Origin of the sequence: Sandarakinorhabdus sp. (assembly GCF_040398665.1) — a bacterium.
GTDB lineage: Bacteria > Pseudomonadota > Alphaproteobacteria > Sphingomonadales > Sphingomonadaceae > Sandarakinorhabdus.
Genome location: NZ_JBBATQ010000001.1, coordinates 57,672 through 114,630, shown reverse-complemented (window position 1 = coordinate 114,630; position 56,959 = coordinate 57,672). Strand labels below are relative to the sequence as shown.

At 65.3% G+C, this 56,959-nt stretch carries 53 protein-coding genes (2 of these 53 only partly in view); 40 read left to right on the top strand and 13 right to left on the bottom strand.

What is annotated here, in order from left to right:
* Positions 1-418 carry the final stretch of a phage shock protein operon transcriptional activator gene (gene pspF, locus ABWP22_RS00475; RefSeq protein WP_353197961.1) on the top strand. 623 nt of this gene lie to the left of the window's left edge, so 418 of the gene's 1,041 nt are visible here — the last part of the coding sequence; the start codon falls outside the window, past its left edge; the stop codon is at positions 416-418.
* A gap of 3 nt (positions 419-421) precedes the next feature.
* Here pspF and ABWP22_RS00470 read toward each other — a convergent pair whose 3' ends face one another.
* Positions 422-1,042: an inner membrane-spanning protein YciB gene (locus ABWP22_RS00470; RefSeq protein ID WP_353197960.1), complete on the bottom strand. Its 621-nt coding sequence runs from the start codon at positions 1,040-1,042 to the stop codon at positions 422-424.
* Positions 1,043-1,132: 90 nt separating this feature from the next.
* Here ABWP22_RS00470 and ccmA point away from each other — a divergent pair, with 90 nt between their 5' ends.
* From ccmA to ABWP22_RS00455, 3 genes are all read left to right on the top strand, one after another.
* Positions 1,133-1,705 carry a heme ABC exporter ATP-binding protein CcmA gene (ccmA, locus tag ABWP22_RS00465; RefSeq protein WP_353197959.1) on the top strand — a complete coding sequence of 191 codons (573 nt, stop codon included), beginning with the start codon at positions 1,133-1,135 and terminating at the stop codon, positions 1,703-1,705.
* The gene (gene ccmB, locus ABWP22_RS00460; RefSeq protein WP_353197958.1) at positions 1,705-2,331 is read left to right on the top strand and encodes a heme exporter protein CcmB; all 627 of its coding nucleotides are present in this window, start codon (positions 1,705-1,707) and stop codon (positions 2,329-2,331) included. The genes ccmA and ccmB overlap by 1 nt, the downstream gene beginning before the upstream one ends.
* Positions 2,332-2,424: 93 nt before the next feature.
* Positions 2,425-2,952 (top strand): c-type cytochrome, encoded by a 528-nt coding sequence (locus tag ABWP22_RS00455; protein WP_353197957.1) that lies wholly within the window; start codon positions 2,425-2,427, stop codon positions 2,950-2,952.
* Positions 2,953-3,076: 124 nt separating this feature from the next.
* Here ABWP22_RS00455 and ABWP22_RS00450 read toward each other — a convergent pair whose 3' ends face one another.
* The 5 genes from ABWP22_RS00450 to ppsR form a co-directional block, all read right to left on the bottom strand.
* Positions 3,077-3,577, bottom strand: coding sequence for a TspO/MBR family protein (locus tag ABWP22_RS00450; RefSeq protein ID WP_353197956.1), 501 nt, complete (start codon positions 3,575-3,577; stop codon positions 3,077-3,079).
* A gap of 48 nt (positions 3,578-3,625) precedes the next feature.
* Positions 3,626-4,873, bottom strand: coding sequence for a geranylgeranyl diphosphate reductase (locus tag ABWP22_RS00445; RefSeq protein WP_353197955.1), 1,248 nt, complete (start codon positions 4,871-4,873; stop codon positions 3,626-3,628).
* Positions 4,874-4,886: 13 nt separating this feature from the next.
* On the bottom strand, positions 4,887-6,215 hold the full coding sequence (locus ABWP22_RS00440) for a BCD family MFS transporter (protein WP_353197954.1): 1,329 nt from the start codon (positions 6,213-6,215) through the stop codon (positions 4,887-4,889).
* The gene (gene chlG, locus ABWP22_RS00435; RefSeq protein WP_353197953.1) at positions 6,212-7,132 is read right to left on the bottom strand and encodes a chlorophyll synthase ChlG; all 921 of its coding nucleotides are present in this window, start codon (positions 7,130-7,132) and stop codon (positions 6,212-6,214) included. Before chlG ends, ABWP22_RS00440 begins: the two co-directional genes overlap by 4 nt.
* 83 nt (positions 7,133-7,215) lie before the next feature.
* On the bottom strand, positions 7,216-8,661 hold the full coding sequence (gene ppsR / locus ABWP22_RS00430; protein WP_353197952.1) for a transcriptional regulator PpsR: 1,446 nt from the start codon (positions 8,659-8,661) through the stop codon (positions 7,216-7,218).
* Between the two features lie 387 nt (positions 8,662-9,048).
* On the opposite strand from ppsR, the gene bchF reads away from it, so the two are divergent.
* From bchF to bchO, 19 genes are all read left to right on the top strand, one after another.
* A complete protein-coding gene (bchF, locus tag ABWP22_RS00425) occupies positions 9,049-9,615 on the top strand; it encodes a 2-vinyl bacteriochlorophyllide hydratase (protein ID WP_353197951.1) in 567 nt (188 codons plus the stop codon).
* Positions 9,612-10,892 (top strand): ferredoxin:protochlorophyllide reductase (ATP-dependent) subunit N, encoded by a 1,281-nt coding sequence (locus tag ABWP22_RS00420; protein ID WP_353197950.1) that lies wholly within the window; start codon positions 9,612-9,614, stop codon positions 10,890-10,892. Before bchF ends, ABWP22_RS00420 begins: the two co-directional genes overlap by 4 nt.
* A gap of 3 nt (positions 10,893-10,895) precedes the next feature.
* The gene (bchB, locus tag ABWP22_RS00415) at positions 10,896-12,503 is read left to right on the top strand and encodes a ferredoxin:protochlorophyllide reductase (ATP-dependent) subunit B (RefSeq protein WP_353197949.1); all 1,608 of its coding nucleotides are present in this window, start codon (positions 10,896-10,898) and stop codon (positions 12,501-12,503) included.
* Positions 12,493-16,188, top strand: a complete 3,696-nt coding sequence (locus ABWP22_RS00410) for a magnesium chelatase subunit H (protein WP_353197948.1) — start codon at positions 12,493-12,495, stop codon at positions 16,186-16,188. The genes bchB and ABWP22_RS00410 overlap by 11 nt, the downstream gene beginning before the upstream one ends.
* Positions 16,189-16,201: 13 nt before the next feature.
* Positions 16,202-17,101: a ferredoxin:protochlorophyllide reductase (ATP-dependent) iron-sulfur ATP-binding protein gene (bchL, locus tag ABWP22_RS00405; RefSeq protein ID WP_353197947.1), complete on the top strand. Its 900-nt coding sequence runs from the start codon at positions 16,202-16,204 to the stop codon at positions 17,099-17,101.
* 13 nt (positions 17,102-17,114) lie between these two features.
* Positions 17,115-17,837, top strand: coding sequence for a magnesium protoporphyrin IX methyltransferase (gene bchM / locus ABWP22_RS00400; RefSeq protein ID WP_353197946.1), 723 nt, complete (start codon positions 17,115-17,117; stop codon positions 17,835-17,837).
* 298 nt (positions 17,838-18,135) lie between these two features.
* Entirely contained in the window at positions 18,136-18,909 is a 774-nt protein-coding gene (puhA, locus tag ABWP22_RS00395; protein WP_353197945.1) for a photosynthetic reaction center subunit H, read from the top strand.
* A gap of 79 nt (positions 18,910-18,988) precedes the next feature.
* On the top strand, positions 18,989-19,603 hold the full coding sequence (gene puhB / locus ABWP22_RS00390) for a photosynthetic complex putative assembly protein PuhB (protein WP_353198404.1): 615 nt from the start codon (positions 18,989-18,991) through the stop codon (positions 19,601-19,603).
* Positions 19,600-20,154 (top strand): photosynthetic complex assembly protein PuhC, encoded by a 555-nt coding sequence (gene puhC, locus ABWP22_RS00385; protein ID WP_353197944.1) that lies wholly within the window; start codon positions 19,600-19,602, stop codon positions 20,152-20,154. Before puhB ends, puhC begins: the two co-directional genes overlap by 4 nt.
* Entirely contained in the window at positions 20,154-20,447 is a 294-nt protein-coding gene (locus ABWP22_RS00380; RefSeq protein ID WP_353197943.1) for an O2-dependent cyclase accessory protein, read from the top strand. Before puhC ends, ABWP22_RS00380 begins: the two co-directional genes overlap by 1 nt.
* Positions 20,447-21,532, top strand: a complete 1,086-nt coding sequence (acsF, locus tag ABWP22_RS00375) for a magnesium-protoporphyrin IX monomethyl ester (oxidative) cyclase (protein WP_353197942.1) — start codon at positions 20,447-20,449, stop codon at positions 21,530-21,532. Before ABWP22_RS00380 ends, acsF begins: the two co-directional genes overlap by 1 nt.
* Positions 21,533-21,549: 17 nt before the next feature.
* On the top strand, positions 21,550-22,398 hold the full coding sequence (gene puhE, locus ABWP22_RS00370; RefSeq protein ID WP_353197941.1) for a putative photosynthetic complex assembly protein PuhE: 849 nt from the start codon (positions 21,550-21,552) through the stop codon (positions 22,396-22,398).
* Positions 22,399-22,418: 20 nt separating this feature from the next.
* Positions 22,419-23,642 carry a 5-aminolevulinate synthase gene (gene hemA / locus ABWP22_RS00365; protein ID WP_353197940.1) on the top strand — a complete coding sequence of 408 codons (1,224 nt, stop codon included), beginning with the start codon at positions 22,419-22,421 and terminating at the stop codon, positions 23,640-23,642.
* A gap of 134 nt (positions 23,643-23,776) precedes the next feature.
* The gene (locus tag ABWP22_RS00360) at positions 23,777-24,739 is read left to right on the top strand and encodes a sodium-dependent bicarbonate transport family permease (RefSeq protein WP_353197939.1); all 963 of its coding nucleotides are present in this window, start codon (positions 23,777-23,779) and stop codon (positions 24,737-24,739) included.
* Complete coding sequence (locus ABWP22_RS00355) at positions 24,736-25,050, top strand: DUF190 domain-containing protein (RefSeq protein WP_353197938.1); 315 nt, start codon at positions 24,736-24,738, stop codon at positions 25,048-25,050. The genes ABWP22_RS00360 and ABWP22_RS00355 overlap by 4 nt, the downstream gene beginning before the upstream one ends.
* A 127-nt stretch (positions 25,051-25,177) precedes the next feature.
* Positions 25,178-27,517 (top strand): TonB-dependent receptor, encoded by a 2,340-nt coding sequence (locus tag ABWP22_RS00350; RefSeq protein WP_353197937.1) that lies wholly within the window; start codon positions 25,178-25,180, stop codon positions 27,515-27,517.
* A gap of 117 nt (positions 27,518-27,634) precedes the next feature.
* The gene (gene bchI / locus ABWP22_RS00345) at positions 27,635-28,651 is read left to right on the top strand and encodes a magnesium chelatase ATPase subunit I (protein ID WP_353197936.1); all 1,017 of its coding nucleotides are present in this window, start codon (positions 27,635-27,637) and stop codon (positions 28,649-28,651) included.
* On the top strand, positions 28,648-30,453 hold the full coding sequence (locus ABWP22_RS00340) for a VWA domain-containing protein (RefSeq protein ID WP_353197935.1): 1,806 nt from the start codon (positions 28,648-28,650) through the stop codon (positions 30,451-30,453). Before bchI ends, ABWP22_RS00340 begins: the two co-directional genes overlap by 4 nt.
* Positions 30,454-30,456: 3 nt before the next feature.
* Positions 30,457-31,341, top strand: a complete 885-nt coding sequence (bchO, locus tag ABWP22_RS00335) for an alpha/beta fold hydrolase BchO (RefSeq protein ID WP_353197934.1) — start codon at positions 30,457-30,459, stop codon at positions 31,339-31,341.
* Between the two features lie 7 nt (positions 31,342-31,348).
* On the opposite strand, the gene ABWP22_RS00330 is transcribed toward bchO, so the two are convergent.
* The 3 genes from ABWP22_RS00330 to ABWP22_RS00320 are packed head-to-tail and all read right to left on the bottom strand — an operon-like array spanning position 31,349 to position 33,384.
* The gene (locus tag ABWP22_RS00330) at positions 31,349-31,822 is read right to left on the bottom strand and encodes a cupin domain-containing protein (protein ID WP_353197933.1); all 474 of its coding nucleotides are present in this window, start codon (positions 31,820-31,822) and stop codon (positions 31,349-31,351) included.
* 24 nt (positions 31,823-31,846) lie between these two features.
* Entirely contained in the window at positions 31,847-32,668 is an 822-nt protein-coding gene (locus ABWP22_RS00325; RefSeq protein ID WP_353197932.1) for an enoyl-CoA hydratase-related protein, read from the bottom strand.
* Positions 32,665-33,384: a VOC family protein gene (locus ABWP22_RS00320; protein WP_353197931.1), complete on the bottom strand. Its 720-nt coding sequence runs from the start codon at positions 33,382-33,384 to the stop codon at positions 32,665-32,667. The genes ABWP22_RS00325 and ABWP22_RS00320 overlap by 4 nt, the downstream gene beginning before the upstream one ends.
* Positions 33,385-33,569: 185 nt before the next feature.
* On the opposite strand from ABWP22_RS00320, the gene ABWP22_RS00315 reads away from it, so the two are divergent.
* The 5 genes from ABWP22_RS00315 (at position 33,570) to ABWP22_RS00295 (ending at position 39,036) form a co-directional block, all read left to right on the top strand.
* Positions 33,570-36,908: a S41 family peptidase gene (locus ABWP22_RS00315; RefSeq protein ID WP_353197930.1), complete on the top strand. Its 3,339-nt coding sequence runs from the start codon at positions 33,570-33,572 to the stop codon at positions 36,906-36,908.
* Positions 36,909-36,926: 18 nt separating this feature from the next.
* Complete coding sequence (locus ABWP22_RS00310) at positions 36,927-37,064, top strand: hypothetical protein (RefSeq protein WP_353197929.1); 138 nt, start codon at positions 36,927-36,929, stop codon at positions 37,062-37,064.
* A 71-nt stretch (positions 37,065-37,135) separates the two neighbouring features.
* Positions 37,136-37,300, top strand: a complete 165-nt coding sequence (locus tag ABWP22_RS00305) for a hypothetical protein (protein WP_353197928.1) — start codon at positions 37,136-37,138, stop codon at positions 37,298-37,300.
* A 350-nt stretch (positions 37,301-37,650) separates the two neighbouring features.
* Positions 37,651-37,968, top strand: a complete 318-nt coding sequence (locus tag ABWP22_RS00300) for a helix-turn-helix domain-containing protein (RefSeq protein WP_353197927.1) — start codon at positions 37,651-37,653, stop codon at positions 37,966-37,968.
* A gap of 345 nt (positions 37,969-38,313) precedes the next feature.
* Entirely contained in the window at positions 38,314-39,036 is a 723-nt protein-coding gene (locus ABWP22_RS00295; RefSeq protein WP_353197926.1) for a hypothetical protein, read from the top strand.
* A gap of 149 nt (positions 39,037-39,185) precedes the next feature.
* Here ABWP22_RS00295 and ABWP22_RS00290 read toward each other — a convergent pair whose 3' ends face one another.
* Entirely contained in the window at positions 39,186-40,004 is an 819-nt protein-coding gene (locus tag ABWP22_RS00290) for a carotenoid 1,2-hydratase family protein (protein WP_502951072.1), read from the bottom strand.
* Between the two features lie 14 nt (positions 40,005-40,018).
* Positions 40,019-41,587 (bottom strand): 1-hydroxycarotenoid 3,4-desaturase CrtD, encoded by a 1,569-nt coding sequence (gene crtD / locus ABWP22_RS00285; protein ID WP_353197924.1) that lies wholly within the window; start codon positions 41,585-41,587, stop codon positions 40,019-40,021.
* Positions 41,588-41,702: 115 nt separating this feature from the next.
* Between crtD and ABWP22_RS00280 the strand changes: the two genes are divergently transcribed.
* The 11 genes from ABWP22_RS00280 (at position 41,703) to ABWP22_RS00230 (ending at position 53,616) form a co-directional block, all read left to right on the top strand.
* The gene (locus ABWP22_RS00280; RefSeq protein WP_353197923.1) at positions 41,703-42,863 is read left to right on the top strand and encodes a methyltransferase; all 1,161 of its coding nucleotides are present in this window, start codon (positions 41,703-41,705) and stop codon (positions 42,861-42,863) included.
* A gap of 213 nt (positions 42,864-43,076) precedes the next feature.
* On the top strand, positions 43,077-44,009 hold the full coding sequence (bchC, locus tag ABWP22_RS00275; protein ID WP_353197922.1) for a chlorophyll synthesis pathway protein BchC: 933 nt from the start codon (positions 43,077-43,079) through the stop codon (positions 44,007-44,009).
* Positions 44,006-45,001 (top strand): chlorophyllide a reductase iron protein subunit X, encoded by a 996-nt coding sequence (locus ABWP22_RS00270; protein WP_353197921.1) that lies wholly within the window; start codon positions 44,006-44,008, stop codon positions 44,999-45,001. Before bchC ends, ABWP22_RS00270 begins: the two co-directional genes overlap by 4 nt.
* Positions 44,994-46,508 (top strand): chlorophyllide a reductase subunit Y, encoded by a 1,515-nt coding sequence (gene bchY, locus ABWP22_RS00265; protein WP_353197920.1) that lies wholly within the window; start codon positions 44,994-44,996, stop codon positions 46,506-46,508. The genes ABWP22_RS00270 and bchY overlap by 8 nt, the downstream gene beginning before the upstream one ends.
* Before the next feature lie 69 nt (positions 46,509-46,577).
* The gene (gene bchZ / locus ABWP22_RS00260; RefSeq protein WP_353198403.1) at positions 46,578-48,029 is read left to right on the top strand and encodes a chlorophyllide a reductase subunit Z; all 1,452 of its coding nucleotides are present in this window, start codon (positions 46,578-46,580) and stop codon (positions 48,027-48,029) included.
* A gap of 186 nt (positions 48,030-48,215) precedes the next feature.
* Positions 48,216-48,446 carry a light-harvesting antenna LH1, beta subunit gene (gene pufB / locus ABWP22_RS00255; protein WP_353197919.1) on the top strand — a complete coding sequence of 77 codons (231 nt, stop codon included), beginning with the start codon at positions 48,216-48,218 and terminating at the stop codon, positions 48,444-48,446.
* A gap of 12 nt (positions 48,447-48,458) precedes the next feature.
* Entirely contained in the window at positions 48,459-48,641 is a 183-nt protein-coding gene (gene pufA / locus ABWP22_RS00250) for a light-harvesting antenna LH1, alpha subunit (RefSeq protein ID WP_353197918.1), read from the top strand.
* Positions 48,642-48,780: 139 nt separating this feature from the next.
* Positions 48,781-49,605, top strand: a complete 825-nt coding sequence (pufL, locus tag ABWP22_RS00245; RefSeq protein WP_353197917.1) for a photosynthetic reaction center subunit L — start codon at positions 48,781-48,783, stop codon at positions 49,603-49,605.
* A gap of 15 nt (positions 49,606-49,620) precedes the next feature.
* On the top strand, positions 49,621-50,592 hold the full coding sequence (gene pufM / locus ABWP22_RS00240; protein ID WP_353197916.1) for a photosynthetic reaction center subunit M: 972 nt from the start codon (positions 49,621-49,623) through the stop codon (positions 50,590-50,592).
* Complete coding sequence (gene pufC / locus ABWP22_RS00235) at positions 50,589-51,728, top strand: photosynthetic reaction center cytochrome PufC (protein ID WP_353197915.1); 1,140 nt, start codon at positions 50,589-50,591, stop codon at positions 51,726-51,728. Before pufM ends, pufC begins: the two co-directional genes overlap by 4 nt.
* A 157-nt stretch (positions 51,729-51,885) precedes the next feature.
* On the top strand, positions 51,886-53,616 hold the full coding sequence (locus tag ABWP22_RS00230; protein WP_353197914.1) for a flavin-containing monooxygenase: 1,731 nt from the start codon (positions 51,886-51,888) through the stop codon (positions 53,614-53,616).
* A 151-nt stretch (positions 53,617-53,767) separates the two neighbouring features.
* On the opposite strand, the gene ABWP22_RS00225 is transcribed toward ABWP22_RS00230, so the two are convergent.
* Positions 53,768-54,859, bottom strand: a complete 1,092-nt coding sequence (locus ABWP22_RS00225) for a fatty acid desaturase family protein (RefSeq protein WP_353197913.1) — start codon at positions 54,857-54,859, stop codon at positions 53,768-53,770.
* 114 nt (positions 54,860-54,973) lie between these two features.
* Entirely contained in the window at positions 54,974-56,122 is a 1,149-nt protein-coding gene (locus ABWP22_RS00220; RefSeq protein WP_353197912.1) for an acyl-CoA dehydrogenase family protein, read from the bottom strand.
* 96 nt (positions 56,123-56,218) lie between these two features.
* On the opposite strand from ABWP22_RS00220, the gene ABWP22_RS00215 reads away from it, so the two are divergent.
* Positions 56,219-56,959, top strand: the 5' portion of a protein-coding gene (locus ABWP22_RS00215) for a dipeptidase (protein WP_353197911.1). It continues 501 nt past the right edge of the window; only the first 741 of its 1,242 coding nucleotides appear in the window; it begins with the start codon at positions 56,219-56,221; the stop codon falls past the right edge of the window.

The window sequence follows — 56,959 nt, the reverse complement described above, 5'->3', positions numbered from 1 at the left end:
TTCCCCGCGTGTGCAGGAACAATTGATCAGTTGGCACTGGCCGGGCAATGTCCGCGAGCTGAAGAATGTCGTGGAGCGCGCGCTGTATCGCTGGGGCGATGCCGATCGGCCGATCGGGCAACTGGTGATCGATCCGTTCGAATCGCCGTGGCGGCCCAAGCCCTCGAAGACGTCTCAGCGGGCCGCGGCTGCGGCTGTGCCCGTTGCCGATCCTGTCGCCGAAGCCTGCGACGCGCCGCCCTCGCGGCTGGAGACGATCACCGATCTGCGCGGCGCCGTGGCGGCTTATGAAAAACAGATATTGGAATGCGCGCTGGACAAGCATCGCCACAACCAGCGCCGCACCGCCGCCGGCCTGGGCCTGAGCTATGACCAGTTGCGCCATGCCCTGAAACGGCATGACCTGCTGGGGGAGTAGCGATCAGTCCAGCTTCATCCCATGTTTCACCAGCAGCGGCGTCTGTGCCATGGTGAAGGCGAAAATCACGAGGGTGACGCCCCACACCTTGAAGCTGAGCCAGTCGTCATAGCTGAGCAGTCGCCGCGCCGTTTCGTTGGCGGCGAGCAGCGCGAGGAACAGCAGCGCCCAGTTGCGGGTGAGCAGCCGCCAGCCGCGATCCGACAGGCCGGGCAGGGCCTCACCCATCACCAGTTGCAGCGTCGGCCGGCCGGTGGCGAGCCCGCCGAGCAGCAGCGCCGCGAACACGCCATAGATGATGCTGGGTTTGAGCTGGATGAACGCCTTGTCCTGCAGCCAGATGGTCAGGCCGCCGAACAGCACGACCACCACCGTGGTGAAGATCATCGCGGCCGGAAGATGGCGGGTCTTGGCATAATGCCACACGGCGGCAATCAAGGTGGCGACGATGAACACGCCGGTGCCGATCACGGCGCTGGCCACATCGGCACCGGCCAGGCCGGGCAGGTCGCCGCGCTCGAACAGCGCCTTGCCGGCCTTGCTACCGGCGAAGAACAGCAGCAACGGGCCGAAATTGACGGCAATCTTGCTGGCGGTGGACAGTTTCGGGCGCTCGGCGGTCATGGCGCTGCCCTTAACCGGATTTGCCGCCTGCGTCACGCCTGCGCAGGCTACGGGGGTGACGAAGCCGGGGCGAGCCATTAAGCGAAGATCGTGGTCGAACCCCTGATCCTCGACAATCTGGCCTGCCGGCGTGGCGGGCGCCTGCTGTTTGAAGGCTTGTCAGCGCGGCTTGAAGCCGGCGGTGCGCTGCTGCTCACCGGGCGCAACGGCGCTGGCAAATCGTCGCTGCTGCGGCTGCTCGCCGGCCTGTTGCAGGCAGAGGTGGGCGATGTGCGTGGTGGCGGCCGCCGCGCCTATCTGGGGCATGACGTGGCACTGAAACCCCGGCAGAGCCTGGGCAGTGAACTGGCCTATTGGGCGCGGCTGGATGATGGCCTGGCGCGGTTGCCGGCGGCGATGGATGCCATGAACGTTGCGGCACTGGTCGATGTGCCGTGCCGGCATCTGTCCAGTGGCCAGCGGCGGCGGGCCGGGCTGGCGCGCGTGCTGGCCGCCGGCGCCGATTGCTGGCTGCTCGATGAGCCGACGGCCGGCCTCGACACCGCATCGGCGCAATTGCTGGCCGATGCGATGGCGGCACACCGGGCGACTGGCGGCCTGGTGGTGGCGGCCGTGCACGGCGATATCGGCCTGGCCGATGCCGCCGAAGTGCGGATCGGCTGATGTTCCTGTTGCTCGTCCGCCGCGATCTGCTGCTGATCGCCCGCTCCCCGGCGTTGTGGCTGCCGGTGATGTTCTTCGTGCTGGCCGCCGCGCTGTTTCCGTTCGCGGTGGGGCCGGATGCGCGGTTGCTGGCGCGAATCGCGCCGGGGATCATCTGGGTGTCGGCGCTGCTGGCGGCGCTGCTGCCGGTGGAAACCTTGCTGGCGCCCGACGTGGAGGATGGCAGCATCGACCAACTGATCGCACGCGGCATATCGCTGGAACTGGTGTGCGCGGCGCGCATCCTGGCGCATTGGGTGGGCTTTGCGCTGCCGTTGCTGGCGGCCCTGCCGGTGGCTGGCGTGCTGTTGGGCATGAACAGCGACGATGGGATGCGCATCGGGCTGGCGTTGCTGCTCGGCACGCCGGCGTTGGCCAGCCTGGCGGTCGTGGCCGCCGCGTTGACCGCGGGCCTGCGCGGCGGCGGTGCGCTGGCCGGGCTGATCGTGCTGCCGCTGGCGTTGCCGGTGCTGATTTTCGGGGTGGGGTCGGATGTGGCCGGCGCATTCCGCCTGCTCGGCGCGGCCAGCCTGGTGGCGCTGGCGGTGGGGCCGTTTGCAGCGGCGGCAGCGCTCAAGCCCGAATAGCGCTCGCCTCGTCCGGCCGGCGCGCCATCTGCACTGGCCAGAAACATGACAAGATGGTAAGCTTCTTTGGTTGTTACCCAAGGAGTTTTCCCCATGCGTATCTTGCCTGTTGCCACCATTGCCGGCCTTGCCCTGATGACAGCGGCGTGTGGCGGCAGTGACAAGCCGGCTGCCGCCCCGGCTGCCAGCGAAACCGCCGATGCGGCGGCACCGCCGGCCCCGGCACCGGTCCCGGCCCCGGCCCCTGAACCGGTCCCGGCAACCCCGCCCGCCGAGGCAGCGCCGGCCGCCACCACCGTCAGTTATGGCGCGCTGACCGGCGATGCCGCCAAGGGTGAGAAGCTGTTTGGCCAGTGCAAGGCCTGCCATGTCGCCGAAGCCGGCAAGAACCGCGTCGGCCCGTCACTCTATGCCGTGGTTGGTCGCAAATCCGGCACGGTGGTCGGCTTCAATTACAGCAAGGCCAACAAAGAAAGCGGTGTGACCTGGAACGAGGATGTGCTGTTCACCTATCTGGAGGCACCGCAGGCGTTCATGCCCGGCACCCGCATGGCGTTCGGCGGTTTGAAGGCGCCGCAGGACCGGGCGGACGTGATCGCCTACCTCAAGACCAAGGCGTGAGTTGAACGCATGGCCGGCGGCAAAGCCGCGCCGTCGAAGCTGTTCAGCCGGGATCAAGCCCGGCTGCCAGCCCGGCCGGGCGCTGCGCCGGGTCTGGCGGCGGCACGCCGCCAGCCAGCTTGGCCTAGAACGGCCCGTTCAGCTCCACGATCGCCCGGTTCAGCATCGCGGCAAAGCTGACCCAGGCCAGATAGGGCAGCAGCAGCGCGGCGGCCGGGCGCGAGATGCGCCAGAGGACAACGATCAGCGCGGCGATGCTGCTCCACAGGATGCCGACTTCCAGCGCCGCATAATCCGGCCGGTGCATGCGGAAGAACAGGAAGCTCCACAACAGATTGAGAAAGCCGTTCAAGGCGAACAGCCCGATGATGGCTTCAAACGCCGCGGTGCTGCGCGCGGCCAGCCAGGCCGTGGTGCCGGAAAAGGTGCACAGCATGAAGATGATCGTCCACGCCGGGCCGAACAGCCAGGTGGGCGGCGCCCATTCGGGCTGGATCAGCGCCTGATACCAGGGGCCGATATCGGTGATGGTGGCGCCCACCGCGGCGGTGAAGCTGGCCGCCACTGCGGCGATGGCGGCGGGCAGCACCCAGCGCGCCGCGGCATGCTCGGACAATCGGGCCATCGCGGTTCAGCCCTCCCTCACGCCCAACATGGGTTCATGCCTGCCGGTTCACACCTGCGCGCGTTTGCCGGCGTTATTGCCTTCACGCACGCCCCCGCCCGAAACGATGCCGGTGATCAACTGCACACTGTCCTTCAGGAAGATCTTCACATGGGCCAGCGGCTTCTTGCGCGCCAGTTCCTTGTTCATATAGGCTTCCCAGGTCAGTTGCTGGATATCCTTGTCCATGCACAGCTTGACGAATTTCTCGCGCATCGTGTCGCTGCGATACCACCACCATTGCATGATGCCGAGCACGCGGAACACGGTGCCGTGCGCCTTCAGGAAGCGCTTGCGCGCCAGCGCCAGCTTGGCCGGATCGCCGGACTTGACGGCTTCGGCGGCGGCGTTGGCGGCTTCGCGCCCGGCGGTCATCGCGTAAAAAATGCCTTCGCCGCTGGCCGGGGCGACGCAGCCGGCGGCGTCGCCGGCGACCACCACATCCTTGCCATTGTCCCACTTCTTGCGCGGGCGCAGCGGGATGGGCGCGCCTTCGACGCGCACCGTCTTGCACGTGTCTTCGCCCATGCCGAGCTCTTCGCGCAGTTGGGTGACGGCCTTGCGCAGTTCAAAGCCCTGCACGGCGCTGCCGGTGCCGATGCTGGTCTTGTCGCCATGCGGGAACACCCAGGCATAGAAATCCGGGCTGTGCTTGCCCTGATAGAACACGTCGCAGCGATCGCCGGCGAAATCGCCAAAGCCTTGCGGCGGGCTTTCCACGACTTCGTGATAGGCCGCGACAAAGGGCAATTTCTCTTCCGGCAGCGCCGCGCGGGCGACCGCCGAATTGCAGCCATCGCAGCCGATCAGCATCTTGGTGCGCACCTTCACGGGCTCGGAACCGCGCGGGGCGCCCTTGGGCCGGTAGGCGACGATGGCGGTGCCGTCGCTGTCGCGCTCCAGCGCTTCGAAGCTGCCGTCGCGGCGATCGGCGCCGTTCTTCGCGGCGCGTGCCCGAAGCCATTCATCGAACACATCGCGATCGACCATGCCGACCCAGCCGCCTTCACCCACCGGCATGTCCACCTTGCGATCCTGCGGGCTGATCATGCGGGCACTGTTGGCGGTGGTGCACAGCAGATCCAGCGGCACGTCAAAATCTTTCAACAGGCGCGGCGGCACCGCGCCGCCGCACGGCTTGATGCGGCCCATGCGATCGAGCAGCATGACCTTGAAGCCCTTCAAGGCCAGATCATTGGCCGCGGTGGCGCCCGACGGCCCGCCGCCCACCACCACCATGTCGAATGTCTCGGTCATGCTCCAAAGCCTTTCACGCCAAAGCCTCCCGCTGTGCCGGGCGCGTCGCGGCGCCCATGCTGTCGTTCAATCGCAATGCGATCATCGCTGCCCCCAGAAACAGCACGGCTTCGGCGGCAAATACAAGCTCAAATGCGAGGGCGGTTTCGCTGACGATGGCGCGCAGGCCATCGACCGCGATGGCGCCGGCGAATCCGCCGATGCCGAACGCCGAAGCCTGCGCCGCGCCCCACAGGCCCATGCGGATGCCTTCATGCCCCGGCCCACCGCGCCCAGCCAGTTCCAGCATCGAACCGATGGCGGCGACCGCAAACATGCCGTTGGCAAAGCCCAGCGCCGCGACATTGATCGCCAGCGGCCAGCCCGGCCCGGCCCGCGCCGCCAGCGCCAGCAACGCCAGCGCCGCTGCCGATGCAATGCAGCCCAGCACGATCCAGCGCTTCAGCTTCAGCCCGGCCTTCCCGCCAAAGGCATGGCCGCCCACGCCGACCAGGATCATGCCGGCCAGCACGCCCTGATGCTGCACGCCCGACAGGCTGGTCGATTGGCCCGGCGTGAGGCCGAACACCAGCCCGGAGAAAGGTTCGAGGATCAGATCCTGCATCGAATAGGCGAGCATCGAGAAAAACACGAAGATGCTGAACAGGCGCGTGAGCGGATCGTTCCAGATGCCGCGCAGCGCTTCGCCGAACGGCACGGCGTCGCGCTTTGCCTCGGCCTGTGGCGCGCCTTCCACGCCCCACACCGCGATGCAGGTGAGGGTGAACGCCACGGCGACAACCCCGGCCGCGACATTGATCAGCCGGGCCGGCGAATAGGGATCGAGCAGCGCGCCCGCGACGCCGGCGGAAATGACGATGCCGACGATCATCATGATCCAGGTCAGGCTGGCCGCCGCCGGGCGCCGTGCCTCGGCCGTGCGGCTGGCGAGCAGCGCCAGCAATGACGTGCCGGACGCGCCGACGCCGATGCCGATCATCGCATAGGCCAGCACCAGCAGGCCCAGCACCGGCCAGAACGGCCCGGAAAGCTGGGTGGTGGCAAAGGTTGCGAGCAGGCCGCCGCCACCCAGCATGGCCATGCCGCCGATGATCCACGGCGTGCGCCGCCAGCCCGCGTCCGATCCGTGGCCCCATTTCGGGCGGGAAAGTTGCACGCCGTAATGAAAGGCCACCAGACCGGCCGGCAGGGCGGCGGCGGTGGCATATTCCACCACCATGATGCGGTTGAGCAGCGACGAGGCCAGCATGACGATAGCGCCCAAGGCGCTTTGCACCAGCCCCAGCCGCGCGATGCCGGCCCAGCCGAGATGTGCGGGTGCGATCACAGGATTACCGCTCATACGATCACCGACAGGCCAAAGGCGCTGGTGAGCATGCCGAGCACATAGAGCGTGGTGCCGGTGGCGTTGTAGAACGGCGCGTTGGCGGCAGGCGCGGCCAGCACGCGCTGCATCAGCACCACCTGCATCGTCAGGCTGAACGCCACCATCGCCGATGGCCAGTGCAGCCCCCAGTTCGCCAGCAGGATGATCACCACCACCTGCGGCAGCGCCATGGTCCAGCAGGCGATTTCGGCGGCGTTGCGCTCGCCGATCTGCACCGGCAGCGAATTGACCCCCGATTGGGCATCGCCCTTCACCGCCTTGAAATCATTGAGAACCATGATGCCATGTGCGCCCGTCGCATACATGCACAGGATCCAGATGATGCGGCTGTCGGGCACGCCGCCGGCCATCACGGCAGCGCCGGTGAACCAGGTGACGCCTTCATAGGCGGCAGCGCAGACCAGCGGCCCCAGCCAGCCATCGGCCTTGAAGCGCAGCGGCGGCGCCGAATAGCTCCACGACATGATCAGGCCCACCACCGTGGCCCAGCCCACCACCGGCCCCAGCAGGAAGCCGACGATCAGCGAAATCAACGTGCCGGCAATGGCGATGCCCAGGCCCCAGCGGCCGGGGATGCGACCCGACGGGATCGGCCGCTGCGGTTCGTTGATGGCATCGACATGCCGATCGAACCAGTCGTTGATCGCCTGGCTGTTGCCGCACACCAGCGGCCCGGCCAGCATCATGCCGGCGACCAGCAGCAGCCAGCGTTCGCTGAGCGGCACGCCCGACGACACCACGCCGCACATGAAGGCCCACATCGGCGGGAACCAGGTGACGGGCTTCAGCAGTTCCAGCACGTCGCCCAAGCGAGGACGGCGGCGCGGGGCGCTGCTGGGCAGGGCAGCCAGAGGCGGGGGCACATGTTCCATGGCCGCAAACTAGTCGGCAGACCGGAAAGGCGTCAACGCTGCTTGACACTTTTGGCGGCCGCCAATCGTCCCTGCGACCGGCTCTAATCGATATCCGGGCTGCCTTCGCCCAGATTGCCCAGCCCGTGGCGGTGCAGTTTCGAATAGAGGCTCTGCCGCGACAGGCCCAGGATTTCGGCCGCCGACGCGCGATTGTCTTCCGAATAGGTCAAGGCGGCTTCGATGCACAGCCGCTCGATGAGATCGGTTGATTCGCGCACGATCTCCTTCAGCGGCACGCGGCCGACCAGTTCGGTCAATTGCGACATCGACAGCGCGGTCTGGCCCGCGACCACCGCTGGCCGCGGCGCCAGCCTGATGGCAAAGCCGTGGTGACGGGCACCGGCGTGACCCGAGGACACGGCGGACACCTCCACCGCTTCGCCGTCGCTGGCGGCCGGATCGGCATGGCCGGGGCGCACCAGCGTGGTGAAGCCGCGCACCAGGCCATGTTCACGCAAGGCGGCGAGCAGCACGCCGAGATCGAGCCCAGGCCGCCCGACAAAGCGCCCGATCGGCTGCCCGACCAGATCCTTGTGACGCGCCATCCCGACCAGATCGAGAAAGGCGCCATTGCCGGCGACGATATCGAAGCGGTCGTTGGTGAGCACGAAGGCGTCCGGCAGACGTTCCAGGCCGTCGGCCAGATATTCGTCGGTGCTGTGCAAGGCCGCCGCCAGCGGGCTCAGCCGCAGCAGCAGCCGTGCATCACGATCCTGGCGGAACAGGGTGGCATTCAACGACCAGGCGGCGCCATCGGCCAACCGCAGCCGCATCGGGTGCGGCCCGTCGCTGGCGGTCAGGGCCCCCAAGGCGGCCAACGTGCTGTCGTGATCATTCGGATGCACCAGCGCGGCAAAGCCATGGCCGACCAGCGCGCTGGCCGACAGGCCGGTGGCGCGGCGCGCGGCGGCATTGGCTTCCAGCACACGGCGGGTGACGGCATCGATGACGAAGATCGGTTCGGCGGCGGTGTCGAACAACAGGCGCTGGCGCGTCTCCAGTTGGCGCAGCCGCATCGCATCGCGTTCGTTCAGTTGCTGGGCGCGCGCCAACTGCTGTTCCAGCGTGGCGGCGGCGCGGCGGTCGCGGGCGACGGCCAGCCGGCGGCCATCGTGCAGCGGCAGCGTCATCCACCTGAGCGGCAGTTCGCCCCCATCGTTGCCCTGGTTGCCGTTGCCATGGATGACATCGTGCCAGGCCGGAACGTCCGCATCGGCGAGCAGCGCGGTGATTTGATCCTGGCTGATCGCCAGGGCGGTTTCGGCCCAATATTGGCCACTCCAGCCGGCGACATCGTTCTGGCCGATATCGCCGCTGCCAACATGCACCTCCTCGATGCGGCCGCCCGGTTCGATCAGCAGCAGCAAATCGGCAGCGGCCAGCAGTGCCGCCAGCGCATTGTCGGGCCGGCTGGCGACCATCGTTGCCAGGCAGGCCACATCGCCATCAAGCAGCTTGCTGATCTTGTTGAGATTTATGGCATCCATTGCCGCCCGACCCCGGCCCTTTTCGCTCCGACCTCCGCTTGCGTTCCGAATTGGCCTGCGCTGTGGCCGATCAGGACGCGCCTGTCCGTGCGTCTGCGCGTTCGCCACGGCCGGGGCCGGGCAGGACGATACAATCGCGACAAGCTGCCGCAGGCTATGTCAGACCGTGGCGGGAGGCAACCGCCTGTTTCGCGTTGATTTCTGCAATTTTGGGGGCTAACAAGAAGGCATTACCGTGGTGTAATGTTTTTTCGGACACGGCGCGTGTGTCAGACTGGTTTGACAGGATCGGTTGACATGTCGGCATGACAGTGGCGCCGCAATCGCGGTTGACAGGCAAAGGCCCGGTGATAGGGTTTTGCACTTGGGGCTTGAGGGGTTGAGGGCTTGTCATCGGCATCGTCATCGTTGGGGTCGGCATCGGATTCAGCGTCGGTTGGGCGCCCGCTGTACACGCCCGAAGAACGGGTGCGCCGTGACAGCAGCAAATGGACCCTGGTGCAGGGCCTGCTGGCGCCCGTGCAGTTCCTGATTTTCGGGGTCAGCCTGTATCTGGTGCTGGATTATCTGAACACCGGCCGCAATTATGAATGGGCAGTCTGGTCTGTCGTCATCAAGACCATGGCGCTGTACACGATCATGGTCACCGGCGCGATCTGGGAGAAGGTCGTTTTCGGCCAATATCTGTTCCACGAAAGTTTCTTCTGGGAAGATGTGTTCTCGATGCTCGTCATCGTGCTGCACTCGCTGTATTTGTTCGGTCTGTTCACCGGCATCGCCGATGATGGTGTGTTGTTTGCAACCGCGCTGGCCGGCTATCTCGCCTATGTGATCAACGCAGCGCAGTTCATCTGGAAATTGCGGCAGGCGCGACTTTCGGCCCCCGCGGCCAGCCAGGCCGATGGCGCGGGCCAGTCCGTGGACCAGCCGTTTGCGATTGCGCAGGCCGCATGAGCGCGGCGGGGCCTGTTCCGGGCTGTGATGCCCCGCCCGTGGGCGTTGACGGCATCCTGCGCGAACGCGGCCAGCGTGAGGTGTTCTGCGGGCTTACCGGCATCATCTGGTTGCACCGCAAGATCCAGGACGCGTTTTTTCTGGTGGTCGGCAGCCGCACTTGTGCGCATCTGCTGCAATCGGCGGCCGGCGTGATGGTCTTTGCCGAACCGCGCTTCGGCACCGCCATCATCGAAGAGAAGGATCTGGCCGGCCTTGCCGATGCCAATGAAGAACTGGACCGGGTGGTCACGCGATTGCTGGCGCGGCGGCCGGACATTCGCATGCTGTTCCTGGTCGGCTCCTGTCCGTCGGAAGTCATCAAGCTCGATCTGAGCCGGGCGGCGCAGCGTTTGAACACGCGGTTCATGCCGCAGGTGCATGTGTTGAATTACAGCGGCAGCGGCATTGAAACCACGTTCACGCAAGGCGAGGATGCCTGCCTGGCGGCGCTGGTGCCCGATCTGCCATTCACCGATGACCAGCAGTTGATGATCGTCGGCAGCCTGCCCGATATCGTCGAGGATCAACTGACGCGGCTGCTCGTCGATCTGGGCATTCCCAAGATCGTTTCGCTGCCGGCGCGGCGGGCGGGGCAGATGCCGGCGGTGGGGCCAAACACACGCTATCTGCTGGCGCAGCCGTTCCTGGCTGATACCGGTGTGGCGCTCGACAAGCGCGGCGGCGTGCATCTGCCGGCGCTGTTCCCGTTCGGCGCCGAAGGCACAACGGCCTGGCTGCATGCTGCGGCGCAGGCCTTTGCCGTCCCGGAGGCGCGCTTTCAGCAGGTGATCGCGTCCCCGCGTGAACGCGCCCGCAAGGGGCTGGCGCTGTATCGGGAGCGACTGGCCGGCCGCCGCATCTTCTTCATGCCCGACAGCCAGTTGGAGGTGCCGCTGGCGCGCTTCCTGGCCGGGGAGCTGGGCATGGAGCTGGTCGAAGTCGGCACGCCCTATCTGCACAAGGGCCATCTGATCGACGAGCTGGCGGCACTGCCGCCGGGCACGCGCATTTCCGAAGGCCAGAATGTCGAAAAGCAGCTGGATCGCGTGCGCAGCAGCCGGCCCGATCTCACCGTCTGCGGCCTGGGCCTGGCCAACCCGCTGGAACGCGAAGGCCTGACGACGAAATGGGCGATCGAGCTCGTGTTCTCGCCGATCCATGGCTATGATCAGGCCGGCGATCTGGCCGAATTGTTCGCCCGCCCGCTCCACCGCCGCGATCTGTTGAGGGTTTGACCGGTGCAGTTGACCGTCTGGACATATGAAGGCCCGCCGCATGTCGGGGCGATGCGGGTGGCGACGGGCATGAAGCAGTTGCATTATGTGCTGCACGCGCCGCAGGGCGACACCTATGCCGATCTGCTGTTCACCATGATCGAACGGCGCGACCATCGTCCGCCGGTGACCTATACGACCTTTCAGGCGCGCGATCTGGGCAGTGACACCGCCGAATTGTTCAAGTCGGCAGCGCGCGAAGCCTATGACCGGTTTCGGCCGCAGGCGATGATCGTGGGCGCCAGTTGCACGGCCGAACTGATACAGGATGATCCGGCCGGCCTGGCGGCCACGATGGGCCTGGATTGCCCGATCATTCCGCTGGAACTGCCCAGTTACAGCCGCAAGGAAAATTGGGGCGCCTCCGAAACCTTCTACCAGATCGTGCGCGGCCTGGCCGACAAGGCGTTGAAGCCGCCGGCCGCCATGGGGCCGGATGGCGCGCGCCGCCCGCTGGCCAATATCCTGGGCCCGACAGCGTTGGGGTTCCGGCATCGCGATGATGTGGCCGAAATCACCAGGCTGCTTGGCGACCTCGGCATCGATGTGCGGCTGGTGGCGCCGCTGGGCGCGACGCCGGCCGATATCGTCCGCATCGGTGAGGCCGATTTCAACATCTGCCTTTATCCCGAAATCGCGGCGCAGGCGTGCAGTTGGCTGGAACGGACGTTTCGCCAGAAAACCGTGCGCACCGTGCCGATCGGGCTGAACGCCACGCGCGAATTCGTGGCCGAAGTCTGTGCGGCCGCCGGCATCGCGATGCCGGCCGATCTGGATCAGGGCCGGCTCGGCTGGTGGTCACGCTCGATCGATTCGACCTACCTCACCGGCAAGCGCGTCTTCATCTTCGGCGATGGCACCCATGCCGTGGCCGCGGCGCGGGTCGCGTCGGAGGAATTGGGCTTCAAGGTGGTCGGTCTGGGTTGTTACAACCGGGAATTCGCGCGTGAAGTGCGGGCGGCGGCCGACAAATATGGTGTCGAACCGCTGATCACCGACGATTATCTGGTGGTGGAAGATGCCATTGCCGCAGCCTCGCCGGAACTGGTGCTCGGCACGCAGATGGAGCGGCATATCGCCAAGCGGCTGCGCCTGCCCTGTGCGGTGATTTCGGCGCCGGTGCATGTGCAGGATTTCCCGGCCCGCCACAGCCCACAGATGGGGTTCGAAGGCGCCAATGTGCTGTTCGACACCTGGGTGCACCCGCTGGTGATGGGCCTGGAGGAGCATCTGCTCACCATGTTCCGTGACGATTTCGAATTTTCGGATGCCGCTGGCGCCAGCCATCTGGGGCACGCCCCTCATCCCCCCTCCCCTTCAGGGGAGGGGCCGGGGGTGGGGAACGCCCCGCAAGCGGCAACTATGGTAGCAGAAGCGCCCACTGCAGAAGCGCCCACCGCCGCCGCAGAAGCTGGTGGCTGGACCAACGAAGCCCTTGCCGAGCTCGGCAAGATCCCGTTTTTCGTGCGCGGCAAGGCCCGCCGCAACACCGAACGCTATGCCGCCGAGCATGGCGTGACCACCATCACCCGCGATACGCTCTACGAGGCAAAATCCCATTATGCGCGCTGATACCCCGCCATCGAAGCAGGACCGGCCCGATCATTGCCATGTGGTGATCGTCACGCTGGACAATCACCTGTCGGGCGCGATCGATCGGGCGCGGCTGCGCTTCCAGAAAATGGGCCTGCCGGTGTCGATCGGTTTCCACGCAGCGGCGGATTGGGACAAGCCGGGCATGCTGGATGCCACGCGGGCTGACATTGCCCGCGCCGACATTGTCATGGTCACCATGTTGTTCCTCGATGAACAGATCCGCATGATCAAGGACGCGCTGACCGCGCGCCGCGAGGATTGCGACGCGATGGTGTGCCTGATGAGCCAATCCGACGTCGTGAAGATGACGCGGATGGGCGATTACCGCATGGATGCGCCGCCCAAGGGCCCGCTGGGCTGGCTGAAGAAGCTGCGCGGCACGTCCAAGGATGGTGCACCGAACAGCGGTGCGGCGCAGCTCGCGGTGCTCCGCCGCCTGCCCAAGTTGCTGAAATTCGTGCCCGGTACCGCGCAGGATGTGCGCGCCTATTTCCTCACCCTGCAATATTGGCTGGCCGGCAGCGACGACAACGCCTTCCAGATGATTTCGGCGCTGGTCGATCGCTATGCCGCCGGCCCGCGCAAAGGCTTGCGTGGCAAGGCGAAAGTGGAAGCGCCACAGGAATATCCGGAAGTCGGCGTGTATCACCCCGATCTTGCCAAGCGCATGTCGGAGAATCTGGCGGACCTGCCGCATCGCAAGGACGCGGTCGGCACCGTCGGTGTGCTGATGCTGCGCTCGTATGTGCTCGGCAAGGATGCCAATCATTATGACGGCGTGATCCGCGCGCTGGAAGCCCGCGGCCTGAACGTGATCCCGGCCTTTGCTGGCGGTCTGGATCAGCGACCGGCGATCGAAACGCTGATGATGAAGGACGGGAAGGCGACCGTTGATGCGGTGATCAACCTGACCGGCTTCAGCCTTGTCGGTGGCCCGGCCTACAGCGATGCCAAATCGGCCGAAGCGATCCTCACCAAGCTGGATCGGCCCTATATTTCGGCCCACCCGGTCGAGTTCCAGACGCTGCAGCAATGGGGCGCCAACCGCCAGGGCCTGCTGCCGCTGGAAGCCACCATCATGATCGCCATTCCGGAACTGGATGGCGGCACGCAGCCGATGGTGTTCGGTGGCCGCAGCGATGCCGGCGGCGAGGCCTGCACGGGCTGTTCGCGCGGCTGCGCCTGGCCGGCGTCCGATGGCGTGCGCGCCATGCAGTCCTGCCCGGAACGCGCCGAGGCGCTGGCCGACAAGATGGTCAAGCTCGTGCAATTGCGCCGCGCCGCCAACAAGGACCGCAAGCTGGCCGTGGTGCTGTTCAACTTCCCGCCCAATGGTGGCGCGGCAGGCACCGCGCAGTTTCTTGCGGTGTTCGATTCGCTGCACCGCACGCTGATCCGGCTGAAAGCCGAAGGCTATGATGTCGAAGTGCCGGCCGATTCCGATGAAGTGCGCCGTCGGGTGATCGAAGGCAATGCGATGCAATATGGCCAGGAAGCCAATGTGCACGCCTTCGTGCCGGCGGAAACCATTGTCGAGACCGAGCCTTATCTGGCCGAAATCGAAAAGGAATGGGGCCCGGCACCGGGCAAGTTCCAATCCGATGGCCGCAACGTGCTGATCACCGGCGCGCAGTTCGGCAACATGTTCGTCGGCATCCAGCCGGCCAACGGTTACGAATCCGATCCGATGCGCCTGTTGTTTGATGGCCGCTTTGCGCCGACGCATGCGTTCATGGCGTTCTACCGCTGGATCCGCAATGATTTCGGCGCACATGCGGTGATCCACTGGGGCACGCACGGCAGCCTGGAATTCATGCCCGGCAAGCAGACCGGCATGACGATGAGCTGCTGGCCGGAACGCATCATCCAGGATCTGCCCAACATCTATCTCTACGCCGCCAACAACCCGTCCGAAGGCGTGCTCGCCAAGCGGCGGTCGGGCGCCACTCTGGTGTCCTATCTCACCCCGGCCTTGACCAATTCGGGCCTGTACAAGGGGCTTTCGGACATCAAGGCCAGTGTCGATCGCTGGCGGTCGACCGAGCCGGGCAGCCCCGAACTGGCGGGCCTTGAAGAAATCATCGCCGAACAGGCCGCCGCGATGGACCTTGATTGCAGCGATGTGTCCAAGCTGGCCGCCAAGCTTTACGAGATCGAGCAGGAACTGATCCCGCAGGGCCTGCACGTGTTCGGCGACGCCGAAAGCGAAGAGGCGCGCATCGACATGCTGCTGGCCAGCGCCCAGGCGCGCGGTGAGATCATCGATCGCGATACGGTTGAAAAGCTGATCCACGGCCGCATCGTGCCCAACACGCCGGTGCTGCGCGAACTGGTCAATCTGAACAGCGCGCTGTCGGTGAATCATGAAATGAACGGGCTGATCCGCGCCCTGGATGGCCGCTATGTGCCGCCGGTGGCCGGCGGAGACATTCTGCGCGATCCCGAAATCCTGCCGACCGGGCGCAACATTCACGGCTTCGATCCGTTCCGGCTGCCGTCGGCCTATGCCTGCAAGGATGGTTCGGCGCAGGCACAGCGCATATTGGATCGCGCGCTGGAAGACGCCGGCAAGCTGCCGGAAACCGTCGCCGTCGTGCTGTGGGGCACGGACAATCTGAAGAGCGAAGGCGCGCAGGTGGCGCAGGTGATGGCGCTGATGGGGGCCAAGCCGCGCTTTGACAGCTACAACCGGCTGGCCGGCGCCGAGCTGATCCCGCTCGAACAGCTTGGCCGTCCGCGCATCGATGTGCTGGTGACCATGTCCGGCGTGTTCCGCGATCTGTTGCCGTTGCAGACCAAGATGCTGGCCGAGGCGGCGCTGCTTGCGTCCGAAGCCGATGAGCCGGGGCATCTGAACTTCATCCGCAAGCACAGTCTCGCCTATCTGGAAGAGCATGGCTGCGACATGGCGACGGCCAGCTTGCGGGTCTATTCCAACGCCGAAGGCGCCTATGGGGCCAACGTCAACCTGCTGATCGACTCGGCCGGCTGGACCGATCCCAACGAACTCGCCGACGTCTATGAGAAGCAGAAGGGCTATGCCTATGGTGTCGATGGCAAGCCCAAGCGCCAGCCCGGCCTGCTGGCCAGCGCGCTGAAGACGGTGGACTGCGCCTATCAGAATCTGGAAAGCGTCGAACTCGGCATCACCACCATCGATCAATATGTCGATACGCTGGGCGGCATCAGCCGCGCCGTCACGCGTGCCAAGGGCGGCGAATCGGCGCCGGTTTACATTGGCGATCAGACGCAGGGCAGCGGCAAGGTGCGCAGCTTGCAGGAGCAGGTGGCGCTGGAAACCCGCACCCGCACGCTCAATCCGGTGTGGATCGAAGCCCAGTTGAAATATGGCTACGAAGGCGTGCGCCAGGTCGAGGCCGCGGTCACCACGACGATGGGCTGGTCGGCCACCACGGGCCAGGTCGATCCCTGGGTATACAGCCGCATCAGCGAGACCTATGTTCTCGACGATGAGATGCGCGCCCGCATTGCCGAAATGAATCCGCGCGCTGCCGCCAAGATTGCCAACCGGTTGATCGAAGCGGCAGATCGCAAATACTGGCAGCCCGATGCCGAAACGCTGGCCGCGCTTTATGCGGCCACCGACGCCATCGAAGACCAGCTTGAAGGTGTGGCACCTGCCGGTTCGCTGGCCGCGTGAGGAGAAGGCAGACATGACGCTGATCATCGACAAGACACGCAAACTGGGCCCCGGTGATGGGGAGGGCAGCGTGCAGGTCGCGCTCGATCCGAGCCAGAAGATCGAAGGCGCCAAGGTGTTTGCGGTTTACGGCAAGGGCGGCATCGGCAAATCGACGACCTCGTCCAACCTGTCGGCGGCCTTCTCGCTGCTGGGCCAGCGCGTGCTGCAGATCGGCTGCGACCCCAAGCATGACAGCACCTTCACGCTGACCAAGAAATTGATGCCCACGGTGATCGACGTGCTGGAACAGCATGATTTCCACCACGAGGAATTGCGGCCCGAAGACTATATGTTCGAAGGCTATAACGGCGTGATGTGCGTTGAAGCCGGTGGGCCGCCGGCCGGCACCGGTTGCGGTGGCTATGTCGTCGGCCAGACGGTGAAACTGCTGAAGCAGCATCATCTGCTGGAAGATACCGACGTGGTGATTTTCGACGTGCTGGGCGATGTCGTGTGCGGAGGCTTCGCGGCGCCGCTGCAACACGCCGAGCGGGCCATCGTGGTGACCGCCAATGATTTCGATTCGATCTTCGCGATGAACCGCATCATGGCGGCCATCGCCGCCAAGTCGAAGAATTACGAAGTGCGGCTGGCCGGCTGCATCGCGAATCGCTCGGCCAACACCGACGAGATTGATCGCTTCTGCGGCGCCACCGGCATCAACCGGCTGGCGCACTTGCCCGATCTTGATGCCATCCGCCGCTCGCGCCTGAAGAAATGCACGATTTTCGAAATGGACGAGACGCCGGAAATCCTGGCGGCGCAGAATGAATATAAACGGCTGGCGGCGCTGCTGTGGGCCGGGGTCGAACCCAATCAGGCCAAACCCATGAAGGACCGCGAGATCTTCGATTTCCTCGGTTTCGAGTGACAGGCCGGCAGCCATGAACGCCATCCTGCCCAAGCAGGCACCCAAACAGGCTGCAGGCTGGGAGGCCAAGCGCGCCCGGCTGGAGCAGTATTTCGACCGCACGGCGCTTGATGCGTGGGCGGCGATGACCAGCGATGCGCCGGTGTCGAAGATCCGTGCCACGGTCAGGGCAGGCCGCGAGGACATGCGCAACACCTTGCTGGGGTGGCTGCCGCAGGATCTGCGCGGTCGCCGCATCCTCGATGCCGGCTGCGGCACCGGCATGCTGGCCATCGAAGTGGCCAGGCGGGGCGGGGACGTGGTCGGCATCGATGTATCGCCGCAACTGATCGAGATCGGCAAGGAACGGTTGCCGGCGGATGTGCAGGGCAAGATCAGCCTGCACGCCGGCGACATGCTCGATGCCGGCTATGGCGATTTCGATCATATCGTGTCGATGGACGTGCTGATCCATTATGAAAGCGACCAGATCGCAGCCGCGACGGCGCGGCTGGCGGAACGGGCGCGGCATTCGCTGCTGTTCACCTTCGCGCCGGGCACGCCGCTGCTGCGCACGGCGCGGGCGGTCGGGCAGTTTTTCCCGAAATCCGACCGGTCGCCCAGCATCATTCCGGTGGCCCATGATCTGCTGAAATCCCGGCTGTCGCGCAGCGTGCCGCAGGCGCGGCTCGGTCGGGATCAGCGCATCAGCCGCGGGTTTTACACCAGTCATGCCCAGGAAGTGCTGCTGGGATGAGGTCGTCGTGCGCCTGGTCACGCCTGCGGCCTGCCGCACCGGCGGGTGCGGGCGTGGCGGTGAATCCGCGCCGCGCCGGGATTATTCGCGCCAACCCGCTGCGGGACGTTGCCATTGCGTCATGTTCTGCACTACCCATGGTGGCGCCTGGCGTGTTAGGTCTTGTGCAACGTGATGGCGCAGGCCGGGAATCGCCTGATATCTCACTGGCGCGGTGGGATAGGGGCTTTGGGTTTCGCGCTGCATCTGCCCGGTTGGCGCCAATCGGGCTGGTTTTTTCTGAGGGGAGACGCCTCGCATGACAAATGTGCATCTGGTGGGTGGCCTGGATATCGCCGAACTCACGTTTTTCGCTTTCTTCCTCTTTTTCCTGGGCCTCGTCTGGTATCTGCGCGGTGAAGACCGCCGCGAAGGCTATCCGGTGGAAGACGATCTGACCGGTTCCGAGCATGGCGGCACCGAGCCGCTGTTCTTCAAGCCGCCAAAAACCTTCAAGCTGCCGCATGGTCTGGGTGACATCACCACGCCCACCGCCAATGATCGGGACGTGCTGCCGACCAACGTGTTGCCGCGCGCCTGGCCGGGTGAGCCGCTGGATGTGGTGGGTGACAAGCTGACCTCCGGTCTCGGCCCGGCGTCGATCTCCCAGCGCGCCGATCGCCCCGATCTGGACATGCACGGCGCGCCGCGCATCGTGCCGACCCGGGTGATCAGCCATCCGGTGTCGGTGCATGCCAATGATGTCGATCCGCGCGGTCTGCCGGTGTTCGGCTTGGACGGCGGCAAGGCCGGCACGATCAAGGATCTGTGGATGGATCGCGCCGAATCCTGCCTGCGGTACCTTGAGGTCGAACTGGAAGGCGGCGTTGGCGCCATCCTGCTGCCGATCACCATGGCCGAAGTGTCGCGCCGCGGCGTGATCAGCGATGCCATCACTGGCGCGCAGTTCGCCAAGGTGCCGCGCACCAAGTCAGCCGATCAGGTGACCTTGCTGGAAGAAGAAAAGATCACCGCCTATTTCGGTGCCGGCTATTTGTGGGCCACACCGGAACGGGCAGAACCGCTGATCTGATCCGGCCCCGGCCTGAAGGGTCGCGACCCTTTGGGCCAAGGTCGGCTTTGGAACGGAATGGACGGAGCGCCACGTGTCGATGGAGTATGAAGACGAGCCGATCCCGGGTCTGCCCGGGCGGTTGCCGCCGGGTGAGCATATCATCTGGCAGGGCACGCCGGATTGGCTCGGCGTGGCCCGCGGCGTGTTCCATGCCCGGCTGGTGGCGATCTGGTTCGTCGTCGTGGCCGGCTTTGCCTTTGTGGCTGGCGGCACCGGCTTGACCGGTGCGCTGGTGACCATGGCGGTCGCCGCGCTCGGGCTGGCGGTTCTGGCTATTCTGGCGCGGGCGCAGGCCAAATCGACCATCTACACCCTCACCAACAAGCGTGTGGTGCTGCGCTTTGGCGTGGCGTTGCCGAAATGCGTGAATGTGCCGTTGGCCCTTGTCGGTCGCGCCGATGTGAAGCCGGCCGGTAACGGCATCGTCGATGTGTCGCTCACGCCGCTCGTGCGCTTCCCATTGGCCTATCTGCAGATGTGGCCGCATGTGCGGCCGTGGAAATTCGGTTCACCGCAACCGATGCTGCGATCGGTGCCGCAGGCTTTCCTGCCGCTGTTGTCTGATGCGCTCGCCAAGGCTGATCCCGCCAAGGCGGCCGTGGCGGCATCCGACAGGGGCGAAGTTGCCGCCATGGTCGGGGCGGCGGCATGACCGATTTCACCAACGAACGCTTCCCGACCTCGGCCCTTTACGCCGCCGGTGCGTTGATCGCGATTGCCGTCATTACCGTGGGCAGCATCCGGGCCGGCGTGCTGCCGGCACCGGAAACGGCGCCCGAATCGCGCGTGCGTCGGCATGTGGCAGTGGCGACAACGCGCGATTTCCGGTTTGAAGATCGCGCCGATGGCGCGTTGCTCGTCACCGATGTTGCCGCCAACAAATTGGTGTTCATCTTTCAGCCCGGCACCAACACCGGCTTCATCCGCGGCGTGATGCGCGGGATGATGCGCGAACGCCGCTTGCACGAAGTGCCGCGTTCCGGCGCTGTGACGGTGACCCAATGGGAGGACGGCGCGCTGACCCTGGAAGACAAGACCACAGGGCGCATCCTGGAACTGGGCAGCTTCGGCCAGACCAATCGCGCCGCCTTCGCACAATTGCTGGTGCCCTATCAGAAGGGTGGCAGCGGCGTGCCGGCCGAACCGATCATCCCGGTGATGCCCGACGCATCCTCGGCGCCGTTCCTGAGCGGACCGGGCTGATGGGACTGTTCAGCCGCGACCGTTTCGAAACGCAGTGCACGATCGAGATCGAGCACACGTTTGAAAACCTGCACGCGCATGTCGAACTGGACGATGATTACCAGCTTGGCCCCGGCGATCAGGTCAAGGTCCATGGTGCAGCGGTGCGGCTGCCGTTTGGCGAACGCCTGACGCTGCGCCGGCCGGCGACGGTGTGGAAGGCCACGCCCTGGGAACGCGCCTGGACGCGGCTGCGCGCCCAGATGGAATTGACTGATTTGTACGAGATCACCTTCAGTTCGGAGAAGCCGTGATGAACGCCGTGACACCGATCAAGGCCGAAGACGCCGTGGAACTCACCAGGGACGATGCGATGGCCATCGCCACGCAGGATACGGTGCTGTCCCCGCGATTCTACACCACCGACTATGACGCGATGGACCGCATCGACGTGTCAGGCGTGCGCGCCGAATGGGACAGCCTGATCGCCGAAATGCAGGCCGATCCCAACAAGAAGCATTTCAAGCGGACGCCGGAATTCGATGGTGTGATCGCCGCGATGGATCCGACGCTGAAACCGGAATTCGTCGATTTCCTGGTCTCGTCGATGACCTCGGAATTTTCGGGCTGCATCCTTTACGCCGAAATCACCAAGCGCGTGAAGAACCCCGATGCCAAGGCGCTGTTCAAGCTGATGGCGCGCGACGAAAGCCGTCATGCCGGCTTCATCAACGACAGCCTGAAAGATGCCGGCATCGGCATCGACCTCAGTTTTCTGACCAAGACCAAGAAATACACGTTCTTTCGGCCGAAGTTCATCTTCTACGCGACCTATTTGTCAGAGAAGATTGGCTATGCCCGCTATATCACGATCCACCGCCACCTGGAAAAGCACCCCGAGAAGCGGTTCCATCCGATTTTCAAATGGTTCCAGGAATGGTGCAACGATGAATATCGCCATGGCGAGGCCTTTGCCCTGTTGATGCGGTCCGATCCGAAGCTGACGTCCGGCCTCAATGTGCTGTGGATCCGTTTCTTCCTGAACGCGGTCTATGCCACCATGTATGTGCGCGATCACAAGCGCCCGGTGCTGTACGATGCCTTTGGCATCAACCCGACGGACTTCGGGTTCCGGGTGTTCCGCATCACCACCGACATCACCCAGCAGGTCTTCCCGATCGGGCTGCAGACCGATGCGCCTTCGTATCGCGCCCTGCTCGAATCCATGCGCGAAACCAGCGACGCCATCGATGCGGCCGTGGCCCAGGGTGGCATTGTCGGCAAGCTGAAGCGTGTTGGCCTGTCGATGAAGGCGGCCTTCACCTTCGTTCGCCTCTACACCCATCCTGTGGACAAATTGGCGGTGACGCCGAACGTCCGCATGGCCCCGGTCTGGTAACCCGCCCCGGTATTGTCGTGACCGAATTTGCGCTGCCTTTGTTGTTTGCCACCGTGTTGTGGTTTGTCGCCACCGGCTTTGTGCTGTGGCTCGACAAATTGCCGAGCCACACCTGGCCGATGAGCATCACGCTCGCCACGGTCGCATCGGGCTTTGCCATGGCCGGCATCATCGCGACAGCCGAGGAAACGTCGCCCTGGGCAGCCTATGTGGCCTTTGCCTGTGCGCTGGTGCTGTGGGGCTGGCACGAACTGTCGTTCCTGATGGGCTTTGTCACCGGCCCGAACCGCACGCCGTGCCCACCGGAGGCGCGCGGCTGGCAGCGGTTCCGGCTGGCCGCCGCCACACTGATCTATCACGAAGTGGCGATGTTCGCCTGCTTGGCTGCGATGGCGGCGTTCACTTGGGGGAAAGCCAATCAGACCGCGACCCTCACCTTCCTGCTGTTGTTCGTCATGCGGTTGTCGGCGAAGTTCAACATCTTCGCCGGGGTGCCGCATCTGTCGACCGAAATGATGCCCGATCACATGCGCTATCTCGCCAGCTATTTCCGCATAGGCCCGCCCCGCTGGTTCTTCCTGGGATCGGTGACGGCCATTGCCGGCCTGGCGGCCTGGCTGGCCGATCTGGCGCTGCACAGCCATGGTGGCATTGCCACAGGCTATGCGCTGGCGTTTGCGCTGGTGGCGCTGGCGTTCATCGAACATGGTTTCCTTGTTGTGCCCTGGCAGGATACCGCCATTTTCCGCTGGGCCATGCCCCAAACCGCCCGCAACATGGCTGCACAGGCACAGATGGACGCCCCTGTGCTGACGCCTCAAACTGACACAAAACCGCTTGCGGTGCGACAAAACGCCGTGCAATGAACGGCACCGGGAGAACAAGAATGGACTATGAATCGCACTTCCGGGACGCGTTGGACGGCCTGAAGGAACGCGGCAATTACCGGGTGTTCGCCGAACTGCAACGGCATCAGGGCGATTATCCCCATGCAACGCGTTACCTGCCGGATGGTTCCACGCAGGATGTGACGGTTTGGTGCTCCAATGATTATCTGGGCATGGGCCAGCACCCGGATGTGCTCGCCGCCATGCATGATGAACTCGATCGCTCTGGCGCCGGTTCGGGCGGCACCCGCAATATCTCCGGCACCATGCACGTGCACCGCCAGCTCGAAATCGAACTGGCCGATCTGCACAACAAGGAAGACGCGCTGCTGTTCACGTCGGGCTATGTCTCGAACTGGGCCGCGCTCTCCACCCTGGCGTCGAAAATCCCCGGCTGCGTCGTGTTTTCCGACGCGCTGAACCATAGCTCCATGATCGAAGGCATCCGCCACAGCCGCGCGCGTTGCCATGTGTTCAAGCACAATGATCCCGAAGATCTCGATCGTCTGCTCGGCATGTATGATGCGACCGTGCCCAAGCTGGTGGCGTTCGAAAGCGTCTATTCGATGGATGGCGATATCGCGCCGATCAAGGAAATCTGCGACGTCGCCGACAAGCATGGCGCGATGACCTACATCGATGAAGTCCACGCGGTCGGCATGTATGGCCCACGCGGCGGCGGCGTTTCCGAACGCGAAGGCCTGATGGACCGCTTGACGGTGATCGAAGGCACGCTGGCCAAGGCCTATGGCGTCGTGGGTGGCTATATCGCCGGCTCCAAGGCGCTCTGCGATTATGTGCGCAGCTTTGCGGCGGGCTTCATCTTCACCACCGCCCTGCCGCCGGCGATTGCCGCTGGTGCGCTGGCGTCGGTCAAGCATCTGAAAGAAAGCCCGTTCGAGCGCAAGCGCCAGCAGGAGCGTGTTGCCAAGGTGCGGGCCGCGCTGCGCCAGACCGGCATTCCGCAATTGGAAAACCCCAGCCACATCATTCCGGTGATGGTGGGCGACGCCAAGAAGGCCAAGATGATCAGCGACTGGCTGATGGACAATCATGGCATCTATGTGCAGCCGATCAACTATCCCACCGTGCCGGTCGGCACCGAGCGCCTGCGCATCACGCCGGGCCCGGTCCACAGCGATGATGACATCGACCGTCTGGTGAAGGCGCTGTCCGACATCTGGGGCCAGTGCGCCCTGCACCGGGTGGAAGCCGCGGCCTGACGCTGCCGGCACCACGCAAAGCAAGGGCCCGGCCGGCGACTGCCGGGCCTTTTGCCGTGCAAAGCCGCTTGCTGACCCCCATCATTGCCATTACAGAATCGTCATCTTGCCGCTGCGGATGACCTGACTTGGCGTTGGACGCTCTTCTTCAGCCGGTGGTGCTGTTCTTCCTGCTCGGGGCGCTCGCGGCCTTCGCCCGTTCCGATCTGGCGATTCCCGAAGCGGTCGCCAAGGGAATATCGCTCTATCTGATGATGTCGATCGGCCTGCGCGGCGGCGGTGAAGTGGCCGAAACCGGCTTCACCCACGACATGGCGCTGGCCGGGGGCGCCGGGCTGGCGCTGTCGCTGCTGTTGCCGCTGCCGGCCTTCTGGCTGCTCCGCACCGCCGGCCGGCTGGACCGCACCAATGCGGCGGCCGTGGCGGCGCATTATGGATCCGTCAGCGTCGTGACCTTTGCCACCGGCAGCGAAATCCTGCGCCAGTCCGGCATGGCGCCGGCCGGATACATGGTCGGCGTGCTGGCGTTGATGGAGACGCCGGCGATCATCACCGGGTTGCTGCTGGCGCGCGCCGGCGGGACTGACAGCCTGGCCCCGCGCGGCGGCCTGCTGCACGAAACCTTCCTCAACGGCTCGGTGATCCTGCTGCTCGGCAGTTTCCTGATCGGCATGATCGACGGCAAGGATGGGCTGGTGAGCATTGCCCCGGTGTTCGACAGCCTGTTCCGCGGCATGTTGTGCATTTTCCTGCTGGATATGGGGCTGATTGCCGCCCGGCGCCTGATGGATCGGCGCGCGCTTACCCTGCGCACCGTGGCGCTGGCGCTGGCCTTGCCGCTCCTCAACGGCTCGCTTGGCGTAGTGCTGGGCATGGAACTTGGCCTCGACGCCGGATCATCGGCGGCCCTGGGCATATTGGCCGGCAGTGCCAGCTACATCGCGGTGCCCGCGGTGACGCGCCTCGCCTTGCCGGCCGCTGATCCGGGCCTCTATCTCGGCATGAGCCTGGCCGTCACCTTTCCGTTCAACCTCACGCTGGGGATCGCCTATTATGCCTGGCTTGCCACACATCTTTGGCCATTGATCCGCACATGACCAGCACCATCCAGCGCCGCCGCATCGAAGTTCTTGCCGATGAACCGTTGATCACGGCAATCGTTCGCCTGGCGAACAATGCCGGCATCACCCACTATACGCTGATGCCCACCATCGGCGGTGCCGGCGCGCATGGCCGCTGGCGCGATGACCAACTGTCGGGGGCGACCGCCAAGGTGATGCTGGTGGCCATCACCAGCACGGAGCATGCGGCGGCCTTTGTCGATCTGCTGGCACCCCTGCTGGAAAGCCACCATCTCATGCTGCTGCTGTCGGACGTCGAAGTGGTGCGCGGCGTCAAGTTCGACTGACGCGGTGTGGCGGCAAAGCCACGTCACCGCACTGCAACAAAATTGCCATCCCCTTGAAATCTGATTGGCATCTGTTCGCAACAACTCCCTGCGAGAGCCGGCGTGACGCCGTAAACGGGAGAAGATCATGCGCGCCTCTACAAGCCTTGCCCACACCATCCGCCTGGCCTTGTTGGCTGGCACGGCCTTTGCCGTTCCGGCCGTGGCCGCCGCCCAGGCTGTGCCGATCGTCACTGCGGCGGCGGCCGTGGATGCTGCCGAAGCCGCCACCGAAGACACCGAGATTGTCGTGTACGGCAAGGGCGAAGTGCGCCAGGTCACCGAGATCAAGGCCGACGACATCAAGCTGACCGTGCCGGGTGGCAGCCCGTTCGTTGCCATCCAGAAGCTGCCGGGCGTCAATTTCCAGTCGGCCGATCCGTTCGGCGTCTATGAATGGTCGACCCGCATCACGCTGCGCGGTTTCAACCAGAACCAGCTCGGCTTCACGCTGGATGGCGTGCCGCTGGGTGACATGAGCTATGGCAACACCAACGGCCTGCACATCAGCCGTGCCATCATTGCCGACAATATCGGGGTGACGCGCGTCAGCCAGGGTGCCGGTGCGCTCGGTACGGCCTCCACCTCCAACCTCGGCGGCACCATCGAATTCTTCAGCCGCGCGCCGCAGCAGGAACTGGGCATTGCCGGCAACGCCACCTATGGCGACAGCAACACCTTCCGCATCTATGGCACGCTCGACACCGGCGATCTCGGTGGCGTGTCGGCCTATATCAGCGGCGCCCACATCAGTGCCGACAAGTGGAAGGGCTTCGGCCCGCAGCGCTCCACCCAGATCAACGCCAAGATCGCCACCGATGCGAGCGCCTCGACCCGCTTCAGCGCCTTCCTGAACTTCAGCGACCGCAAGGAAAGCGATTATCAGGATTTCAACCAGGAAATGCTGGGCCGCCTCGGTCCGTTCTTTGACAATATCGCCAACGACTGGCCGACTGCGGTGCGAATCGCCTTTGTCGGCGCCAACCGCGGCGATACCGGCGTGGTGGTCGCGCCCAACAGCTTCGGCACCACCTATCCGGCACCGATCCGCTTTGTTGATGATGCTTATTATGATGCCGCCGGCCTGCGTCGCGATTGGCTGGCCGGTGGCCGCGTCGAACATGATTTCACCGATACGGTGAAGGGCGGCATCCAGGCCTATTACCACAGCAACAAGGGCCAGGGTTCGTGGATCACGCCCTATCGTGCCAGCCCCGGCGGCCTGCCGCTCAGCTTCCGCACCACCGAATATGAAATTGCGCGCATCGGCGTGATCGGCGATCTGACCGCGGAACTCGGCAGCAACACGCTGCGTCTGAACGTCTGGTACGAAAACAATGATTTCGAACAGGCGCGCCGCTTCTACGACATGGGCACCAGCCAGACCGTGCCGTTGACCAGCGCGCTGACATATCAATCCAACCCGTTCTTCACGCAGTGGAACAATGATTACAACACCCGTACCTTCCAGTTCGCGGTGCAGGATCAGTGGAACGTGTCGGATGATTTCACCATCACCGCTGGCTTCAAGGGCCAGAGCGTGAAGCTGCGCGCCGAAGCGATCAATCCGGTGCCGGGCCCGCTGGCGCTGGGCCGCATCAAGGCGGAAGATCTCTTCCTGCCGCAGCTTGGCCTGCTCTACAAACTGGGCGGCGGCAACGAACTGTTCGCCAGCTTCACCCAGAATCAGCGCGCCTTCACCGCGGCGGCCACCACCGGTCCGTTCGCCACGTCGGCCGCCGGCTTTGGTGTGATCGCCAGCCAGCTGCGCCCGGAAAAGACCAACACCTTCGAAGGCGGCTTCCGCTTTGGCGAAGGCAAGGTGAACGGCGTGATCGCCGCTTACCTGGTCAATTTCTCCAACCGCCTGCTTTCCATCCCGCAGGGTCCGGGCATCGTCGGCAATGCGTCGTTGCTGTCCAACGTCGGTGATGTGCGCTCGCTGGGTGTGGAAATCGGCCTGCAGTGGCAGCCGGTGAAGGCGTTCACCGTCACCGCCAGCTATGCCTACAACGAAAACACCTACCGTGATGACGTCCGCAATGCCGCCGGCGCCATCGTGCAGGCGATTCGCGGCCGCACCGTGGTGGACAGCCCGCGCAGCATCGCCAACCTGGAACTGGCCTATGACGATGGCGCATTCTACGGTCGCGCCAATGCCAACGCCATGTCGGGCCGCTTCTTCACCTTCTCCAACGACCGTGAAGTTTCCGGCCGCGTCGTCGTGGACGGCAAGCTCGGCTATCGGTTCACCAGCGACAATCGCTGGCTGAACAATCTGGCCATCGAAGCCACGGTCACCAACCTGTTCGATCGCCGCTATGTCGCCACCATCGGTTCCAACGGCTTCGGCTTCTCGGGCGACAACCAGACCCTGCTGCCGGCCGCACCGCGTCAGTTCTTCGTGACGCTGCGGAAGGATTTCTGATCCACGCGCGCATTGCGTGCGGCAACGGGGCGGTCATCGGGTGAAACCCGGTGGCCGCCCTGCGGCGTTTTGCGTCGGCGCTTGCTGGTGGGCCGCGCGCCGCTTAAGGCATCGGCCATGCGAATGACCTTCCCGTTCACGGCCATCGTTGGCCAATCTGAAATGAAACAGGCGCTGCTGCTGGCCGCCGTGGAGCCGCGATTGGGCGGCGTGATGGTGTTCGGCGATCGCGGCACCGGCAAATCCACGGCGGTGCGCGCGCTGGCCGGGCTGTTGCCGCCGATGAAGGTGGTGCCCGGCTGCCGCTATGGCTGCGCGCCGGACGATCGCAGCCCCTGCATCGAAGGCTGCCGCGAACGCGCCGGCAAGCGCACCGAAGAAGCCCAGGTGCCGTTCGTCGATCTGCCGCTGGGCGCGACCGAGGATCGCGTCGTCGGCAGCCTCGATCTGGAACGGGCGCTGGCCACCGGCGAGAAGCGCTTCGAACCCGGCCTGCTCGCCAAGGCCAACCGTGGGTTCCTCTATATCGACGAGATCAATCTGCTGGAGGATCATCTCGTCGATCTGCTGCTCGATGTGGCCGTGTCGGGCACCAATGTCGTCGAGCGCGAAGGCCTGTCGATCCGCCACCCGGCGCGCTTCATCCTGGTCGGCAGCGGCAATCCCGAAGAAGGCGAACTGCGCCCGCAATTGCTCGATCGTTTCGGCCTCAGCGTGGATGTGCGCACGCCGACCGACATGGGCGACCGCATCGAGATCGTGAAGCGCTGTGACCGCTTTGATCGTGACCCGGCCGGTTTCGTCGCGGATTTCAAGGACAGCGAGCAGGAAACGCTCGATGCCATCGCCCGGGCGCGCAAATATCTGCCCAAGGTGCAGGTGGCCGACGAAATGCTGGGGCTGGGCGCGCGCCTGTGCTCGGCAGTGGGTGCCGATGGCTTGCGCGGCGAGCTGACCCTGTTGCGCGCCGCGCGCGCCCAGGCGGCGCTGGCGCACAAGAAAGAGGTGAAGGCGCACCATGTCGCCGAAGTCGCGGTGATGGCGCTGCGCCACCGGCTGCGCCGCAATGTGCTCGATGAAACCGGTTCGACGGCGCGCATCACCCGCGCGCTGGCGGAGCTGATCCCGGCATGACGCCCGATCTCCCCTCCCGCGCGCGGGAGGGGCCGGGGGTGGGTCTGCCCCCAGTCCCACCCGACGAGAATTCCGAAGACCGCTGGGCACTGGCGCTGAGCGCCATCGATATCATCGCGGCCGCCGGCAACCGGGTGGGCGGCATCCTGCTGCGCGCGCGACCCGGCCCGGTGCGCGATGCCTGGGCGGCAGCGCTGGCGCTGGTCTTGCCCAGCCGGCGGCTGCCGGGCAGCGCCGATGCCGACGCGCTCGATGGTGGCCTTGATCTCACCGCAACGCTGGCCAGCGGCAAGCCGGTGCACCGCATCGGCCTGCTGCGCGAAGCGCGCGGGGCTTCGCTGCTGGTGCCGATGGCGGAGCGGTTGAACCCGGCGCTGGCGGCGCGGCTGGCCACGGCGATGGATGAAGATGCGCCGCCGCTGATCCTGTTCGACGAAGGCGATCCCGACGATCCGGAGCGGGAGCGGATCCTGCCCTCACTGGCGGAGCGGTTGGCCATCCATATCGATCTCAACGCCGTGCGGCTGCCGATGGCGGCGCTGCTCGCCGGTGAAGCGCCGCCGCCGCTCGCAATGCTGGACGAGCCTGGCGCCGTTGCCAAGGATCCGGAAACCGCGCTCAGCGTGGCAGCGGCCGCGCTGGGCATTGCGTCGATTCGTGCGCCGATCCTGGCGCTGCGGGTGGCGCGCGCCCATGCCCGGGCCGACGGCCGCAGCGACGCCATCGATCAACTGCGCGAGGCCGACATGGCCGCAGCCGCCGCGCTGGTGCTGGGACCGCGCGCCACGCGAATGCCGCCGCCGCCCGAAGAGGAACAGCCGCCGCCGCCGGAAGAACCGCCCCCGGAAGAGCCGCCACCCGATCAGGAGCCGCCAGAGCCGCCACCGCCATCGGACGACACGCCAGGCGACGATCAGGAACAGCCGGAACCGCCGCCGATCGACCCGACCGACATGGTGCTCGATGCGGCGCAGACCACGCTGCCGCCCGGCCTGCTCGATGCGTTGGCCGCCGGCACGATCAGCAAGGCTCCGAAGAGCAGCGGCGCATCGGGCGCCAAGCAGAAAAGCATCACCAGCGGCCGGCCCGCCGGTGTGCGGCCCGGCATGCCAGGCCGCGGCGCGCGGCTGGCGCTGATCGAAACCATCAAGTCGGCCGCGCCGTGGCAGAAAGTGCGCCCGGCGCGCGCCGATGGCCGGCTGGCGATCCGCACCGATGATCTGCGCATCCGCCGCTATATCGCGCAGACGCAATCGACGACGATCTTTGCGGTGGATGCCAGCGGATCGGCGGCCTTTGCCCGGCTGGCCGAGGCCAAGGGCGCCATCGAACTGTTGTTGGCCGAAGCCTATGTGAAGCGCGCGGAAGTGGCGCTGGTGGCATTTCGCGGATCAGAAGCGTCACTGGCGCTGCCGCCCACCCGCAGCTTGCCGCGCGCCCGCAAGGAACTGGCCGGGCTGGCTGGCGGTGGCGGCACGCCGATTGCCGCCGGCCTCGATCTGGCGCGCAAGGTCGCCGAAGCCGAACGTGGCCGCGGGCGATCGGCGCTGGTGGTGGTGCTCACCGATGGCCGCGCCAATGTCGGCGGCGACGGCCAGACCAGCCCGCAGGAAGCGGCGCTGGCATCGGCTCGGGCCTATCGTGTGGCGGGCATCACGGCGGTGTTCATCGATTGTGCGCCGCGCCCGCGCCCGCAGGGCGCCGAACTGGCGGCCGCGATGGGCGCGCGGCTGGTGACGTTGCCGCGTGTCGACGCCAAATCGGTGGTGGCCGCCGTCAAGGCCGCGACAACGGGGGTATAGGCTGTGCGTTGGGATATCGATGGCCGCCACGTGCCGCACCGCGAATGGAGCCGCTTTGTCACGGCTGGCGGGCTGAAATTTCATGTGCAGATCACCGGCCCGGACGCGGCACCGGTCCTGCTGCTGATCCACGGCACCGGTGCGACCACGCACAGCTTTGCCGATCTGGCGCCGCTGCTGGCGCAACATTTCCGCGTGGTGATCCCCGATCTGCCCGGCCATGGCTTCACGGCCAAGATGAACGCGCCTGGCCCCGATCCGGTCGCCAAGGCGCTGGCGGCGTTGCTGGGCGAACTCGGTGTGCAGCCCGCCATCGTGCTCGGCCACAGTGTGGGGGCGGCCGTCGCCTTTGTCTTGGCGGCGCGCGGGCTGGTGCAGCCGCAGGCCATCGTGGCGCTGGGCGGCGCACTGCTGCCGTTCGATGGCGTGGGCAAGGCCTATCCGGGCATTGCCAAGGCCCTGTTCGTCAACCCGTTCATGCCGGCGATCTTCTCCTTCACCACCCGCCTGCAATCCATGCCCGATCTGATGGCGCGCTGGACCGGATCACGCTCCAGCCGCGAACAGATCGCACATTATGAACGCTTGTTCCGCAGCTCGGCCCACACCGGCGGCGCGCTGGCGCTGATGGCCCATTGGGATCTCGACATCATCGAACGCAGCATCGCTGACATCAAATGCCCGGTGCTGCTGCTGCACGGGGAGCGCGACAAGACGGTGCCGCCCGACACATCGCGCAAGGTGGCGCAGCGGCTGACCGGGCACGGCGCAAGCGCCGTGCATCACGCCATGCCCGGCCTGGGCCATCTCGCCCACGAAGAAGCGCCGGAGCGCCATGCCGAGCTGATTACCGCCTTTGCCCGTGAGCTTGGCGTGCTGCCGGCCTGATTCCTGCTCAGGGCGTCGGCACCTTCAGGCTGATCAGCACCAGGCGGCCCTCAACGCTGGGAATCCAGTGCGGCACGCCGGCCGGGACGGCCATGATATCGCCCGTGGCCACGCGCCGGCTGGTGCCGCCGGCAATGCCGGTGCCGCTCTGGTTGGCGGAATCCACATCGCGCGTCCCTTCCAGCGTGCCGCCGGTGACGAACTGGCCAGCGCCGGAGACGACCTGGAAAATCTCGATCTGCGTCTTGTGCAGCGAGGCGGGCGCGCCGGCCTGGCGATACTCCAGCATCGCCCGCCACGGGCCGACGCCCATCACCGGCAGCGCCACCAGCGGCTGCCCCGGCTTGATCTCGCGCGCGGCCCGCTCGCTCAGGGCGGCGATCTCGGCGGCGCTGGCAGTGGTGGCGGGAGCGGCCGGCTGGGCGCTCAGCGGGGCGGCAATCAGGGTGGCGGCCAGCGCGGCCAGCAGACGGGTGCTCATCATCACGCTCCTCGGCAAGGGCAATCAGCGCCCACGGAACACGGGCGGACGCTTTTCAACAAAGGCCTTGGCGGCATCCTTGTGGTCGTCGGTCAGGCCGCAATGGACATGGTGGGTCGCTTCCAGATCGAGGCAATCATCCATGTCCCCGCCGGAAAAGGCGCGGTTGAGATTCTCCTTCATATAGGCCAGCGCGACGCGCGGCCCGGCGGCCAGCCGCGCCGCCAGCGCCTGCGCCTCGGCCGCCAGCGCCTCGGCCGGCACGACGCGGCTGGCCAGGCCCAGCCGCAGCGCTTCGGCGGCATCGACCCGGTCAGACAGGAAATACATCTCCCGCGCCTTGGCGGCACCGACCAGCTTGGTGAGGAAATAGGTGCCGCCATAATCGCCGGAAAAGCCCACCCTGGCGAAGGCGGTGGTCATGAACGCGGGTTCGGCCATGACGCGCAGATCGCAGGCGAGCGCGATGGACAGGCCGGCCCCGGCCGCGGCACCGGGAATGGCGGCGATGGTCGGCTTTGGCATGGTGTGCAGCCGGCCGGCCACGGCGCGCTGGTTGCGGCGCTGGCGGGCGATGGCCTGATCCATGGGTTCGGCCTCACCGGCATCATTGCGCTGCGCCATGCCCTTCACATCGCCGCCGGCACAAAAGGCGCCGCCGGCCCCGGTGATGACGATGGCCCCGATGGCAGGATCGGCCTCTGCCTCGGCCAGCAGCCGCGCCAGTGCATCCAGCATGGCGCGTGACAGCGCATTGCGCGCCGCCGGGCGATTGAGCGTGAGGGTGAGCACGCCATCGGCCACACTGGCCAGCAGATCATCGGTGTCGCTGTGCAAATTGGTCATGCTGATTCCTCCGGCAAAAGATCAAGGCCGCTCAATTGCATGGGGGCGCCCAAGCCGGCGATGCGGATCGCGCTCAGCCCTTCGCCGCGACCGTCGCTGATGGCAGTGAAATCGATACTGCCATGGTTCAATTGCAGCCGCCACCGGTCTTCCAGCTTGTGCCAGGGCCGCACCAGCAGCGTGCTCCAGCGCATGGCGATCACTTCGGGATTGTCGCAGGCGATCACCGCGCCGGTGATCGCCATGTCGGGGTTCATGTGGCGGTGCCAATCCGGCCCGGCCCAGGCATAGCTGCCCAGCATGGTCTGATCCGGGCCATGTTGATCGATGGAAAGCAGGCAGCCGCCGGTGTCGCGCGGATGCAGATGCAGGGCCTTGGCCGACGCGCCATGGATCGTCATGTCGAGATCCTCGACGATGCGGATGTTCAACATGGCCAGCCGCAGCCGCACCGGCGCGAGATCGGTGCAATCGATGATCAGCATATAGCCCGAAGGCCCGCCGCGCCGATCGAGATAGCGGGCGACTGTGGTTCCCGGCTGGATCGGTGCCAAGGCCTCAAGAAACGTGCCGCCCAACGCCCAGAGCGCGTTTTCCAGGCCATAGTTCGCCACGCCGGGATCGCGAAAGCACACAGCGCCCAGCGTTTCGCAGCCGGCCTCGACCACCGGCGCCAGCTCTGGCGCAACCATCGCAATCTGTCGCAATCGCAGCACGTCGCTCTCCCCCAAAAGCGGTCATTGCAGCGCCCGCCCCGCTTCGCGTTGGTCAGGCGCCCCCTTGCCACAGCCACCATGGCGCAAGATGGCCCCCCTGTCAGCACTGGCAGAATGATTGACCCCGGCCGCCGCCGCTGCCACGCTGTGATGGCAAATCGGGTTTGAAAATGGGGCAAAAAGCAATGAACAGGCAGCGTTGGCTGGGAGCCGCGATGGTGGCGTTGGCGGCCGGGGCTGTGCAGGCCACCCCACCCCAGCGCCTGTTGCAATCCCCGACGATCAGCCAGAGCCATGTCGCGTTCGTGTCGGGCGGCGATCTCTGGGTGGCACCGCGCGCCGGCGGGACGGCGCAGCGCCTGACCACCGGCACCGGCATCGAACAGGCGCCGAGCTTTTCGCCCGATGGCCAGACCATCGCCTTCACCGGCGAATATGATGGCAATGTCGATGTGTTCACCGTGCCATTGGCCGGCGGCGTGCCGAAACGCCTGACCTTCCACCCGGCGGCGGACGTCGCGGTGGGCTGGTCGCCCGATGGCGCGCGGGTGCTGTTCCGATCCAATCGTGACGCTGCCAGCCGATACACACGATTGTGGGATGTCGCGGCCGGTGGCGGCGCTGCTGCCGTGTTGCCCCTGCCGATGGCGGCGGCGGGCAGCCTGTCCGCCGACGGCAAGGCCATCGCCTATATCCCGCAGGAAAAGGGCTTCAGCTTCAATTTCACCCGCTATACCGCCTGGGGCAATTATCGCGGCGGCCTCAGCGGCCAGGTGTGGATCACCACGCTGGATGGCCTGAAAACCCGGAAAGTGCCGCAGGATGGCGGCGCGGATTTCGCGCCGGTATGGCTGGGCGGGCACGTGTATTTCCTGTCGGGCCGCAAGGGGCCGGTGTCGGTGTATCGCTTCGATCCCGCCAGCGGGCAGACCGCGCTGGTCTGGCAGAACCGTGGGCCCGATATCCGCAGCCTGGCCAGCGACGGCCGCAGCCTCGTCTTCGACCGGCTCGGTACCATCCACACGCTGGTGCCGGGCGAGGAACCCAAGGCGATCCGTATCGATCTGGATGGCGACATGCCCGATGTGCGCCCGCGCCTTGCCAATGTCGGCAGCGAAGTGGCGAATGTCAGCCTGTCGCCCACCGGGCTTCGGGCGGCGGTGGAAGCGCATGGCGAGATCCTGACCCTGCCGGTGAAGGAGGGCATCATCCGCACCATCACTGCCACGCCGGGCACCATGGAACGGGAACCGGCGTGGAGCCCGGATGGTCAGTTCATTGCCTATGTCTCCGACGCGGATGGCCATTATGCCCTGCATGTCGCGCCGCAGACCGGCGCGGGCAAGGGCGTGCGCAAATATCCGCTCGCCGCCGAACCGGCCTTTTATTTCAAGCCCCTGTGGTCACCTGATGGCAAGCGCATCGCGCTGCGCGACAATCGCCTCAACAGCTGGATCCTGGATACGGTCAGCGGCAAGCTGGTGGCCGCTGGTCCGCCCGATGCCTTCGGCGGCTTTGCCGAGCCGGCGCGTGGACTGGCGTGGTCGCCGGATTCGCAGTGGCTGGTCTATGCCCGCGTGGCCGACAATCATTTCCCGGTGCTGATGCTGCACAATGTCGCCACCGGCCAGGCGACGCAGATCACCGACAGCATGGCGATGGCCAGCGCCCCGGCTTTCGATCGCGACGGCAAATATCTCTATTTCCTGGCCAGCAACAATGGGGGCGGCACGGTCAACGGCCTCGACATGTCGAGCAACGCCTACAGCCCGACCAGCAGCGTCTATGCGCTGGCGCTGGCGGCGGGCACCGCATCGCCGCTGGCCCCCGAATTGGGCGATGAGAAAGCTGCCGCCGCGCCTGCCGTGGAGGCAAAGCCCCCCACCAAGCCGGCACCCAAGCCGGCCGCGCCCGCCACCGCGCCAACGAAGATCGATCTGGCCGGGCTGTCCCTCGATCAGATCGCCCGGCGCATGGTGGCGCTGCCGCTGCCCGCCGCCGATTATCGCAATCTGGTGGCCGGCAAGGGCGGCGTGCTGTGGCTGCTGCGCGCCAATGAAGCGCTGGATGTCGATGCCGATGAACGGCCCGGCGCATCGCTGCTGCGCTGGACGCTGGAGGGGAAGAAGACCGAGACGTTGCTGGGCAAGGCCGCCGAATTCAGCCTGTCCGCCGACGGCACCAAATTGCTGGTGCGCACCCCCGCAGCGCCGGGCGGGCAGGGGAGCTGGCTGGTTGCCGATGCGACCAAGCCGTTCAAGCCGAGCGACCCGGATGTGAAGCTGAAGCTCGATCAATTGAGTGTGCGCGTCGATCCGGCGGCGGAATGGGCGCAGATGTATCGCGAAATCTGGCGCATCCAGCGTGCCTATTTCTACGATCCCAATTTCCACGGCTATGACACGGTGGCCGCCGAAAAAGCACTGGCCGCCTGGCTGCCCGGCATCCAGTCGCGCGCCGATCTCAACTATCTGTTCAACGAAGCGCTCACCGGTTTTTCCATCGGCCATTTGCGCGGTGGCGGCGGCAGCATCCCGGCGGCGAAGCCCCTGGGCGGCGGGCTGCTCGGTGCCGATTATGTCGTCAACGGCGGCCGCTGGTGCCTGGCGCGCATCCACACCGGCGGCACCTGGAGCCCCGGGATCAAGGCGCCGCTGGCGCAGCCCGGTCTGGATGTGGCGGCGGGCGATTGCATCACCGCCATCAACGGCGCCGTCGTGCGCGGTGACGAGGATCTCCAGCGCCATCTGGAAGGCACCGCCGGCCAGGCCATCACGCTGACCGTGGCGCGCGGCGCGGCGCAGCGCGATGTGACCGTGGTGCCGATCGGCAACGAATATGCGCTGCGCAACCTGACGTGGATCGAGGACAATCGCCGCCGCGTGGACCGGCTGTCGGGCGGCAAATTGGGCTATGTCTACCTGCCCAACACCGGCGGTGGCGGCTACACCAGCTTCAACCGTTATTATTTCGCGCAGAACGATCGGCAGGGCATGGTGATCGACGATCGCTTCAACGGCGGCGGCCAGGCGGCGGATTACATGATCGAGGTGATGAACCGCCGGCTGATCAACTGGTGGCAGCCGCGGTACGGCCGCATCGATCGCACGCCGGCGGCAAGCGTGCTTGGCCCCAAGGTGATGCTGATCAACGAGGCGAGCGCCAGCGGCGGGGACATGCTGCCGTGGATGTTCCGCAGCTTCAATCTTGGCACCCTGGTCGGCAAGCGCACCTGGGGCGGCCTCGTCGGCATCGGCGGCATCCCGCCGTTGATGGACGGCGGCGACGTCACCAGCCCCTCCGTGGGTTTCTTCTCCCCGCAGGGCGAATGGGCGGTGGAAAATATCGGCGTGCCCCCGGATGTGGAGATCGATCAGGACCCGGCCGCGATGATGGCCGGCGGTGATCCGCAACTCGAAACGGCGGTACAGATCGCGCTCGACGCGCTGGCCAAGACTCCGCCGCCCACGCCGAAGCGCCCGCCCTTCCCGCTCTATGGCCCCGATGGGCCGATCCGTCGATAATTGGCCGGGGGTGATGTGATGGAAATTCCGGTTGAATATTATGGCCTGATCGAAGGCGGCATCACGGCGTTTGCGGTGCTGGCGTTTGCCGGGTGGCAATTGTGGACGCTGCGCGAGAAGCCGGGGGACAAGAAGGACGACGGGGAGGGCGGCTGAGTCGCCCTGGCAACGCGCCCAGTTTTGACGCCCGGTTTTGACAGTTGTGACGAATCGGGTGGGATTCAGCCTTGATTTTGCTGGAACAAATGGTTTTTGCCCATGCTGCTTCTGGTGCTGGCGGTGGAAAGAGCGGCGCCAGCATAACCATATTCGGGCCGTGTAGGACAGGCCGCAGCGCGCTGGTGGCGCTTGCCGGAGAAGCCGGGGACAAGGATAAGCGCGAAGCCGAATAGTCCCCTCTCCCGCTTGCGGGAGAGGCGAGACGCGCGCCAGCGCGCCGGGTGAGGGTGAACCCGCGCGTCGAAACAAAAAGCCACCCTCACCCCCCGGATCACGTCCGATGCAGGCTGCTCGCCGAAGCCGGCGAGCAGCCTCTCCCGTCAGCCGCAGGCGACGCGAAGCGTCAACGGAGAGGGGGCCTTCCGGCCCTTCCCCGTCTCCCCGGACGTGATCCAGGGTTCGGCTATCTTCGCGTTCGTCAGGCACGCCGCGCAGCAACAGCAAGCCAAGCCCCGGCTTTCGCCGGGGTGACGTGTGCTTTGTGATGCCGGGTGACCTCGCTGCCCAAAACCCGGCCACACCCATGCACATCCGCCCCATCCGCACCGATGCCGACCACGAAGCCGCCCTGCGCGAAATCGAAGCCCTGTGGGACGCCGAAGACGGCAGCGACGCCAGCGACCGGCTGGATGTGCTGGTGACGCTGGTCGATGCCTATGAAGCGCACCGCTGGCCCATCGCTCCGCTCGATCCGGTGCAGGCCATCGAAGCTGCGATGGCGATGAACGGCCACACAAGCGCCGATGTGGCCGCGCTGGTCGGGCAATCCCGCGCCACCGAAATCCTCGCCCGCAAACGCGCGCTGACGCTCGGCATGATCCGCAAGATCGCAGCGGCCTAGGTTAAACGATGAATTGCGTGCATTGTCACCGTAATGCCACAAAACCGCGGCCCGCTTCCGTCGGAAACCTCAGAGCCAGATCGACAAAGCGCCGGCATATTCGCTCATGAATCGGGCCGGTTAGTCCGCCATCAGCTTCAATTGCGCGAGCGGGAAAAGCGCGCGGTCTGACGGTTGCTTCGTTGAGACTTGATGACGTTGCCAAGTATATTGGCAGAGGGGAGTCCCCGCTGGCGGAAACCTATTGCCGTAGGAATTTACCATGTTAGAATTATGGTTGTAACGATTGCAATTGCCGTTTCGGAGATCTCAAACAGCTATCCATCTTAGACCAGGAGCGTGATCATGACCTCTGCCTTCAAGTCGAGTATCGCCGCCGTCGCTTTGTCGATGCTGTTGTCAGGATGCTATGGCTTCAAGATCATTGATCCTTCGGGCAAGAAGGCGACTTATGGGCTCCAGCGGGTCGTCACGGCGGATGTGCCGGTTACGTCACTCAAGGCCTATCTTCCGAAAGACTATTCGCGTGGGTTTACCGCAACGCTCAACGGCAACCCGCTGAACGGCTTCTCGCCGGTTCCAGCGCCGGATACCACGATCGAGGCTCCAGGTCCGGATTGCCTGCCGCCCGGGGAGCAGAGGGTCTTGGACCCAGGCAACACTGTCCCGATTAACCAGTTCAACGAATTCATCATCAAGGGCGACGTTAAAGGCAAGCCTGGTTATGATCGCTTGCTGTTTATCCCACCAAAACTGCTCCTTACCTCAGCCATCCCGCCAAACACACCATCATCCAACCCACCAACACTGCGGATCAATGTTCCGATCACGGTGACGGTCGTACTCGTGCCGGGGCCGAAGGCGCCTTTGCCCGTAACGCTGATCCCCAATGGTCCGACAGTCTCCGTAAATGGGGCGCCCGCCGGCCAGGCGGTAAAAGCTGTCTTTCCAAGCAATACTGCAGGCACGTTCACCGTGAACGGAGTGTCGTTCGGAGGGTTCAGTATTCTGGTCGCTGCCAGGGGCGTCCAGTGTGCAACCCTTTTCGGGTCTGTAAGGGTTGAATGACCGCGCTGGTGGGCCAATCCCGCGCCAGCGAAATCCTTGCACGAAAGCGCGCGCTGACTCTCGGTATGATCCTGAAGATTGCAGCGGCTTGGGCGGTGCCGGAACGGGTGCAGGTACGGTTCGTTACCGGTAAACTGAGGTGCCTTTCCTCACACCTTCCGCGGCATCCGCCACGGCAGCATCCACTGCACCGCGCCCGTCGCGAAGCGATTCATGTTCAGCGACTCATGCACCGCCACCACATCCTCGCCCCACAGCCGCGTGGCCAGCGCCGTGCGGCTGTAGAAGGGCGTATCCTCCCAGGTGGCGCGGACGCGCGCGGTGTAGCCGGCGTCGGCGCGGGTGAAGCGGTCGAGGCGCCAGGCGGTTTTGGGGAGGACGACGCGGGCGGGCATTTCCATCACTTCGGCCTGGCCGTCCGGGCCGATCTTCAGGGCCATGCCGAAATCCGTGCCGTCGCGCAGCTGGCCTTCGTACATCACCGCGGTTGATCCATCGGCCAGATGCGCGCGGCTCCATTGCCAATCGGCGAAGCCGGCTTCCAGCGGCTCCGATCCGTGGTTGGCATCGAGATAGCCGGTGCCGGCCCAACTGATGTTGGGGTTGGAGCAGGTCAACTCCACGCGCGCGCAGGGGCCGAGCGGTTCCCAGACGTGCCGGCCCGACGGATCGAGGCGGAAGCGGCGTTGCCCGAACACCATCGGCGTCACCCGCACCTGGCCGCGCACGGGGAGCGGCAGCACGGCGCTTTCTTCCTCGATGTCGATCACCAATGTCTGCCCGTCCCAGCGCACCTGGCTGGGGCCGATGCGCAGGGTGGTACGATCGCGCCACAGCGCGCCGGTGCCCCGCTCCGTCATCGCCCAGCGGCGGACGCCCCGGCCATAGAGCGCGACGTTGAGCGACACATGGTCTTCCGGTGCGCCGCGCCCGGCGGCCTTGTAATAGGGGGAGAAGACCGAGCCGATGAAGGCGATGATGGTCAGGCCATATTGTCCGCAGTCGCTTTCGGCGTCGACATACCACCAGCGGTAGCCGCCGGATGGAACGTCCTGGTCAAACCGCGGGCCTGCAGGATCGCTGCGCTCGCCAAGCGGCCGGACAAGGCCGCCATCGGCACGCCCGCCCCCGGATGCGCCGAGCCACTCGCCACCCAGAGCCCGGGCAGCTTCGTCTTGCTGCCAGGCCGGCGGAAGCTGGCCTGCCACCCGTGCGAGGCCCGACCATAAAGGGCCCCACCGCTCGAAGGGAAAAGTGCCTCGAACATCGCCGGGCCCACCGGCACCATTGCCGTCGGCTTCAACGTCAGCCCGCACCGGGCCAGCACGGCCAGGGTCGACATCTGACATTGGGCCATCTCCTCTTCACTTGGTGGCTGCCCATCGCCAGTGGCGGGCGCATTGACGATCAATTGAAAGCGTTCCGGACCGGCCGGGGGAACATGGATACCGCGATCCTGCGCACAAACATAGATGCTGGGTTCGGCCGGCAAGCGGCGTTCGGCGAAGATCTGCCGGAATTCGGCGGCATAGTCGGTGGAGAAGAACACATTGTGGCGATCGAGATCGAAACCGCTGGCCTCGGCCGTCATCATGGTGACCAGGCCGGACAAGGATCGATCCTGCGGTTTCACGCCAGTGACGGCGCGCGACGCGGCCGGGCCGAAGCGGCCAGCGGCCAGCGCCGAGACATCGCCGTTGGACAGGACATCGCCGCCGATGATCTCCTCGCCGCTGGCCAGTTTCACCCCGGCGGCGCGGCCGTTGCGGACCAGAATCTCGGAAACATGCGCGTTGTAGACGAAGCGCGCGCCCAGCCGCTCCGCCAGCGCCGCGAGTTGCCGCGCCACTTCGTGCATGCCGCCATCGACCAGCCAGACGCCGCGCGCCTCCAGATGCGCGATCAGCATCAAGGTGGCGCTGGCCTGGAAGGGATCGGCACCGGTATAGGTGGCATAGCGGCCATAAAGCTGCAGCAGGCGCGGATCGCGGAAATAGCCGCCAAGCGCCTTCCACAGCGTCTGGAACGGGTTGATGGCGAACATTTCGTGCAGGTGGAACGGCGCGTATTTCAGGGCGAGGCCCACCGGGTTCATCGCCGGGCTTTCCATGAAGCGGGTTTGCAGCGCGTTCCAGATGCGCGCGGCTTCGCGCTGGAACCGCTCCCAGCCTTGCGCCTCTGCCGTGCCGGCAAAGGCGGCGACGGCATCGCGGCTGCGGGCGTGATCGGCCCACAGATCGAGGCGGCTGCCATCCTGCCAGGCATGGCGGGCGAGCGATTCGGATTTCACCAGGGTGAGATGATCATCGAGGATGGCGCCGGCATCGGCGAAAATCCGTTCGAACACGGGCCGGTGGGTGAACACGGTGGGGCCGGCATCCACGGCGACGCTTTGGCCGGGGGGGCCGACATCGACGGTGCGCAGCTTGCCGCCGGGGGCGCCCATGCGCTCCACCACTGTCACCGGCACCCCGCGCGCCGCCAACAGCACGGCCGCGCTCAGCCCGCCCATGCCCGCACCGATGATGACAACGCCGTCAGGGCCTGCCAAGACGCTCTCCGTTCAAACCTGACTGCCAAACCTGACTGATCCCCGGATGATTGACCCCTTGTGCCAGACCTGTCCAGATCATTTCATGACATCTTTGACCTTTGGGGCTCCCTGAATGGCCGCGAATGATGCCCCGATCGGCTGGAAACTGCGCTGGCTGAACGCGCGCAACCGGGTGCTGATGAACCCGGCGTTCCAGCGTTTTGCCATGCGCGTGCCCATCTTCCGCCGTGTCGCGCGCTTCCATGCCAATGCGATGTTCGCGGTGATCACCGGTTTTGTGCAGACCAAGGCGCTGACGGCGGCGGTGGATGCCGGGGTGATTCGCACCCTGGCCCAGGGGCCGGCCAGCACGGCCGCGCTGGCGCAGGTGGCCGACCTGCCGGTGGAGGCGATGCAGCGCCTGTTGGGGGCCGCCAAGGCTGTCGATCTCGTGGAGCTGGCCGCGCCTGATCTGTGGGTGCTGGGCCAGCGCGGCGCGGCGCTGTCGTCCAACCAGGGCGCGCTGGCGATGATCGAGCATCACAAGATTTTCTATGATGATCTCGCCGATCCGCTGGCGATGCTGGGCCGTGGCCGCGGGCAGGGCAAGCTCGCCGCCTTCTGGACCTATGCGCCGGCGGCCGGGCAGGGATTGCCGGCAACGGCCGATGCGGCGAGCTGGCAGGGCGACGGTGGCGGCGAAGTGGCGCCCTATTCGGCGTTGATGGCGGCCAGCCAGCCGATGGTCGCCGAACAGGTGCTGGATGCCTATCGATTCGATCGGCACCGGTGCATCATGGATGTCGGCGGCGGCCATGGCGGCTTCCTGGCCGAGGTGGCGGCGCGCCACCCGGGCCTCGCCATGCAATTGTTCGATCTGCCGGCGGTGGTGGCCGGCGCCGGGCCGAAACTGGCGGCGCGCGGGCTTTCCCACGTCGCGCGGCACGGCGGCAGTTTTCGCGACGATCCGCTGCCGCCCGGCGCCGATCTGATCAGCCTGGTGCGCATCTGCCACGATCATGATGACGATGTGGTGCGCGCGCTGCTGGCCAAGGCGCATGCTGCGCTGCCGCCCGGCGGCCGGCTGCTGATCGCCGAACCGATGGCCGGCACGCCGGGGGCCGAAGTGATGGGCGATGCCTATTTCGGCCTGTATCTGTGGGCGATGGGATCGGGCAGGCCGCGCGCCGCCGCCGCCTATCTGGCGTTGCTGGCCGATGCCGGCTTTCGCAACGCCCGTGAACTGACCACCGCGCTGCCGATGGTCACGCGGCTGATCGTGGCCGAACGCTGAGGCTGCAGCGGCCATGGCGCCGATTTTTTGGGCGGATTGCCGAATCGCCAACCCCGTCAAGCCCTAAAGTGGACCGTCCTTGTCCAATTTTTTGCTTCCACTCCCGTCAAGCGCGCTTTACAGCCGACTGGGGCTTTGGATAGATTGCCGCAGGTTTGAGGGGGCCTGGCCGGTTGCACTGCAGCTGGCCGGCACTCGTTTAGGGGTGATTGAATGGACACATTGGCCGTTGTTGTGGAGGAGCCTGAGCGCGTCGCCCTGCGTCGTCTCACGCTGGTTCCGCCCGACGCCGATGACGTGGTGGTGGAAGTGGATTATTCCGGCATCTCCATGGGCACGGAAAAATTGATGTACAACGGCACCATGCCGGCGTTCCCCGGCATGGGTTACCCGCTGGTGCCGGGCTATGAGGCGGTGGGCACCATCGTCGATGCCGGCGCCAATCAGCGCGATCGCATCGGCCAGACGGTGTTCGTGCCGGGCTCCTCGAAATTCGAAGGCGCGCGCGGCCTGTTCGGCGGGCAGGCCCGCCGGGTGATCACCGGTGCGGCGCGGGTGATACCGATGCCCGACGGCATGGGCGAACAGGCCGTGCTGATGAGCCTGGCCGCCACGGCGCAGCATGCGGTGGCCGGCGGTGAAATGCCGGATCTGATCATCGGTCACGGCGTGCTCGGCCGCCTGCTGGCGCGGCTGGCGCTGGCGGCCGGCGTGGAGCCGGTGGTGTGGGAAATCAACGACGCCCGCATGTCGGGTGGCGAGGGTTATCGGGTGATCAAGCCCGAAAGCGACGAGCGGCGCGATTACCGCTCGATCTACGACGCCAGCGGTGACCATCGCATTCTCGATTCGGCCGTCATGCACATGGCACGCGGCGGCGAGATCGTGCTGGCCGGCTTTTACAGCGAACCGCTGTCGTTCAACTTCGCGCCGGCCTTCCGGCGTGAAGCGCGTATCCGCATCGCCACAGAGTTCCAGCCTGACGATCTGGCGACATGTTTCGCCATGGTGGGCAGCGGTGGGCTGTCACTCGAGGGCCTTGTGACGCACCGGGTTCCGGCAGCTGAGGCCCCGACCGAATATGGGCGCGCCTTTTCGGACCCAACCTGTCTCAAGATGGTCTTCGACTGGAGAAATATCGCATGAGCATCAACGCACTTCTCGATCAGGTCGCCGCGCTTCGTGATGAGGCCGATCTCGAACCGGATCCTGTCCACACCGGTGAAGTCACCAAGGAAACCCAGATCATCGCCATTTATGGCAAGGGCGGTTCCGGCAAGAGCTTCGCGCTCGCCAACCTGTCCTACATGATGGCGCAGCAGGGCAAGCGCGTGCTGCTGATCGGTTGCGATCCCAAGAGCGACACCACCAGCCTGCTGTTTGGCGGCAAGGCGACGCCGACGATCATCGAAACCTCCAGCCGCAAGAAGCTGGCCGGGGAAGAATTGTCGATCGAGGATGTGTGCTTCCAGCGCGACGGCGTGTTCGCCATGGAACTGGGCGGGCCGGAAGTCGGCCGTGGCTGCGGCGGTCGCGGCATCATCCATGGTTTTGAAACCCTGGAAAAGCTGGGCTTCCACGATTGGGGCTTCGATTATGTGCTGCTGGATTTCCTCGGCGACGTGGTGTGCGGCGGCTTTGGCCTGCCGATCGCCCGCGACATGTGCCAGAAGGTGATCGTGGTCGCTTCGAACGATCTGCAATCGCTCTATGTCGCCAACAATGTCTGCAAGGCCGTGGAATATTTCCGCAAGATGGGCGGCAATGTCGGCGTTGCCGGCATCCTGATCAACAAGGATGATGGTTCGGGCGAAGCCCAGGCCTTTGCCAATGCCGTGGGCATTCCGGTGCTGGTCAGCATCCCGGCCCACGACGACATCCGCAAGAAATCCGCCAATTATCAGATCATCGGCACCAGCGAGAGCCAGTGGGGCCCGTTGTTTGCCGAACTGGCCGAAGCCGTCGAAACCGCACCGCCGGTGCGGCCGACCCCGCTCGATCAGGATGGCCTGCTGGGCCTGTTCAAGCCGGAAGACACCGGCGGCAACGTCGTGCTGAAGCCGGCCACCCAGGCCGATCTGCGCGGCGGCACCTACGAAACCAGGCCGACCCTGGAAGTGGTGTACGACAATGTCTGAGGAGCTTGCCCCCACCATCGAGGCGCTGCCGGTGGCCGAAGGCGCCGGCTGCCACGCCGGTGCCGATACGATGCGTGATGCCGCCGCCAAGGCCGGCAAATCCGAAGTGCTCGACCGTTATGCGGCCGACTATCCGAAGGGTCCGCACGACCAGCCGCAATCCATGTGCCCGGCGTTCGGTTCGCTGCGCGTCGGCCTGCGCATGCGCCGCACCGCCACCATCCTGTCCGGTTCGGCCTGCTGTGTATATGGCCTCACCTTCACGTCGCATTTCTATGGGGCGCGGCGCACGGTGGGTTATGTGCCGTTCAGTTCGGAAACGCTGGTTACCGGCAAATTGTTCGAGGATATCCGCGAGGCCGTGCACGACATGGCCGATCCGGCGCTGTACGACACGATCGTGGTGACCAACTTGTGCGTGCCGACGGCTTCCGGCGTGCCGCTGCAACTCTTGCCTGATCAGATCAATGGCGTGCGCATCATCGGCATCGATGTGCCGGGCTTTGGCGTGCCGACCCATGCCGAAGCCAAGGATGTGCTGGCCGGCGCCATGCTCCACTATGCCCGCAATGAAATCATGGCCGGCCCGGTCGCGGCGCCCGCTGTGATGCCCGACAAGCCGACCGTGACGCTGCTGGGCGAAATGTTCCCGGCCGATCCGGTGGGCATTTCGATGCTGCTGGAACCGATGGGCCTGACGACCGGGCCGGTGGTGCCGACGCGGGAATGGCGTGAACTGTATGCGGCGCTGGCGTCGCCCGTGGTCGCGGCCATTCACCCCTTCTACACCGCGGCCGTGCGGGAGTTCGAAGCCGCTGGCCGCACCATCATTGGCTCCGCCCCTGTTGGCCGTGACGGCACTGCCGCCTGGCTTGCTGCGATCGGCGACGCCTTCGGCCTGTCGGCCGACAAGGTCGCCGCGGCGCAGAACAAGTGGCTGCCGGCGATTGCCGGCGCCCTGGCGGCCAAACCGATCAAGGGCCGCATCACCGTTTCGGGTTACGAAGGGTCGGAATTGCTGGTGGCCCGCCTGCTGATCGAATCGGGCGCCGATGTGCCCTATGTGGGCACCGCCTGCCCGCGCACCCGCTGGTCCGATCCGGACCGCGAGTGGCTGGAAGCCAGGGGCGTGCGCATCCAGTATCGCGCCAGCCTGGAACAGGACATCGCCGCCGTGGAGGAATATGGCCCGGATCTGGCCATCGGCACCACGCCGGTGGTGCAGCACGCCAAGAGCAAGGCGACACCCGGCCTGTATTTCACCAATCTGATCTCGGCCCGCCCGCTGATGGGCCCCGCCGGTGCCGGCAGCCTCGCCCAGGTCATCAATGCGGCGCTCGGCAACAAGGACCGCTTCGACATGATGAAGGGCTTTTTCGCCGGGGTGGGCGAAGGCCATGCCGCCGGCATCTGGGAAGATGTTCCGGTTGACCGGCCGGAGTTCAAGAAGAAGTTCGCAGGCAAGATGATCGCCGCCGCCAAGGCGAGCGAAGCCATCGGAAACTGATACCATGCTGGTTCTGGTTCATGAAGTTGTCGGTTTTGTCATGATCGTCTCCACGGTCATGGAGGCGTTCTGATGTTGGTGCTCGATCATGACAGGGCCGGTGGCTACTGGGGTGCAGTGTACAGCTTCACCTCGGTGAAGGGCCTGCAAGTTGTCATCGACGGCCCGGTGGGCTGTGAAAATCTGCCGGTGACTTCGGTGCTGCACTATACCGACGGCCTGCCGCCGCACGAACTGCCCATCGTCGTTACCGGTCTTGCCGAGGAGGAACTGGGCAAGACCGGCACCGAAGGCGCCATGAAACGCGCCTGGAAGACGCTGGACCCGTCGTTGCCGTCGGTGGTCGTCACCGGATCGATCGCCGAAATGATCGGCGGCGGCGTGACGCCGGAAGGCACCAGCATCGTGCGCTTCCTGCCGCGCACCATCGATGAGGATCAGTGGCAATCGGCCGACCGGGCGCTGACCTGGTTGTGGAAGGAATTCGGGCCGAAGAAGATGCCGGCGCCCAAGGCGCGCAAGGAGGGCGAGAAGCCGCTCGTCAACATCATCGGGCCGCAATATGGCACGTTCAACATGCCGTCCGATCTGGCCGAAATCCGCCGGCTGATCGAAGGCGTGGGCTGCGAGGTCAACATGGTGTTCCCGCTGGGGACCCATCTGGCCGACATCCGCCGCCTGGCCGACGCCTCGGTGAATGTGTGCATGTACCGCGAATGGGGTCGCAATCTGTGCGAGACGCTGGAACGGCCCTATCTGCAGGCGCCGATCGGGCTGGCCAGCACCACGGCGTTCCTGCGCAAACTGGGTGAATTGACCGGTATCGATCCGGAACCGTTCATTGAGAAGGAAAAGCACACCACGATCAAGCCCTTGTGGGATCTGTGGCGCAGCGTGACGCAGGATTTCTTTGCCACCGCCAGCTTTGGCATCGTGGCGACCGAAACCTATGCGCGCGGCATGAAGGTGTTCCTGGAAGACGACATGGGCATGCCCTGCGTGTTCAGTTTCCAGCGCAACGCCGGCGTGAAGCCCGACAATCAGGCGGTGCGGGAAGCGATCCGCACCACCAGCCCGCTGATCGTGTTCGGCAGCTACAACGAACGCATGTACATGGCAGAGGCCAACAGCCGTTCGATCTACATCAACGCCAGCTTCCCCGGCGCCGCCATCCGGCGCCACACCGGCACGCCGTACATGGGCTATGCCGGCTGCACCTGGCTGATGCAGGAAGTGTGCAATGCGCTGTTCGATGCGCTGTTCTTCATCCTGCCGCTGTCCACCATGATGGACAAGGCCGATGCCACGCCGGCGCGGCTGCTGGAGGCGGTGCTGTGGGAGGACGATGCCCGGTCGGAGCTGGATCGCATGGTTGACAAGGAACCGGTGCTGGTGCGCATTTCTGCGGCCAAGCGTTTGCGTGATGCGGCAGAGCGCGCCACCCGCGACGCCGGTGAGAAACTCGTCACAATCGACAGGCTGCGCGTTGCCGCGCGACTTTATGAAGCACAATCTGCGTGATTGACGCGTTCTCCCTCTTTTCAAACCATTACAAACTTGCCATGGTCGGCAATGTCGGAATTGGCCTTGCGGGGTTGCCCCCAACAGGCTTCAAATACTTTGCGGTGGAATCATCCTACGCCGCAAAGCCGCCGGTCGGGCGGGGCTATGACGGTCTCGTGCGGCGGAACCATCGGAGGAAAAGGCATGAGTGACAACAAGATTGGTCCGGGTACCTACCTGACCGACGCCGAAGCGAAGGAGTTCCATCGGGGCTTCGTCGTGTCGATGGCGTTTTTCGTGATTGTGGCGGTGATCGCCCACTGGCTGGTTTGGGTGTGGCGTCCGTGGTTCGGATCCAAGCGTCCGTATGCGGCCGTGGAAATCCACCAGATCCAGCAAGCGGATGCCTCGCGCACCGCTGCGCCGCTGGCTTAAGGAGCGACGAAAATGTGGAAGATCTGGCAAACATTCAATCCGCAGCGCATCCTGACCGCCTTGGCCGTGTTCCTGTTCACGCTGGCAGTCCTGATTCACTTCATCCTGCTCAGCACCGAACGCTACAACTGGCTCGACGGTGCCGAACCGGCTGCCGCTCCCACGGCCGCCATCGAAGCCAACCTGGCCGCCTGACGCAAGTCAGGCAGCCCGACCGGCTGATTCTGCTGACGTGATGGGCGGGTTCGTTAAAACGCCCGCCCATCCGTCTTCGCAGAACGTGCCGTTTGGTGACGTGCCGGCGTGAATTGCGGGGTCGAGGAGGAGATGCGCCATGGCAGTGCTGAGTTTTGAACGAAAATATCGAGTGCGAGGCGGCACGCTCATCGGCGGCGACCTCTTCGATTTCTGGGTTGGTCCTTTTTATGTCGGATTCTTCGGGGTCACGACCACTTTCTTCGCCGCCCTCGGCACCGCGCTGATCCTGTACGGCGCCGCCATCGGTCCGACGTGGAACCCGTGGCTTATCAATATCGCGCCGCCGGATATCAGCTATGGGCTGGCACTGGCTCCTCTGAAGGCCGGCGGACTGTGGCAGATCATCACGATCTGCGCGATCGGCGCCTTTGGCAGCTGGGCGCTGCGCGAAGTCGAAATCTGCCGGAAACTCGGCATCGGTTATCATGTGCCCGCAGCCTTCGGCATGGCGATTTTCGCCTATGTCACGCTGGTGGTGTTCCGCCCGATGTTGATGGGCGCCTGGGGCTATGGCTTCCCCTACGGGATCTTCCCGCACCTCGATTGGGTGTCCAACACCGGCTATCAATATCTGCATTTCCACTACAACCCGGCGCACATGCTGGCGGTGAGCTTCTTCTTCACCACCACCTTGGCGCTCGGTCTGCACGGCGCACTGGTGCTTTCGGCGGTCAATCCGGCCAAGGGCGAAACCGTGAAATCGCCGGAGTATGAAGACACGTTCTTCCGCGACCTGATCGGGTATTCGGTGGGAACGCTCGGCATTCACCGTGTGGGCTTGTTGCTGGCAATGAACGCCGGCTTCTGGAGCGCGGTGTGCATCATCATCTCAGGCCCCTTCTGGTCACGTGGCTGGCCCGAATGGTGGACCTGGTGGCTCAACCTGCCGATCTGGCGTTGAGGACGGACAAGCACCATGGCTTATCAAAATCTCTTCACGCAGGTTCAGCTCCGCGGTGAGCTGGAACCCGGCGTGCCGCTGGGACCGCACAACGATGCCCGCATCGGCCCGTTCGGCACCTCCTGGTTGATGGGCAAGCTGGGCGGCGCTCAGCTTGGTCCGGTCTACCTCGGCTCACTCGGTGTTGCGTCGCTGATCGCTGGCTTCATCGCCATCGAGATCATCGGGCTCAACATGGCCGCCTCGGTGAACTGGAGCCCGATCCAGTTCGTGCGCCAGTTCTTCTGGCTCGCGCTCGAACCGCCGCCGGCCAAGTACGGCTTCACCGCGAACGTGCCGCTCAATGATGGCGGCTGGTGGATTGCGGCCGGCTTCTTCCTGACCGCATCCATCCTGCTGTGGTGGGCGCGCACCTATGTGCGCGCCAAGGAACTCGGCATGGGCACGCACGTTGCCTGGGCGTTCGGTTCGGCGATCTGGCTGTATCTTGTGCTGGGCTTCATTCGCCCGCTGATGATGGGCAGCTGGGCGGAAGCCGTGCCGTTCGGCATCTTCCCGCACCTGGATTGGACCGCAGCCTTCTCGATCCGCTACGGCAACCTGTTCTACAACCCGTTCCACGCGCTCAGCATCGTCTTCCTCTATGGTTCGACCCTGTTGTTCGCCATGCACGGCGCCACCATCCTCGCGGTTGGCCGTTACGGCGGTGAACGCGAAATCGAACAGATCACCGATCGTGGCACCGCATCCGAACGCGCCGCCTTGTTCTGGCGCTGGACGATGGGTTGGAACGCCACGATGGAATCGATCCACCGCTGGGCCTGGTGGTTCGCCGTGTTGACCACCCTCACGGGCGGCATCGGCATCCTGCTTACCGGCACCGTCGTCGACAATTGGTATCTCTGGGCCGTGCAGCATGGCTTCGCGCTCGAATACCCCGCAACCGGTGTCATCGATCCCTCCACGCTTCCGGGAGCACCGCAATGAACGCGCTGAACAAGCTTGTGGCCATCGCGCTGCCGGCGCTGCTGCTGGCGGGCTGCGAACTGGGGATGAAGGAACAGGAACAGGTCGGCCCGCGCGGCACGGCGCTGGTGCTGATCAGTGATCCGGACAGCAAGGCCAAGGTGGGTGAAGTTCCGGCTCCGCCCTATGAACTCACGGCCGACATGCTGACCGGGCAGAAATCCCGTGAGGCTTACCAGAACGTCCAGGTGCTGGGCGATGTCTCGGTGGACGAGTTCAACTACCTGATGCAGGCGATGACCAACTGGGTCGCGCCGGACGGCAGTGCCATCAAGGATGCTGGCTGCAATTATTGCCACAACCCTGAGAACATGGCGTCCGACGAGAAATACACCAAGGTCGTCGCCCGCAAGATGCTGCTGATGACCCGCAAGGTGAACGCCGAGTGGGTTCCGCACTTCGCTGGCCAGCAGAATGCCGGCGTCACCTGCTGGACCTGTCACCGTGGCCAACCGGTCCCGGCTTACAACTGGTCGACGGCTGTGCCGGATCCCGCCACGATCGCGGGCAACAAGCGCGGCGGCAACACGCCGTCCAAGACGGTTGCCTATTCCAGCCTCGCCTATGATCCGTTCACGGATTACCTGGCTGGCAAGGAATCGATCCGCGTCGGCGGCAAGGCCTTCCCGACGGCAGCCAGCAATGCCTCGATCCAGAGCACCGAGAAGACCTACGGCCTGATGATGCACATCAGCCAGGGTCTCGGCGTGAACTGCAGCTACTGCCACAACTCGAACAACTTCGCGAAGTGGGAAGACAGCCGGCCGCAGCGTGTCACCGCCTGGTATGGCATCCGCATGGTGCGGGATATCAACAACAACTATATCAGTGCGTTGGGTGATGTCTGGCCGGCGAATGGCAAGGGCACCTATGGCAATCGTCGTGGTCCGCATGGCGATCCGCTGAAGGTCAACTGCGCCACCTGCCACCAGGGCGTGAACAAGCCGCTGGGTGGGTACAAGATGCTGAAGGACTATCCGGCGCTGAAGGGCAGCTATGACACGGCCCCGGCCCCGGCGCCGGTGGTGGCCGAAGCGCCTGCCGCAGCACCGGCGGACGCAACAGCGGAAACGGCGACCCAAAAGCCAGCCGCCTGATTGTCGTGCCATGCATGAAAGGCCCGGCACCCGGTGGTGCCGGGCCTTTTCATTTGTGTCGCACCCAATAATCCCAGCTTCCCACCGCGCCGCGCCATGTTAGCGTGTCGCCAGCAGACCTCGCGAATGGGGCGCAGTCTTGGGAGAGGACAGGGTCATGGCAGAACGACTGGATGTGCTGATTGTCGGCGCGGGTTTCTCCGGCATGTACATGTTGATGAAATGCCGCGAACAGGGCCTGAAGGTCCAGGTGATCGAGGCCGGAAGCGGCGTCGGCGGCACCTGGTACTGGAATCGCTATCCCGGTGCGCGCGTCGACATCCAGAGCCTGGAATATAGCTTCGGCTTTGACGAAGCACTGGAACGTGACTGGCGCTGGACGGAACGCTATGCGCCACAGCCGGAATTGCTGGCCTATGCCAATCATGTCGCCACCCGCTTCGATCTCAGCCGCGACATTAGCTTCAACACCAGGGTCACGGCTGCCCACTGGGATGCTGCCGCCGATGGCTGGACCGTGACACTGGACAACGGCGAAACCCGCGCCGCGCGCTTCGTGGTGATGGCCACGGGCTGCCTTTCGGTGCCGACCGATGTCACCTTCCCCGGCATCGACGACTACCAGGGCGACGTTTACCGCACCTCGCGCTGGCCGCACGACGGCGTCGATTTCACCGGTAAGCGCGTCGGCATAATCGGCACCGGTTCGTCGGCCATCCAGTCGATCCCGATCATTGCCGCGCAGGCCGCCCAGCTCACCGTGTTCCAGCGCACACCGAACTACAGCATGCCCGCCCACAACGGCCCGATCCCGGACGCGGATTTCCAGGAATGGCTGGCCGATCCGCGCGCCTATCGCGCCCGGTCCCGCGCCACGGTCGGCGGCTTCTGGAACGAGGCGCGCGAAGACGCCATCCTGATCCACACGCCGCCAGACGAGATCAAGGCCGAACTCGAACGGCGCTGGGCCTGGGGGGGCTTCCGTATCCTGGGCGCGTTCGCCGATCAGGCGCTGGATCCGGAAGCCAACCGCGTCGTGCATGACTTCGTCGCCGCGAAGATCCGCGAACGGGTGAAGGACCCGCGCGTGGCCGAACTGTTGACACCCAAGGACCACCCCTTCGCCACCAAGCGTCCCTGTGTCGATACCGGCTATTACGACACCTATAATCGCGACAATGTGGAGCTGCTCGATCTGCGCGCCGATCCCTTGGTCAGCTTCACGGCCACCGGCATCCAGACACAGGCCGCCAGCCATGATTTCGACGCGGTCGTGCTTGCCACCGGCTTCGACGCGATGACCGGCGCCATCGAACGCATCGACATTCGCGGGGTCGGCGGTGAGACGATCAAGGATCATTGGGCCGCCGGGCCGGAAACCTATCTCGGCCTGATGGTCGCCGGCTTTCCCAATCTGTTCCTGATCACCGGGCCGGGCAGCCCTTCGGTGCTGACCAACATGATCCACAGCATCGAACAGCATGTCGAATATGTCGCCGACATCATCGCGGCGCTGAACGCCAGCCAAGCGGGCCGCATCGAGGCCAGCCCGGAAGCGGAAAAACTGTGGACCGACCATTGCGACCAGACCGCAGCGATGACGCTGCTGCCGCAAGCCAACAGCTGGTACATGGGCGCCAACGTGCCGGGCAAGCCACGTCGCTTCATGGCCTATGCCGGCGGGCTCCACCATTATACCGACACGTGCAACGCGGTGAAGGCGAAGGGCTGGGAAGGCTTCGTGATTGCCCGCGGTGATCAGCTGTTGAGCGAAAGCCGCGAATTCACCAGTTACCCGCCGCCGCCGGAAACCATGGCACCGCATCTGGTGGAGATGGCGATGGGCCGGGTGGCCAAGTGGCTGGAGGCGCACGGCCAGCCGGCGTGACGGGTGACGTTTTTCACCTGAACCACGTCATGCTGGCGCAGGCCAGCATCCACCGTGGGGCTGGGTGCTTGTGTCGATACACACGGGCAAGCCGGCCCAATGGATGCTGGCCTTCGCCAGCATGACAAAGCCCTGATAGGAGGGAAGGACCCTATCCTCGCGCGGTGCCGGCGCTGGCCCACAGCCGCGCGACCACGCCGGCCAGGCTGGGGTGGTTGCCGCCATGAAAGGCGTTGCCCGCCGGCAATTCCGCCAGCAACCGGCGGTGCGCCGCGCCCAGCGCATGATAGGGCAGGCCGGGCAGCAGATGGTGCAGCGCGTGATAGCGCAGGCCCACCGGCGCCCACAGTGCCGGCAGCAGGGCTGGCGGCGGCACGTTCACGCTGTCGAGATATTGCGCGGTGATGCTCATCTCGGCGCCATCATTCTCCCACAGATGCGCAGCGAGCGTGCGCACCTGGTTGATCACCATGCTGGCCGACAGCACGCCCAACCAGATCAGGACGGCGCGCAGCGGGATGATGCCAGCCGCCACCGAAGCCAGCACGGCGATGACGAACAGCGACGTTGCCGCCTCCATCAGGTTCCAGCGCGTCATCGCTGCACCAACCGGCGGCTCACGGCGGAAATCCGGATTGATCGACAGCGCCGACAGCCGTGTCCGCACGAAATCGCGCACCGGCGGCAGCAGCGACAGCGGCGTCAGCACCGCCCAGCGAATGATCAGCCCGATCGGCCCCAGCGCCGAGACTGCCACGAACAGCGGCAGGCTCAGCTTCGGCTTCAGCGCCAGCGCCATATATTCCGGATCGCGCGCCGTGCCATATCGGTTCCTGGCATGGTGCAACGTGTGCACGCCTTCATACATGAAACTGGGGATCATCAGCGGCACGCCCGCGATGAGGTTCCAGCCCAGGCGATAGCCCGGCACGCTGTCGGCCTTCATGTGGGTGATTTCATGGATGAAGCTGCCCAGCCGATACAGGCCGAGCACGGCCGCTACCGCGAACACGGCCTGCGCCGCCACCGGCAGACCCGGCACCAGGATCAGCGCCGCCAGCGCCCCCCAGCCGACGATGGCCGACGCCAGCGTATCCAGCCAATAGAGGACCGGCCGATAGGCGCCCAGCTCGCGGCCCAGCGCGGCCGCCAGCTTGATCAACGCCATGTCCTCCCCGGCCATGGCGCCGCCGCTGGCGCGCAGCAACGGCGCCTCCAGCGGGCGGGCCACGCTCACATTCATCAGGGACGCATCAGCTCTCATGCTCCGCCCTATGCCCGCAAATTGCGTCGGGTTAAGGGCAGAAACCCGGCGAAAACGCCGCGAAAAATGTCGCAGCCTGGGCGGCGGTAGACGTCAGATCGTCCGGCTCACCACTTCCTTCATGATTTCGCTGGTGCCGCCATAGATGCGCGCCACGCGGGCGTCGCGCCACAGGCGGGCGATGGGATATTCGTTCATGTAACCGGCACCGCCGTGCAGTTGCAGCGCTTCATCGCACACCCGGCCCTGCAATTCGGTGTGCCACAATTTGGCGGCGCTGGCTTCGGCGGCGGTCAGCCTGCCTTCAATCAGTTTCTGCAAGCCCCAATCGATATGCGCCCAGCCGACCTGCAGCTCGGTCTTCAGGCCGGCCAGCACGAACTTGGTGTTCTGGAAATCCCACACCGTCTTGCCGAACGCCTTGCGATCCTTGACGAACTTCACCGCTTCGTCGAACGCGCGCTGCGCGCCGGCCTGGGCGGCAATTGCGATCGACAGGCGCTCCTGCGGCAACTGGCTCATCAGGTAGATGAAGCCCTTGTTCTCCTCACCCAGGCAGTTGGTCATCGGCACGCGCACATCGTTGAAGAACAGTTCCGACGTATCGGCACTGTTCTGGCCGATCTTGTCGAGGTTGCGGCCACGCGCAAAGCCCTCGCGATCGGCCTCGACCAGAATCAGGGAGGTGCCCTTGGCGCCCTTGTCCGGCTCGGTCTTGGCGACAACGATGATCAGATCGGCGTTCTGACCGTTGGTGATGTAGGTCTTCGAACCGTTGATGACATAATGGTTGCCGTCCTTGCGCGCCGTGGTCTTCACGCCTTGCAGGTCGCTGCCGGCGCCGGGTTCGGTCATGGCGATGGCGGTGATGATCTCGCCGGAAATCATCTTCGGCAGATATTTCTGCTTCTGCTCTTCCGATCCATAGGCGATCAGATAATCGGCGATGATGTCCGATTGCAGGGTGATGCCGGCGGATGAACCGGCATAGGACAGTTCTTCATCGACGATCGCGTTGTACCGGAAATCGAGGCCGAGCCCGCCATACTCCTCCGGCACGCCGGGGCAGAGCAGCCCGGCATCGCCGCAGGCGCGCCAGAAATTGCGATCGACCAGGCCTTCTTCTTCATGGCGGTCGAGATTGGGGATCAGCTCCTTTTCGAAGACCTTGCGCACCGTGTCGCGGAACGCGGTTTCATCGGGGCCATAAACGCGGCGGTCGGCGGCTTCGAGCATCGTCATTCTCCGAGAACATTGCTGGCCAATCTTATGTGGCCAGTGAGACAGGGTCGTCACCTGTCTTGCAAGAGAGGGCGGCACGGTGCCACAGTGCGCGCCATGATGCACAAGCTCCTGATTGCCGGCCTGCTGGCTGCCACCACCATTCCCGCCCACGCGCTGGAAGACCCGTATCTGAAACGCGCCGAGGCGGTGCTGAAGCGCCAGCCGATCATCGATGGCCACAATGACTGGCCGGGCGCGCTGCGCGGCAGCTTCGGCGAAGGCTGGTGGAGCCAGGATCTGAAAAGCGACAGCCGGCAATACAAGCGGCCGTTGATGACCGACATCACGCGCTTGCATCAGGGCCGCGTTGGCGGGCAGTTCTGGAGCGTCTATGTGCCTGCCACCGTCACCGGGCCGGCTGCGGTGAAGGCGACCATCGAACAGATCGATATCGTCCGCGGCTTTGTGGCGAAATATCCGGCGGATTTCGAATTGGCCGGTACCGCTGCCGATATCCGCCGCATCCAGAAAACCGGCAAGGTCGCCAGCCTGATGGGCGTGGAGGGCGGCAGCCAGATCGACAACAGCCTGCCCGTGCTGCGCATCTATCATGCGCTCGGTGTGCGTTACATGACGCTCACCCACACAAGACATAATGACTGGGCGGACAGCGCCAACGAAGCCGCAAGGCCGCAGCCGCTCAGCGCCTATGGCCAGGCGGTGATCAGGGAAATGAACCGCATCGGCATGCTGGTCGATCTTTCCCACGTCTCGCCGGGCACGATGAAGGCGGTGCTGGGCGTGACGAAGGCGCCGGTGATCTATTCGCATTCGTCGGCGCGCGGCATTGCCGAT

What these genes read in the sequence shown, in the direction of transcription:
- ABWP22_RS00410 (WP_353197948.1), top strand. Translation starts at nt 12,493, where the DNA reads ATGCGCGCTGATACCCCGCCATCGAAGCAGGACCGGCCCGATCATTGC.
- puhB (WP_353198404.1), top strand. Translation starts at nt 18,989, where the DNA reads ATGGAGTATGAAGACGAGCCGATCCCGGGTCTGCCCGGGCGGTTGCCG.
- ABWP22_RS00225 (WP_353197913.1), bottom strand. Translation starts at nt 54,859, where the DNA reads ATGAATGTGAGCGTGGCCCGCCCGCTGGAGGCGCCGTTGCTGCGCGCC.
- puhC (WP_353197944.1), top strand. Translation starts at nt 19,600, where the DNA reads ATGACCGATTTCACCAACGAACGCTTCCCGACCTCGGCCCTTTACGCC.
- ABWP22_RS00270 (WP_353197921.1), top strand. Translation starts at nt 44,006, where the DNA reads ATGAGCATCAACGCACTTCTCGATCAGGTCGCCGCGCTTCGTGATGAG.
- chlG (WP_353197953.1), bottom strand. Translation starts at nt 7,132, where the DNA reads ATGGAACATGTGCCCCCGCCTCTGGCTGCCCTGCCCAGCAGCGCCCCG.
- bchY (WP_353197920.1), top strand. Translation starts at nt 44,994, where the DNA reads ATGTCTGAGGAGCTTGCCCCCACCATCGAGGCGCTGCCGGTGGCCGAA.
- acsF (WP_353197942.1), top strand. Translation starts at nt 20,447, where the DNA reads ATGAACGCCGTGACACCGATCAAGGCCGAAGACGCCGTGGAACTCACC.
- bchI (WP_353197936.1), top strand. Translation starts at nt 27,635, where the DNA reads ATGCGAATGACCTTCCCGTTCACGGCCATCGTTGGCCAATCTGAAATG.
- bchL (WP_353197947.1), top strand. Translation starts at nt 16,202, where the DNA reads ATGACGCTGATCATCGACAAGACACGCAAACTGGGCCCCGGTGATGGG.
- ABWP22_RS00450 (WP_353197956.1), bottom strand. Translation starts at nt 3,577, where the DNA reads ATGGCCCGATTGTCCGAGCATGCCGCGGCGCGCTGGGTGCTGCCCGCC.
- ABWP22_RS00325 (WP_353197932.1), bottom strand. Translation starts at nt 32,668, where the DNA reads ATGACCAATTTGCACAGCGACACCGATGATCTGCTGGCCAGTGTGGCC.
- ABWP22_RS00355 (WP_353197938.1), top strand. Translation starts at nt 24,736, where the DNA reads ATGACCAGCACCATCCAGCGCCGCCGCATCGAAGTTCTTGCCGATGAA.
- pufB (WP_353197919.1), top strand. Translation starts at nt 48,216, where the DNA reads ATGAGTGACAACAAGATTGGTCCGGGTACCTACCTGACCGACGCCGAA.
- ABWP22_RS00350 (WP_353197937.1), top strand. Translation starts at nt 25,178, where the DNA reads ATGCGCGCCTCTACAAGCCTTGCCCACACCATCCGCCTGGCCTTGTTG.
- pufC (WP_353197915.1), top strand. Translation starts at nt 50,589, where the DNA reads ATGAACGCGCTGAACAAGCTTGTGGCCATCGCGCTGCCGGCGCTGCTG.
- pufA (WP_353197918.1), top strand. Translation starts at nt 48,459, where the DNA reads ATGTGGAAGATCTGGCAAACATTCAATCCGCAGCGCATCCTGACCGCC.
- hemA (WP_353197940.1), top strand. Translation starts at nt 22,419, where the DNA reads ATGGACTATGAATCGCACTTCCGGGACGCGTTGGACGGCCTGAAGGAA.
- ABWP22_RS00230 (WP_353197914.1), top strand. Translation starts at nt 51,886, where the DNA reads ATGGCAGAACGACTGGATGTGCTGATTGTCGGCGCGGGTTTCTCCGGC.
- ABWP22_RS00445 (WP_353197955.1), bottom strand. Translation starts at nt 4,873, where the DNA reads ATGACCGAGACATTCGACATGGTGGTGGTGGGCGGCGGGCCGTCGGGC.
- ppsR (WP_353197952.1), bottom strand. Translation starts at nt 8,661, where the DNA reads ATGGATGCCATAAATCTCAACAAGATCAGCAAGCTGCTTGATGGCGAT.
- ABWP22_RS00280 (WP_353197923.1), top strand. Translation starts at nt 41,703, where the DNA reads ATGGCCGCGAATGATGCCCCGATCGGCTGGAAACTGCGCTGGCTGAAC.
- ccmB (WP_353197958.1), top strand. Translation starts at nt 1,705, where the DNA reads ATGTTCCTGTTGCTCGTCCGCCGCGATCTGCTGCTGATCGCCCGCTCC.
- ABWP22_RS00310 (WP_353197929.1), top strand. Translation starts at nt 36,927, where the DNA reads ATGGAAATTCCGGTTGAATATTATGGCCTGATCGAAGGCGGCATCACG.
- ABWP22_RS00315 (WP_353197930.1), top strand. Translation starts at nt 33,570, where the DNA reads ATGAACAGGCAGCGTTGGCTGGGAGCCGCGATGGTGGCGTTGGCGGCC.
- ABWP22_RS00340 (WP_353197935.1), top strand. Translation starts at nt 28,648, where the DNA reads ATGACGCCCGATCTCCCCTCCCGCGCGCGGGAGGGGCCGGGGGTGGGT.
- ABWP22_RS00455 (WP_353197957.1), top strand. Translation starts at nt 2,425, where the DNA reads ATGCGTATCTTGCCTGTTGCCACCATTGCCGGCCTTGCCCTGATGACA.
- ABWP22_RS00380 (WP_353197943.1), top strand. Translation starts at nt 20,154, where the DNA reads ATGGGACTGTTCAGCCGCGACCGTTTCGAAACGCAGTGCACGATCGAG.
- ABWP22_RS00295 (WP_353197926.1), top strand. Translation starts at nt 38,314, where the DNA reads ATGACCTCTGCCTTCAAGTCGAGTATCGCCGCCGTCGCTTTGTCGATG.
- bchM (WP_353197946.1), top strand. Translation starts at nt 17,115, where the DNA reads ATGAACGCCATCCTGCCCAAGCAGGCACCCAAACAGGCTGCAGGCTGG.
- ABWP22_RS00330 (WP_353197933.1), bottom strand. Translation starts at nt 31,822, where the DNA reads ATGAGCACCCGTCTGCTGGCCGCGCTGGCCGCCACCCTGATTGCCGCC.
- ABWP22_RS00470 (WP_353197960.1), bottom strand. Translation starts at nt 1,042, where the DNA reads ATGACCGCCGAGCGCCCGAAACTGTCCACCGCCAGCAAGATTGCCGTC.
- pufM (WP_353197916.1), top strand. Translation starts at nt 49,621, where the DNA reads ATGGCTTATCAAAATCTCTTCACGCAGGTTCAGCTCCGCGGTGAGCTG.
- bchC (WP_353197922.1), top strand. Translation starts at nt 43,077, where the DNA reads ATGGACACATTGGCCGTTGTTGTGGAGGAGCCTGAGCGCGTCGCCCTG.
- ABWP22_RS00440 (WP_353197954.1), bottom strand. Translation starts at nt 6,215, where the DNA reads ATGAGCGGTAATCCTGTGATCGCACCCGCACATCTCGGCTGGGCCGGC.
- ABWP22_RS00300 (WP_353197927.1), top strand. Translation starts at nt 37,651, where the DNA reads ATGCACATCCGCCCCATCCGCACCGATGCCGACCACGAAGCCGCCCTG.
- puhA (WP_353197945.1), top strand. Translation starts at nt 18,136, where the DNA reads ATGACAAATGTGCATCTGGTGGGTGGCCTGGATATCGCCGAACTCACG.
- pufL (WP_353197917.1), top strand. Translation starts at nt 48,781, where the DNA reads ATGGCAGTGCTGAGTTTTGAACGAAAATATCGAGTGCGAGGCGGCACG.
- ABWP22_RS00220 (WP_353197912.1), bottom strand. Translation starts at nt 56,122, where the DNA reads ATGACGATGCTCGAAGCCGCCGACCGCCGCGTTTATGGCCCCGATGAA.
- ABWP22_RS00420 (WP_353197950.1), top strand. Translation starts at nt 9,612, where the DNA reads ATGAGCGCGGCGGGGCCTGTTCCGGGCTGTGATGCCCCGCCCGTGGGC.